This is a genomic window from Streptomyces azureus, from assembly GCF_001270025.1.
Classification (GTDB): Bacteria; Actinomycetota; Actinomycetes; order Streptomycetales; family Streptomycetaceae; genus Streptomyces; species Streptomyces azureus.
Genome location: NZ_DF968307.1, coordinates 1 through 57,332, shown reverse-complemented (window position 1 = coordinate 57,332; position 57,332 = coordinate 1). Strand labels below are relative to the sequence as shown.

Annotated in this window: 47 protein-coding genes and 2 pseudogenes (1 of these 49 running past the window's edge); 22 read left to right on the top strand and 27 right to left on the bottom strand. The window is 72.5% G+C overall.

From position 1 onward, the window contains the following. The 4 genes from AOQ53_RS21450 to AOQ53_RS21435 form a co-directional block, all read left to right on the top strand. Window positions 1–43, top strand: partial view of a helix-turn-helix transcriptional regulator gene (locus AOQ53_RS21450; RefSeq protein WP_059419614.1) — the 3' portion only. It extends 767 nt beyond the left edge of the window; the window shows 43 of its 810 coding nt (coding positions 768–810); its start codon lies off the left edge, out of view; the stop codon is at window positions 41–43. Window positions 44–247: 204 nt separating this feature from the next. Continuing rightward, window positions 248–3,100, top strand: a complete 2,853-nt coding sequence (locus tag AOQ53_RS21445; protein ID WP_059419612.1) for a helix-turn-helix transcriptional regulator — start codon at window positions 248–250, stop codon at window positions 3,098–3,100. Window positions 3,101–3,325: 225 nt separating this feature from the next. Continuing rightward, entirely contained in the window at window positions 3,326–4,117 is a 792-nt protein-coding gene (locus AOQ53_RS21440; RefSeq protein ID WP_059419611.1) for a S1 family peptidase, read from the top strand. A gap of 146 nt (window positions 4,118–4,263) precedes the next feature. Next, window positions 4,264–4,911 carry a LysE family translocator gene (locus tag AOQ53_RS21435; protein ID WP_059419651.1) on the top strand — a complete coding sequence of 216 codons (648 nt, stop codon included), beginning with the start codon at window positions 4,264–4,266 and terminating at the stop codon, window positions 4,909–4,911. A 13-nt stretch (window positions 4,912–4,924) separates the two neighbouring features. On the opposite strand, the gene AOQ53_RS21430 is transcribed toward AOQ53_RS21435, so the two are convergent. Continuing rightward, the gene (locus AOQ53_RS21430) at window positions 4,925–6,040 is read right to left on the bottom strand and encodes a winged helix DNA-binding domain-containing protein (protein WP_059419609.1); all 1,116 of its coding nucleotides are present in this window, start codon (window positions 6,038–6,040) and stop codon (window positions 4,925–4,927) included. Between the two features lie 84 nt (window positions 6,041–6,124). Continuing rightward, window positions 6,125–7,144, bottom strand: coding sequence for a zinc-binding dehydrogenase (locus tag AOQ53_RS21425; RefSeq protein ID WP_059419650.1), 1,020 nt, complete (start codon window positions 7,142–7,144; stop codon window positions 6,125–6,127). Between the two features lie 174 nt (window positions 7,145–7,318). Here AOQ53_RS21425 and AOQ53_RS21420 point away from each other — a divergent pair, with 174 nt between their 5' ends. Beyond that, a complete protein-coding gene (locus tag AOQ53_RS21420) occupies window positions 7,319–8,227 on the top strand; it encodes a helix-turn-helix transcriptional regulator (protein ID WP_059419608.1) in 909 nt (302 codons plus the stop codon). A 34-nt stretch (window positions 8,228–8,261) separates the two neighbouring features. Here the strand turns inward: AOQ53_RS21420 and AOQ53_RS21415 are convergent, their stop codons facing one another. Continuing rightward, window positions 8,262–9,227 (bottom strand): YihY/virulence factor BrkB family protein, encoded by a 966-nt coding sequence (locus tag AOQ53_RS21415; protein ID WP_059419607.1) that lies wholly within the window; start codon window positions 9,225–9,227, stop codon window positions 8,262–8,264. Between the two features lie 331 nt (window positions 9,228–9,558). On the opposite strand from AOQ53_RS21415, the gene AOQ53_RS21410 reads away from it, so the two are divergent. From AOQ53_RS21410 to AOQ53_RS21390, 5 genes are all read left to right on the top strand, one after another. Next, on the top strand, window positions 9,559–11,367 hold the full coding sequence (locus tag AOQ53_RS21410; protein WP_059419605.1) for a methylmalonyl-CoA mutase family protein: 1,809 nt from the start codon (window positions 9,559–9,561) through the stop codon (window positions 11,365–11,367). Then, the gene (gene scpA, locus AOQ53_RS21405) at window positions 11,367–13,559 is read left to right on the top strand and encodes a methylmalonyl-CoA mutase (protein WP_059419604.1); all 2,193 of its coding nucleotides are present in this window, start codon (window positions 11,367–11,369) and stop codon (window positions 13,557–13,559) included. The genes AOQ53_RS21410 and scpA overlap by 1 nt, the downstream gene beginning before the upstream one ends. Further along, complete coding sequence (meaB, locus tag AOQ53_RS21400) at window positions 13,556–14,548, top strand: methylmalonyl Co-A mutase-associated GTPase MeaB (protein WP_059419603.1); 993 nt, start codon at window positions 13,556–13,558, stop codon at window positions 14,546–14,548. The genes scpA and meaB overlap by 4 nt, the downstream gene beginning before the upstream one ends. Window positions 14,549–14,628: 80 nt before the next feature. After that, the gene (argG, locus tag AOQ53_RS21395) at window positions 14,629–16,083 is read left to right on the top strand and encodes an argininosuccinate synthase (protein ID WP_059419602.1); all 1,455 of its coding nucleotides are present in this window, start codon (window positions 14,629–14,631) and stop codon (window positions 16,081–16,083) included. Between the two features lie 226 nt (window positions 16,084–16,309). Next, complete coding sequence (locus AOQ53_RS21390) at window positions 16,310–16,699, top strand: DUF4333 domain-containing protein (RefSeq protein ID WP_063888926.1); 390 nt, start codon at window positions 16,310–16,312, stop codon at window positions 16,697–16,699. A 144-nt stretch (window positions 16,700–16,843) separates the two neighbouring features. Here the strand turns inward: AOQ53_RS21390 and pntB are convergent, their stop codons facing one another. Both pntB and AOQ53_RS21380 read right to left on the bottom strand, forming a co-directional pair. Beyond that, window positions 16,844–18,295: a Re/Si-specific NAD(P)(+) transhydrogenase subunit beta gene (pntB, locus tag AOQ53_RS21385; RefSeq protein ID WP_059419599.1), complete on the bottom strand. Its 1,452-nt coding sequence runs from the start codon at window positions 18,293–18,295 to the stop codon at window positions 16,844–16,846. Between the two features lie 6 nt (window positions 18,296–18,301). Next, window positions 18,302–19,861 (bottom strand): Re/Si-specific NAD(P)(+) transhydrogenase subunit alpha, encoded by a 1,560-nt coding sequence (locus tag AOQ53_RS21380; RefSeq protein WP_059419598.1) that lies wholly within the window; start codon window positions 19,859–19,861, stop codon window positions 18,302–18,304. A gap of 316 nt (window positions 19,862–20,177) precedes the next feature. On the opposite strand from AOQ53_RS21380, the gene AOQ53_RS21375 reads away from it, so the two are divergent. Next, complete coding sequence (locus AOQ53_RS21375; protein ID WP_099054656.1) at window positions 20,178–21,707, top strand: MFS transporter; 1,530 nt, start codon at window positions 20,178–20,180, stop codon at window positions 21,705–21,707. Between the two features lie 43 nt (window positions 21,708–21,750). Here the strand turns inward: AOQ53_RS21375 and AOQ53_RS21370 are convergent, their stop codons facing one another. From AOQ53_RS21370 to AOQ53_RS21345, 6 genes are all read right to left on the bottom strand, one after another. Next, a complete protein-coding gene (locus AOQ53_RS21370) occupies window positions 21,751–22,203 on the bottom strand; it encodes a VOC family protein (protein ID WP_059419596.1) in 453 nt (150 codons plus the stop codon). A gap of 65 nt (window positions 22,204–22,268) precedes the next feature. Continuing rightward, window positions 22,269–23,096 (bottom strand): helix-turn-helix domain-containing protein, encoded by an 828-nt coding sequence (locus AOQ53_RS21365; protein ID WP_059419594.1) that lies wholly within the window; start codon window positions 23,094–23,096, stop codon window positions 22,269–22,271. A gap of 21 nt (window positions 23,097–23,117) precedes the next feature. Continuing rightward, window positions 23,118–24,779, bottom strand: a complete 1,662-nt coding sequence (locus tag AOQ53_RS21360; RefSeq protein WP_059419593.1) for a glycoside hydrolase family 13 protein — start codon at window positions 24,777–24,779, stop codon at window positions 23,118–23,120. Window positions 24,780–24,808: 29 nt separating this feature from the next. Further along, a complete protein-coding gene (locus AOQ53_RS21355; protein WP_059419592.1) occupies window positions 24,809–25,642 on the bottom strand; it encodes a carbohydrate ABC transporter permease in 834 nt (277 codons plus the stop codon). Then, a complete protein-coding gene (locus tag AOQ53_RS21350) occupies window positions 25,639–26,706 on the bottom strand; it encodes a carbohydrate ABC transporter permease (protein WP_059419591.1) in 1,068 nt (355 codons plus the stop codon). Before AOQ53_RS21350 ends, AOQ53_RS21355 begins: the two co-directional genes overlap by 4 nt. 11 nt (window positions 26,707–26,717) lie before the next feature. After that, window positions 26,718–28,022 (bottom strand): ABC transporter substrate-binding protein, encoded by a 1,305-nt coding sequence (locus AOQ53_RS21345; RefSeq protein WP_059419589.1) that lies wholly within the window; start codon window positions 28,020–28,022, stop codon window positions 26,718–26,720. A gap of 313 nt (window positions 28,023–28,335) precedes the next feature. On the opposite strand from AOQ53_RS21345, the gene AOQ53_RS21340 reads away from it, so the two are divergent. Both AOQ53_RS21340 and AOQ53_RS21335 read left to right on the top strand, forming a co-directional pair. Beyond that, window positions 28,336–29,376, top strand: coding sequence for a LacI family DNA-binding transcriptional regulator (locus AOQ53_RS21340; RefSeq protein ID WP_059419587.1), 1,041 nt, complete (start codon window positions 28,336–28,338; stop codon window positions 29,374–29,376). A gap of 70 nt (window positions 29,377–29,446) precedes the next feature. Then, on the top strand, window positions 29,447–30,259 hold the full coding sequence (locus tag AOQ53_RS21335) for a class I SAM-dependent methyltransferase (protein WP_236711743.1): 813 nt from the start codon (window positions 29,447–29,449) through the stop codon (window positions 30,257–30,259). On the opposite strand, the gene AOQ53_RS41380 is transcribed toward AOQ53_RS21335, so the two are convergent. Further along, window positions 30,146–30,733: a Fur family transcriptional regulator gene (locus AOQ53_RS41380; protein ID WP_078945424.1), complete on the bottom strand. Its 588-nt coding sequence runs from the start codon at window positions 30,731–30,733 to the stop codon at window positions 30,146–30,148. The two genes, AOQ53_RS21335 and AOQ53_RS41380, sit on opposite strands and share 114 nt — an antisense overlap. A gap of 204 nt (window positions 30,734–30,937) precedes the next feature. Between AOQ53_RS41380 and AOQ53_RS21330 the strand changes: the two genes are divergently transcribed. From AOQ53_RS21330 to AOQ53_RS21315, 4 genes are all read left to right on the top strand, one after another. Next, window positions 30,938–32,440, top strand: coding sequence for a family 43 glycosylhydrolase (locus AOQ53_RS21330; RefSeq protein ID WP_059419586.1), 1,503 nt, complete (start codon window positions 30,938–30,940; stop codon window positions 32,438–32,440). 74 nt (window positions 32,441–32,514) lie between these two features. Beyond that, entirely contained in the window at window positions 32,515–33,930 is a 1,416-nt protein-coding gene (locus AOQ53_RS21325; protein WP_059419648.1) for a family 43 glycosylhydrolase, read from the top strand. A gap of 78 nt (window positions 33,931–34,008) precedes the next feature. Then, window positions 34,009–34,917, top strand: coding sequence for a polysaccharide pyruvyl transferase family protein (locus tag AOQ53_RS21320; RefSeq protein ID WP_059419585.1), 909 nt, complete (start codon window positions 34,009–34,011; stop codon window positions 34,915–34,917). A 107-nt stretch (window positions 34,918–35,024) separates the two neighbouring features. Continuing rightward, window positions 35,025–35,345 carry a DUF3040 domain-containing protein gene (locus AOQ53_RS21315; protein ID WP_059419583.1) on the top strand — a complete coding sequence of 107 codons (321 nt, stop codon included), beginning with the start codon at window positions 35,025–35,027 and terminating at the stop codon, window positions 35,343–35,345. A gap of 54 nt (window positions 35,346–35,399) precedes the next feature. Here AOQ53_RS21315 and AOQ53_RS21310 read toward each other — a convergent pair whose 3' ends face one another. From AOQ53_RS21310 to AOQ53_RS21265, 10 genes and pseudogenes are all read right to left on the bottom strand, one after another. Beyond that, on the bottom strand, window positions 35,400–36,296 hold the full coding sequence (locus tag AOQ53_RS21310; protein WP_059419581.1) for a glycosyltransferase family 2 protein: 897 nt from the start codon (window positions 36,294–36,296) through the stop codon (window positions 35,400–35,402). Continuing rightward, window positions 36,293–37,174 carry a glycosyltransferase family 2 protein gene (locus tag AOQ53_RS21305; RefSeq protein WP_059419579.1) on the bottom strand — a complete coding sequence of 294 codons (882 nt, stop codon included), beginning with the start codon at window positions 37,172–37,174 and terminating at the stop codon, window positions 36,293–36,295. Before AOQ53_RS21305 ends, AOQ53_RS21310 begins: the two co-directional genes overlap by 4 nt. Window positions 37,175–37,187: 13 nt before the next feature. After that, window positions 37,188–38,165 (bottom strand): glycosyltransferase family 9 protein, encoded by a 978-nt coding sequence (locus AOQ53_RS21300; RefSeq protein WP_059419577.1) that lies wholly within the window; start codon window positions 38,163–38,165, stop codon window positions 37,188–37,190. A gap of 86 nt (window positions 38,166–38,251) precedes the next feature. Further along, window positions 38,252–39,616, bottom strand: coding sequence for a D-glycero-beta-D-manno-heptose 1-phosphate adenylyltransferase (rfaE2, locus tag AOQ53_RS21295; RefSeq protein WP_059419575.1), 1,365 nt, complete (start codon window positions 39,614–39,616; stop codon window positions 38,252–38,254). Between the two features lies 1 nt (window position 39,617). Continuing rightward, window positions 39,618–39,842 (bottom strand): annotated as a pseudogene (locus AOQ53_RS21290) (phosphoheptose isomerase); the annotation flags it as partial. Between the two features lie 48 nt (window positions 39,843–39,890). Next, window positions 39,891–40,883, bottom strand: a complete 993-nt coding sequence (locus AOQ53_RS21285; RefSeq protein ID WP_059419573.1) for a glycosyltransferase family 9 protein — start codon at window positions 40,881–40,883, stop codon at window positions 39,891–39,893. Further along, a complete protein-coding gene (locus AOQ53_RS21280; protein WP_059419572.1) occupies window positions 40,880–41,479 on the bottom strand; it encodes a D-glycero-alpha-D-manno-heptose-1,7-bisphosphate 7-phosphatase in 600 nt (199 codons plus the stop codon). The genes AOQ53_RS21285 and AOQ53_RS21280 overlap by 4 nt, the downstream gene beginning before the upstream one ends. Beyond that, a complete protein-coding gene (locus AOQ53_RS21275) occupies window positions 41,476–42,474 on the bottom strand; it encodes a glycosyltransferase (RefSeq protein ID WP_059419570.1) in 999 nt (332 codons plus the stop codon). Before AOQ53_RS21275 ends, AOQ53_RS21280 begins: the two co-directional genes overlap by 4 nt. Continuing rightward, window positions 42,471–44,129 (bottom strand): carbamoyltransferase family protein, encoded by a 1,659-nt coding sequence (locus AOQ53_RS21270; RefSeq protein WP_059419568.1) that lies wholly within the window; start codon window positions 44,127–44,129, stop codon window positions 42,471–42,473. Before AOQ53_RS21270 ends, AOQ53_RS21275 begins: the two co-directional genes overlap by 4 nt. 146 nt (window positions 44,130–44,275) lie before the next feature. Continuing rightward, window positions 44,276–45,235 (bottom strand): NAD-dependent epimerase/dehydratase family protein, encoded by a 960-nt coding sequence (locus AOQ53_RS21265; RefSeq protein ID WP_059419567.1) that lies wholly within the window; start codon window positions 45,233–45,235, stop codon window positions 44,276–44,278. A 132-nt stretch (window positions 45,236–45,367) separates the two neighbouring features. On the opposite strand from AOQ53_RS21265, the gene AOQ53_RS21260 reads away from it, so the two are divergent. The 3 genes and pseudogenes from AOQ53_RS21260 (at window position 45,368) to AOQ53_RS40020 (ending at window position 47,403) form a co-directional block, all read left to right on the top strand. Next, on the top strand, window positions 45,368–45,808 hold the full coding sequence (locus tag AOQ53_RS21260) for an SRPBCC family protein (protein WP_059419565.1): 441 nt from the start codon (window positions 45,368–45,370) through the stop codon (window positions 45,806–45,808). Between the two features lie 71 nt (window positions 45,809–45,879). Continuing rightward, window positions 45,880–46,686, top strand: a complete 807-nt coding sequence (locus AOQ53_RS21255; RefSeq protein WP_059419564.1) for a helix-turn-helix domain-containing protein — start codon at window positions 45,880–45,882, stop codon at window positions 46,684–46,686. A 31-nt stretch (window positions 46,687–46,717) separates the two neighbouring features. Then, a pseudogene (locus AOQ53_RS40020) lies at window positions 46,718–47,403 on the top strand (methyltransferase). Window positions 47,404–47,410: 7 nt separating this feature from the next. Here the strand turns inward: AOQ53_RS40020 and AOQ53_RS21240 are convergent. From AOQ53_RS21240 to AOQ53_RS21220, 5 genes are all read right to left on the bottom strand, one after another. Continuing rightward, entirely contained in the window at window positions 47,411–48,562 is a 1,152-nt protein-coding gene (locus AOQ53_RS21240; RefSeq protein ID WP_059419560.1) for an XdhC family protein, read from the bottom strand. Window positions 48,563–48,609: 47 nt separating this feature from the next. Beyond that, window positions 48,610–50,067 (bottom strand): NCS2 family permease, encoded by a 1,458-nt coding sequence (locus AOQ53_RS21235; RefSeq protein ID WP_059419559.1) that lies wholly within the window; start codon window positions 50,065–50,067, stop codon window positions 48,610–48,612. A gap of 110 nt (window positions 50,068–50,177) precedes the next feature. After that, window positions 50,178–52,577: a xanthine dehydrogenase family protein molybdopterin-binding subunit gene (locus AOQ53_RS21230; protein WP_059419558.1), complete on the bottom strand. Its 2,400-nt coding sequence runs from the start codon at window positions 52,575–52,577 to the stop codon at window positions 50,178–50,180. 2 nt (window positions 52,578–52,579) lie between these two features. Continuing rightward, window positions 52,580–53,161, bottom strand: a complete 582-nt coding sequence (locus tag AOQ53_RS21225; protein ID WP_059419556.1) for a (2Fe-2S)-binding protein — start codon at window positions 53,159–53,161, stop codon at window positions 52,580–52,582. Beyond that, on the bottom strand, window positions 53,161–54,051 hold the full coding sequence (locus AOQ53_RS21220) for an FAD binding domain-containing protein (protein WP_059419554.1): 891 nt from the start codon (window positions 54,049–54,051) through the stop codon (window positions 53,161–53,163). The genes AOQ53_RS21225 and AOQ53_RS21220 overlap by 1 nt, the downstream gene beginning before the upstream one ends. A gap of 378 nt (window positions 54,052–54,429) precedes the next feature. Here AOQ53_RS21220 and AOQ53_RS21215 point away from each other — a divergent pair, with 378 nt between their 5' ends. Further along, a complete protein-coding gene (locus AOQ53_RS21215; RefSeq protein WP_059419551.1) occupies window positions 54,430–56,103 on the top strand; it encodes a PucR family transcriptional regulator in 1,674 nt (557 codons plus the stop codon). A 149-nt stretch (window positions 56,104–56,252) separates the two neighbouring features. Beyond that, window positions 56,253–57,035, top strand: coding sequence for a hypothetical protein (locus tag AOQ53_RS21210; RefSeq protein WP_059419645.1), 783 nt, complete (start codon window positions 56,253–56,255; stop codon window positions 57,033–57,035). Window positions 57,036–57,332: the final 297 nt, after the last annotated feature.

Here is a 57,332-nt window from a genome sequence, read left to right as displayed (position 1 = left end):
CGAGGCCGTGGTCGCCGCGCGCCGGGCGGGATGGTTGCCGTAGGTTTGCGATGTTTTCCGTTACCCTTGCCTGTTCGATATGCCGACGGGTTCCCGGACGGGCGCCACCGTCGCGTTCCGCCGCATTCGGGAGCCCGATGAATTCGCGCGCGGGCCTCCGTTGTTATTTCCCTCACCACGCCGTCCGTCCGAAATTCAAAGAACTGTTGCCTAATATTGGCCAGGACACGACACACGGAGGGGAGCGGTGACCGTGCGACGGGACTTCCAGGAGCCTCCCAGGAGCCGCCCCGACGTGGTCATCGGCCGGGAGGACCTGTTCACGTCGGCGCGTGAACAGCTCGGCCGAGGCGGCAGTGTGCTGCTCCACGGCCCCGCGGGAATTGGGAAATCGACGGTCCTGCGGGCACTGGCCGCGGATTACGCCGGCGCGGCCCGGACCGTGTTGCGCTGCTCGGCCACCGAGTCCGAATCCCACCTGCCCTTCCTGGCGCTGGCCGACCTCTTCGGCCTGGTCCTGGACGAGGTCTCCGGCGCGCTGCCCGCCGCTCAGCGCACCGCCCTGGAGTCCGCGCTCACCGGGCGCGGCGAGTCCACGCTCCAGCGCGACGGGCTCGCGCTGCGCCTCGCCGTACTGTCGGCGCTGCGCGCCCTCGCCGCCAAGGGCCCGGTGCTGGTCGTCGCCGACGACCTGCAGTGGCTGGACGCCGCCAGCGCCGAGCTGCTCGGTTTCGCCGCCCGCCGGCTGGGCGACACGCCCGTGCAGATGCTGTGCGCGGTGCGGACCGAGGGCCAGGAGTACGACCGCCATCTACGCGCGTCCCCGCCGGACACGCTCGCCGTCCGGCTGGGCCCGCTGTCCCGTACGCAGGTCTCCGCGCTGCTCGACCACCGCGGCTACACCCCCCTGTCCCGCTCCACGATCCGCGACATCCACCGCACCAGCGGCGGCAACCCGCTCTTCGCGCTGGAGCTGGGCCGCGCCCTGGCCGAGAGCCCGACCCGGCCCCGGCCCGGCGAGCCCCTGCCCGTGCCCACCTCGCTGCGGGCGCTGGTGCTGAGCCGGCTGGAGATGCTGTCCGACGAGGCGCGCCGCACCCTGCTCGTGGCCAGTGCCGGTGCCCGGCCCACGCTGGCGCTGCTGCACGCGGCCGGCCGGGAGCACGCCGAGGCCGAGACCGCGCAGGCCGCCGCGCTGGGACTGCTGGCGACGGAGCCGGAGGGCCCCGCCGTACGGTTCGCGCATCCGCTGATCTCGGCCGCGCTGTACGCGGAGGCCCCGGCGCAGGAGCGGCGGGCCGTGCACGCCGCGCTGTCCACGGCGGCCTCCGACCCGATCGAGCGGGCCCGGCACCTGGCCCTGGCGACCACCGGCACCGACCCGGAGGTGGCGGCCCGGCTCGCCGAGGCCGGTGCGCTGGCCCGGGACCGCGGGGCACCGTCCGTGGCCGCCTCGCTCGGGCTGCTCGCGGCCCGGCACACCCCGGCGGACAGTACGCCCGGCCCGGACGAGCGGCGGCTCCAGGCCGCGGAGGACGCCATCACCGCCGGTGAGGCCGACCTCGCCCGGGACATCGCCCGGGACGTGCTGGCCCGGGCCAGCGTGCCCGCGGAGCGGGTACGGGCCTGGATGGTGGTCATCGAGGCGGCCGGGCAGGCGCTCGGCGAGGTCGACGCCGTCTTCCCGCAGGTCCTGGCCGACGCGGGCGACGACCCGCGGCTGCTGGCCCTGGTTCACTACCAGCTGGCCTGGCGCGGCCTGGTCGTCGAGGGCGACTTCGCCGAGGCCCGGCAGGAGGCCGCGCACGCGGCGGAGCTGGCCGCCCGCGGCGAGGACCGGCGCACCGAGCTGATGGCGCTGTCCTTCCAGGCCTCAACCGAGACCCTGATGGGCCACCCGGGCGCCCCCGAGACCGTCAAACGGGCGCTGAAGGAGCCGCAGGACCCGTACGTGGCCTGCCACCACAACGGCGCCGGCTCGGCCCGGTTCCGCTGGCTGATCATGAGCGACCAGCTGCCCGAGGCGCGGGCGACCATCACCGCGCTGCTGCGCGAGGTGCGCAGGCGCGGCATGGTCGAGAGCGAGGTGCACTTCCTGCGCTTCCTCGCCGACACGGAACTGCGCTCGGGGCATTGCGGCCGGGCCCTGGACCTGGCCCGCGAGAGCCTGCGGCTCGCCCGGGACGCCGGGATCGGCGAGGGTGCCTCGGCGATGCTCGCCTCCCTCGCGGAGGCCTCGGCCGGGGATGTCGACCGGGCGCTGGCCCTCGCCCGTGAAGCGGCCGACCACGCCGAGGTCGACGGCGACCAGATGTACCTGTCCCGGGCCCTGGCGGCGCTGGGCTACGCCCAGTTGGTGGCCGGGGACCCGGCGGCCACGGTCCGTTCGCTGCGCCGGGTGCGCGAGCTGGAGCAGGGCCTCGGCATCAACGACCCGGCGCGCGGCCGCTGGCACTGCGACCTCGCCGAGGCCCTGGTCCGCATCGGCGAACCGGGCGAGGCCCAGGACGTCATCGACACGGCACGGGTGCACGCGCTGCGGCTGGGCCGGGAGAGCGTGCTGGCCGTCCTCGACCGGGCCGAGGCACTGGTGCGGGCGGCCCGCGGCGAACACGAGGCGGCCCTGGTCCGCCTGACGTCCGTTCAGGACCGGCTCGGCAGGCTGGGCTACGGCCTCGAGGAGGCGCGGGCCGCCTTCGCGCTGGCCCGGCTGCGCGCCCAGACCGCCGCTTTCCCCCGCAGCGGCGGGACTCCCCTGCCTGGGTCGGCGTCGTACGACGAGGCCGCCCGGCTGTTCAGGCGCTGCCGGGCGCTGCCCTGGCTGCGGCAGGTCGACGCGGCCGCCGCGGCCGGTCCCTCGGCGGTGGAGCCGGCCTCCGTCGCACCGCCCGTTCCGCTCGACGCGCTGGAGGGCCTCGCGTCGATGGAGCGTCAGGTCGCCTCACTGGTGATGGAGGGCGCGACCAACCGGGAGATCGCGGCCCGTCTGTTCATCAGCGTCAAGACCGTCGAGGCGACCCTGACCCGGGTCTACCGCAAGCTGGGGATCCGTTCGCGGGTGGACATCGTCCGGCTGGCCGCGGGCCGCCGCACGACCTGACCCCCGGCTGCCTACCACCGCGCCCACCAGGGTTTGAGAGGCCGGACCGAGGGTTTACCCTGCCCAACTCCCTTAGGGGGTTCCCTCATTGGGAGCCCGCGCTGCCGGGCTCTAGCTTTGTCGCGTGCCGCTCGCCGGGCACACGGAGATCCGAACAACGGCGTCAGGGTCACCGTGCACCACCCACCCGCGCGACCCCCCACCGGCAACTCCCCAAGGAGACCCATGTTCGGGTTCAACCGTGCCAAGAAGGCCGCCGCCCTCGCCACGGCGAGCGCTGCCGCCGCCGCGACCGCGCTGCTCGCCGCTCCCGCCGCCGTCGCCGCGCCCCAGCCGATCGTCGGCGGTACGACGACCACGACGACCGCGTACCCGTTCGTCATGCAGATCACGGACGCCTCGCAGACCCAGTTCTGCGGCGGCACGCTGGTCTCGCCCACGAAGGTCGTCACCGCCGCCCACTGCATGGTCGGCGAGACCACCAGCAGCGTGCGCGTCGTCGGTGGCCGCACCTACCTCAACGGCACCAACGGCACGGTCAGCAGAGTCAGCAAGATCTGGATCCACCCGAACTACACGCGCGTCACCAACGGCGAGGACGTGGCCGTGCTGACGCTGTCGACGTCGATGCCGTACACGCCGGCGAAGTACGTCTCCTCCTCGCAGACCTCGGTGTACGCGGCAGGCACCACCGCCCGCATCCTCGGCTGGGGCACCACCTCCTCGAACAGCAGCTCCTCCAACCAGCTGCGCACCGCGACCGTTCCGACCGTGTCCGACTCCAGCTGCGGCAGCTCCTACGGCTCCGACTTCGTGCGGAGCGAGATGGTGTGCGCCGGATACACCTCCGGCGGCGTGGACACCTGCCAGGGCGACAGCGGCGGCCCCCTGCTCATCGGGGGCGTCCTGGCAGGCATCACTTCCTGGGGGGAGGGCTGCGCCCAGGCCGGTTACCCGGGTGTCTACACCCGGCTGACCACCTTCTCCAACCTGGTCACGACGCAGCTCAACTCGTAACCGGGCAAAACTCCTGAGTATCCCTCAGGTGACATACCAGGGGGCGTTGCGGGCCTCCACGAGCGGCCCGCAACGCCCCCTCTCCATCTCTGCATGCCACCGGTCGGGTTCGGGTGCTTGAATGGCGGCGGATGGGAGTGATGCTCGTGGTTTCCGCCGACCGTCTCCTCGCCTTCGCCGTGATGTCGCTCCTGGTCATCGTGATCCCGGGGCCCAGCGTCCTGTTCGTCATCGGCCGGGCCCTCGCCCACGGCCGCCGCACCGCCGTGGCGACGGCCCTCGGCAACGTGGTCGGCTCCTACCTGCTGGTCGTGGCGGTCGCGGTCGGGCTCGGCTCGCTGGTCGAGCGATCGGTGACGGTGTATCTGACGGTGAAGCTGGCGGGTGCCGCGTATCTGGTGTATCTGGGCGTGCAGGCGTTCCGGCACCGCGGGGAACTGAAGGCGTCGCAGATCGGCACCCGGTCGGCGGGGCCGGCTCGCGGGGATCTCCGGACGCTCCTGGACGGGGTCGTCGTCGGCGTCACCAACCCGAAGGGTGTGGTGTTCTTCGCCGCCGTCCTGCCGCAGTTCGTGGACCACTCGGCGGGCCATGTGCCCGTGCAGATGCTGCTGTTGGGCCTCGTACCGATCTCGATCGGCCTCGTCACGGACACGCTGTGGGGCCTGACCGCGTCGGCGGCCCGCACCTGGTTCGCCGGCTCGGACCGCCGCCTCTCCCTGATCGGCGGGGCGGGTGGCTGCACGATGATCGGCCTGGGCCTGACGGTGGCGGTGACGGGCCGGGCGGACTGAGGCACCGCTCCTGTCAGCTGCGTACGACGCCGAAGCGGATGTCGTACGACGTCTCCGGGTGCATCACCCGCAGCATCCGCTCCCCCTCGGCGGTGATCTCCTCCCGCTGGGCCCTGGTGAGGCGGCCGAAGGGCTCGATGACGAGTGCGTGCTCCTCCAGGCGCCACAGACCCGCGAGGTACCCGTCGACCAGGAGCGTGCAGTAGGCGAAGTTGCCCTGCCAGGAGCGGCCCCGGTGCTCGGGCGGGACGACACGGGTGCGGTCGGCGTGGGAGAGCAGCAGATTGTCGAACTCGGGCAGGAAGCGCGGCGGGGCCGGGGTGTCCGGGTCGGGGCGGGGGGCGTCCGGCAGGTCGAAGAGCTCGACGCCGTTGTCGTCCCGGAAGGTGACGAGTCGCGGGCGGAGACGTTCGAAGGCGTCGCGCAGGCGGGTCAGTCCGGCCCAGGTCTGCATGTCCCGCACGGAGGCCGGGCCGAAGGCGGCGAGGTAGCGCAGGACGACCGCGTCGGGCGGAGCGGCCGGTCCGGCGGGACGGCCGAGCCAGTGCTCGGCGGTGGTCAGGCTGACCTGCCCGCTTCGGCCCCACAGACCGCGCGGGGTCACCTGCACGAGCGGGAGACGGCACCGGGCGGCGACGGCCAGGGCCTGCGGGTCGGCGTCCGGCCACTCCCGGAGCAGGGCCTCGCGCAGCTGCTTCATGGTGCGGGGCTCGGTCTCGACGAGGTCGCGGGCGAGGGCGGCGAGCCGGTCCAGGTCGACACCGGCGAGTCCCTTGCGGAACTGCGTCAGCTCCCGGTCCCGGGCGGGCTGCACCAGCGGACGGAGGGTGAGGCAGTCGTCCGCGGTGTGGGTGTGGATGGTGGAGCGCATCGTGACGATCCGGACGACCTCGCGGTCGGCCATCAGCCGGGACAGCGCCTCGGGGGCGAATCCGTCGAGGCGGGCGGCGAGCGCGTAGTACGGAGGCTTGACGTTCTGCGCCTGGAGACCGACCAGGTGCTCGACGGCCGCGGCGGCGGAGATCCGGGCCGGGCGCAGGAGCAACTGGCGGTCGAGGGTGGCGCGGTTGAGGGCCCGGGTGCCCAGGTGGGGTGCCGTGCCGGCGACGCTCCGCTTGGTGTTCGTCATGGGGGCACGGTAGCGAGAGTTGCGGACAGGTTCTGGCCGCGACCGAACGTGCGCAGTCAGTTCGTCGCGCGTACGGGGAGTGGGTCAGAAGGTGATGAGCGACTTGAGGACGCGGCGGTCGGCCATGGCCCGGTAGGCGTCCGGGGCCTGGTCGACGGTGAAGCTCCGGTCGAAGACGCGGCCCGGTGCGATGACGCCGTCCAGGACGTCCGGCATCAGCTCCTCGATGTAGGCACGGGCCGGGCTCGCGCCGCCGGTGAGGGTGATGTTCCGCATGATCGTGGACGGGCCGAGGGGGCCTTCCTCGTACTGCGGGACGCCCAGACGGCTGATGGTGCCGCCGTCCACGACCGCTGCCAGGGCGGTCTGAAGCGTCTGGCGGGTGCCGACGGCCTCGATGACCTTGTCCACACCGTCGCCGCCGGTCAGCTCGCGCACGCGGGCGACACCTTCCTCTCCGCGCTCGGCGACGACGTCGGTGGCTCCGAACTCGCGGCCCAGGTCGGTTCGGGCCTGGTGGCGGCCCATCAGGACGATCCGTTCGGCGCCCAGCCGCTCGGCCGCGATGACCGCGCACAGGCCCACCGCGCCGTCTCCGACGACCAGGACGCAGTCGCCGCGGCCGACGCCCGCCGTGACGGCCCCGTGGTGTCCGGTGCCCATCACGTCCGAGAGCGTCAGCAGTGAGGGCAGCAGCGCGGAGTCGGCGTCGACGGGCAGCTTGACCAGGGTGCCGTCGGCCTGGGGGACACGCACCGCCTCGCCCTGCCCGCCGTCCACGCCGTCGAAGCCGTACCGGCCGCCCCGCCGGCACGAGAAGTGCAGGCCCTTGGCGCAGTAGTCGCAGGTGTTGTCGCAGTACGTGAACGGAGCGACGACCAGGTCGCCGGCCTTGAGGCCCGACACGTCGGAGCCGGTCTCCTCGACCACGCCGAGGAACTCGTGTCCCATCGGGCGGCCGGTGTCTGTGGCGGGCAGGGACCGGTAGGGCCACAGGTCGCTGCCGCACACGCACGACAGGACGGTGCGCACGACGGCATCGGTGGGCTGCTGGATCTTCGGGTCGGGCCGGTGCTCCGTCCGGACGTCGCCGGCGCCGTACATCATGGCTGCGCGCACGGAGTTCTCCTCTTCTCGCAGGTTGCTTGACGTCACCCACCGTGCGCCCCTGCCCGCCCGCCAGGGAGGCCGGGCCCTTCCGGGGGGTGAACAGCGGTGGGTATGACAGGGCCCCCCTCGCGGATACCGTCCTGGTGGCGGCGTTGCGACACTGGCTCCATGGCAGCCGAGCAGCACACCACCGGTGACGAACTGGGGCGCTTCCTGCGCGCCCGCCGCACCCAGACCAGCCCCGAGAGCGTCGGCTTCACCCCGGGCGCGGGCGTACGCCGCACGCCCGGCCTGCGCCGCGAGGAGCTGGCTTCCCTCGCCGGGGTCAGCATCGACTACTACGTCCGCATGGAACGCGGCAAGGAGACCCGGCCGAGCCCCGGCGTGGTCGACGCCCTCGCCCGCGCCCTGCGCCTCGACGACGAGGAACACCACCATCTGCGCGAACTCGCCGCCCGGGCCGCGAACTACGCTCCCGAGCCGCCTCCCCCGCCCAGCCGGACCGTCCGGCCGCACCTGAAACTGCTGCTGGAGACGATGCGGCCGAACCCCGCCTACATCGTCAGCCGCAGCATGGACCTGCTCGCCTGGAACCCCGGCGGCCTCGCCCTGTACGCCGGTCTCGCCGACTGGCCCGCCAAGCAGCGCAACCTCGCCCGCTACCTCTTCCTGCACCCTGCGGCTCGCGAGCTGTTTCCCGACTGGGAGCCCCTGGTGCGCGCCTGCGTCGCCCGGCTGCGCGCCCAGGCCGGCACCAGCCCCGACGCCCCCGACCTGGCCGGCCTCGTCGGCGAACTCGTGCTCAAGAGCCCCGACTTCGCCAAGCTGTGGGAACGCTACGAGGTCATCGGCCGCAAGAAGGTCCAGAAGACCTTCCACCACCCCGAGGTCGGCGTCCTGACCCTCAGGGGACAGAACATGCACCTCGAAGGCACGCCCGGCCAGCGCCTCTGCGTCTACACCGCCGAACCCGGCAGCCCCGACCACGACGCGATGCTCCTGCTCGACATGACCGCACCCGAGCCCGCCCGGCACGCGGACGCGAAGACCGGCCGGCCACGTCCCGCACAGTCCTGACCCGAAGCCCCCGCCTGCTGTCTGTCGTCCGGGCTCACGCGCCGGGTCCCGGGTCCGGCTGGACGGCTGACTCGATGCCGGCGCGGGCCGCCTCCAGCTGGGCGGCGAACGCGATGCCGAGGAAGAGCGCGACGGCGGTGAGGTTGGCCCACAGCAGCAGGGCGATGAAGGCGGTGAGCGGCCCGTACACGGCCCCGAAGGCACCGCTCTCCTCGACGTACAGCGCGAGCAGCCAGGTGGCCGACACCCACAGCAGCAGATGCACGGCCGAACCGAAGGCCAGCCAGGTGTAGCCGGGCTGGACGCGGCGGGGCGACCAGCGGAAGATCACGGCGGAGGCCACCCAGGCCAGCGCGAGCCCCACGGGGATGTCGAGCACACCCCACCACCGCGCCCCGCTGTCCTCCCAGCCGGCCGAGTCCGCCACGGCGTCGCCCACGGCCTCGCCGGCGACGAGTACGACGAACCCCAGCACCAGGGGCAGACCGGCGGCGAGAGCGAGCACGATCGCCCGCCCGTACTTGCGCGGGAAGGGACGGTCGCGCTCGATGCCGTAGATGCGGTTGGCGCCGCGCTCGATCTGGCCCATGGCCGAGGCGAGGTTCAGCAGCGCGAAGCCCAGACCGAGCCACAGGGCGAGCGTGCCCCAGACATCGCCGTGCGCGGTGCGCCGTGTCCCTTCGAAGGCGTCCTCGACGATCCGCGCGCTGGCACCCGGCACGATCCGGCCGAGCGTGAGCTCGATGACCCGGCCCACGCCCTCCGTGTGCACCGACGTGGCCAGCCCGACCAGCGCCACGGTGCACGGGACCAGCCCGAGCACGACCTGGAAGGCGAGGGCCCGCGCGTTGGTGAAGCCGTCCGCGTACCGGAACCGTGCGAAGGAGTCGGCCAGCAGCCGCAGCCCTCCGTAGTGGCGCAGGGCGGTGAACGCCTCGTCTCCGGAGAGCTCGTCTCCGATCATGTCCCGGGTCTGCGGGACGTGGACGGCGGTACCCATGGCGTGGACGCTCCTTGTCGTAGGGCGGCTCCCTGTCCGGGGGCTGCTCCCTGTCCGGTTGCCCCGTGAACCTCCCCTCTCGCGTCCGGCCGGTACCGGTCTTCGGGGGAATTCCGGGCCGGTTCCGCCATCCGGTGGCCGGCGGGTGACATGGGTATCTCATCGCGGTGCTCCGCCCCGTGACGACGGGTCATTGACGCCCTGCGCCGGCATGGGCGACGATCCCGGGCGGAGCCGTGCGGAGGGGAGATCGGGATCACAGAAACGGCGAGGGAAAGGTCACAGCCTCGCCCACTGCTGCTCCTCTGTGTCGGTGTCCTAGCATCCGAGCATGACGGTCCTGCCTGACGACGGGCTCGAGCTGGCCGGCGACTTCCCTGATGTGCCCCATGAGCAGTGGCAGCGCCTTGTGGCGGGTGTGCTGCGCAGGTCGGGCAAGGAAGTGGAGGGCGCCGAGGCCGAGGAAGCCCTGTCCACCGCGCTGGAGGACGGGTTGCGCACCCGGCCTCTCTACACCGCGCACGACACCGCGCCCGAGCCGGGCCTGCCCGGATTCGCACCCTTCGTGCGGGCCGGCCGGGCCGAGGGGAACACGCTCGGCGGCTGGGACGTACGGCAGCGGCACACGGTGGCCGATGGCGGCGCGGTGCTCGCGGACCTCGAGAACGGCGTCACCTCCCTGTGGCTGGCAGTGGGGGAAGGCGGCATCCCGGTGCCGGAGCTCGGCCGGGTCCTCGACGGCGTCCTTCTCGACCTCGCCCCCGTCGTCCTCGACGCGGGGCGTGACTGCGGGCCCGCCGCGCGGGAGTTGCTGCGGCTGTACGAGGAGCGCGGCGTCGCCCGTGAGGCGGCGCGCGGCAATCTGGGCGCCGACCCGCTGGGCCAGGAGGCCCGCAGCGGACAGCAGGTCGACGTAGCCCCGGCGGCGGAGCTGGCGCGGCTGTGTGCCGAGGGGTATCCGGGGCTGCGGGCGCTGACCGTGGACGCGCTGCCGTACCACGAGGCCGGCGGCTCGGCCGCCCAGGAGCTGGGCTGTTCGCTGGCCACGGGCGTGGCGTATCTGCGGCACCTCACCGAGGCCGGGCTGAGCGTCGAACAGGCCTGTGCGCAGCTGGAGTTCCGGTACGCGGCGACCGCCGACCAGTTCCTGACGATCGCCAAGCTGCGGGCCGCGCGCCGGCTGTGGGCGCGGGTGGCCGAGGTCTGCGGGGCGCCGCGCGCCGGGGCGCAGCTCCAGCACGTCGTGACGTCCCCGGTGATGATGACCCGCCGCGACCCGTGGGTGAACATGCTGCGCACGACCATCGCCACGCTGGCCGCCGGGGCGGGCGGGGCCGACTCGGTCACCGTGCTGCCCTTCGACCACGCCCTCGGGCTGCCGGACGCGTTCGCGCGCCGTATCGCCCGCAACACCTCCACCATCCTCATCGAGGAGTCGCACCTCGCCCGGGTGATCGACCCGGCGGGCGGCTCCTGGTACGTGGAGCGGCTCACCGACGAACTCGCCCACGCGGGCTGGGAGTTCTTCCGGCGGATCGAGCGGCTCGGCGGCCAGGCGGCGGCCCTGCGCTCGGGGGACCTCGCGCGGGACCTGGCCGACACCTGGCAGGCCCGCCGTACGAAGCTGGCGAAGCGGCGCGAACCCGTCACGGGCGTCAGCGAGTTCCCGTATCTCGCGGAGAAGCCGGTGGTCCGCGAGAGCGCGCCCGAGCCGCCGTCCGGCGGGCTGCCGCGGGTGCGCCGCGACGAGGAGTTCGAGGCGCTGCGCGCCCGCTCCGACGCCCACCTCGCGAAGACCGGCTCCCGGCCCCGGATCTTCCTCGCCGCGATCGGCCCGGCCGCCGCGCACACCGCGCGCCTCACCTTCGCCTCGAACCTCTTCCAGGCGGGCGGCATCGAGCCCGTCGCGGACGGCGCCTTCGAGGACAGCGGCGCCACGGAGGCCGTGCTGTGCTCCAGCGACGCGCTGTACGGGGAGCAGGCCGAGGCCACCGCCGAGGCCCTGAAGGCCGCCGGCGCACGGCATGTGTTCCTCGCGGGCCGTCCCGGGCAGTACGCCGGTGTCGACGCGTACGTCTTCGCGGGCTGCGACGCCGTGGCCGTGCTCTCCGCGACCCTCGACCGCATGGGAGTGTCCTGATGACCGCCCCCTCCGACCGTTCCGTCCCCGACTTCTCCGGGATCGAGCTGGGGACCCCGTCCTCGGACGGCGGCCCCGACGAGTGGCGTACGGCGGTCAAGAACGCCTCCGGCGGCGACGACCTGCTCTGGGAGACCCCGGAGGGCATCGCGGTCAAGCCGCTGTACACCGGGCGCGACCTGGAGGGCCTGGACTTCCTGGAGACGTACCCGGGCGCGGCGCCGTACCTGCGCGGGCCGTACCCGACGATGTACGTCAACCAGCCCTGGACGATCCGCCAGTACGCCGGTTTCTCCACGGCCGAGGAGTCCAACGCCTTCTACCGGCGCAACCTCGCGGCCGGCCAGAAGGGCCTGTCGGTCGCCTTCGACCTGCCCACGCACCGCGGCTACGACAGCGACCACCCGCGCGTGACCGGTGACGTCGGCATGGCGGGCGTGGCCATCGACTCGATCTACGACATGCGGCAGCTGTTCGACGGGATCCCGCTGGACAGGATGACCGTGTCGATGACGATGAACGGCGCCGTGCTGCCGGTGCTGGCGCTGTACATCGTGGCGGCGGAGGAGCAGGGCGTACCGCCCGAGAAGCTGGCCGGGACCATCCAGAACGACATCCTCAAGGAGTTCATGGTCCGCAACACCTACATCTATCCGCCGAAGCCGTCGATGCGGATCATCTCCGACATCTTCGCCTTCACCTCGCAGCGGATGCCCCGCTACAACTCCATCTCCATCTCCGGCTACCACATCCAGGAGGCGGGTGCGACCGCCGACCTGGAGCTGGCGTACACGCTCGCGGACGGCGTGGAGTACATCCGGGCGGGCCGTGAAGCCGGCCTGGACGTGGACGCGTTCGCGCCGCGGCTGTCGTTCTTCTGGGCGATCGGCATGAACTTCTTCATGGAGGTCGCCAAGCTGCGGGCGGCGCGCCTGCTGTGGGCGAAGCTGGTGAGGCAGTTCGACCCGCAGAACGCCAAGTCCCTGTCCCTGCGCACCCATTCGCAGACCTCGGGCTGGTCGCTGACCGCGCAGGACGTCTTCAACAACGTGACGCGCACCTGCGTCGAGGCCATGGCGGCGACGCAGGGCCACACGCAGTCGCTGCACACCAACGCCCTCGACGAGGCGCTCGCCCTGCCCACCGACTTCTCGGCGCGCATCGCCCGCAACACGCAGCTGCTGCTCCAGCAGGAGTCCGGCACGACCCGCGTGATCGACCCGTGGGGCGGCAGCGCGTACGTCGAGAAGCTGACGTACGACCTGGCCCGGCGGGCCTGGCAGCACATCGAGGAGGTCGAGGCCGCGGGCGGCATGGCCAAGGCCATCGACGCGGGCATCCCCAAGCTGCGCATCGAGGAGGCCGCGGCCCGCACGCAGGCCCGGATCGACTCGGGCCGCCAGCCCGTCATCGGCGTCAACAAGTACCGGGTGGAGACCGACGAGCAGATCGACGTGCTGAAGGTCGACAACTCCTCGGTGCGGGCGCAGCAGATCGAGAAGCTGCGGCGGCTGCGCGCCGAGCGGGACGAGCGGGCCTGCCAGGACGCGCTGGACGCGCTGACCCGGGCCGCCGGCGGCGAGGGCAACCTGCTGGAGCTGGCGGTGCACGCGGCCCGCTCCAAGGCCACGGTCGGGGAGATCTCCGACGCCCTGGAGAAGGTGTACGGCCGGCACGCGAGCCAGATCCGTACGATCTCCGGTGTGTACCGCAACGAAGCAGGGGAGTCCCCGTCCGTGGACCGCACCCGCGCGCTGGTGGACGCCTTCGACGAGGCCGAGGGCCGCCGCCCGCGCATCCTGGTCGCGAAGATGGGCCAGGACGGCCACGACCGCGGCCAGAAGGTGATCGCGACCGCCTTCGCCGACCTCGGCTTCGACGTGGACGTCGGCCCGCTGTTCCAGACTCCCGCCGAGGTGGCCCGGCAGGCCGTCGAGGCGGACGTGCACATCGTCGGCGTCTCCTCGCTGGCGGCCGGTCACCTCACCCTCGTCCCGGCGCTGCGTGAGCAGCTCGCCGAGGAGGGGCGCGAGGACATCATGATCGTGGTCGGCGGGGTGATCCCGCCGCAGGACGTGCCGACGCTGCTGGAGATGGGCGCGGCGGCGGTCTTCCCGCCCGGGACGGTGATCCCGGACGCGGCGTACGACCTGGTGAAGCGACTGTCGGACGGACTCGGGCACGACCTGTGATCGATGTCGACGCGTATGTGAAGGGCGTACTCGACGGGAAGCGGGCGATCATCGCCCGGGCCATCACGCTCGTCGAGTCGACCCGCCCCCAGCACCGCGTGCTGGCCCAGGAGTTGCTGACCGAGCTGCTGCCGCACAGCGGCCGGGCCCGGCGGATCGGGGTCAGCGGGGTGCCGGGCGTGGGCAAGTCGACGTTCATCGACGCGTTCGGCTCGATGCTGACGGGGCTCGGGCACCGGGTGGCGGTGCTCGCCGTCGACCCGTCCTCCAGCCGTACCGGCGGCTCGATCCTGGGCGACAAGACGCGCATGGAACGGCTGGCCGTGGACCCGGCGGCGTTCGTCCGCCCCTCCCCCACCGCGGGCACGCTGGGCGGGGTCGCCAAGGCGACGCGTGAGTCGATCGTGGTGATGGAGGCGGCGGGCTACGACGTGGTCCTGGTGGAGACGGTCGGCGTCGGGCAGTCCGAGACCGCAGTCGCGAACATGGTCGACTCCTTCCTGCTGCTCACCCTCGCCCGCACGGGCGACCAGCTCCAGGGCATCAAGAAGGGCGTCCTGGAACTGGCCGACGTGATCGCCGTGAACAAGGCGGACGGCCCGCACGAGCGCGACGCCCGTGCCGCCGCCAGGGAGCTGGCGGGCGCGCTGCGGCTGATGCACGGCAAGGACGCGTTCTGGACCCCGCCCGTGCTCAGTTGCAGCGCCCGTGAGTCGAGCGGTCTGGACACGGTGTGGGAGCGCCTCGAACAGCACCGCACGCTGCTGGACTCCACCGGCCGCCTCACGGTCAAGCGCTGTGACCAGCAGGTCGACTGGACCTGGACCATGGTCCGCGACGAGCTCCTCGGCCGTCTGCACGCCGACCCGGCGGTACGGGCGCTGGCGCCGGCCCTGGAGCAGCAGGTCCGGGAGGGCGAGCTGACACCGACGCTGGCGGCGGAGCGGATCCTGGGGGCGCTCGGAGGTTCCGGCCCGGAGAGTTCCTGAGCGGGAGCAGCAGAGAAGGTGATTCCGCGATTCCGCATATCCGGCTTGCATGACTATGCAAAGTGATACATACTCTTTCTATGTCCAAGGTCCTCACCTCCCTGCCCGCCGGCGAGCGCGTCGGCATCGCCTTCTCGGGCGGTCTCGACACCTCCGTCGCGGTCGCGTGGATGCGCGACAAGGGCGCCGTCCCGTGCACCTACACCGCCGACATCGGCCAGTACGACGAGCCCGACATCGCCTCGGTGCCCGGCCGTGCGAAGGCCTACGGTGCCGAGATCGCGCGTCTGGTCGACTGCCGTGCCGCGCTGGTCGAGGAGGGCCTGGCGGCGCTGACCTGCGGCGCGTTCCACATCCGCTCGGGCGGGCGGGCGTACTTCAACACCACGCCGCTCGGCCGTGCCGTCACCGGCACACTGCTGGTGCGCGCGATGCTCGAGGACGACGTCCAGATCTGGGGCGACGGCTCGACCTTCAAGGGCAACGACATCGAGCGGTTCTACCGCTACGGCCTGCTCGCCAACCCGCACCTGCGGATCTACAAGCCCTGGCTGGACGCGGCGTTCGTGACCGAGCTCGGCGGCCGCAAGGAGATGTCCGAGTGGCTGCTCGCCCACGGGCTGCCCTACCGCGACAGCACGGAGAAGGCGTACTCCACCGACGCCAACATCTGGGGCGCCACGCACGAGGCGAAGACCCTGGAGCACCTGGACACCGGCGTCGAGACCGTCGAGCCGATCATGGGCGTGAAGTTCTGGGACCCCGAGGTCGACATCGCCACCGAGGACGTGACGATCGGCTTCGAACAGGGCCGCCCCGTGACGATCAACGGCAAGGAGTTCTCCTCCCCCGTCGACCTGGTCATGGAGGCCAACGCCATCGGCGGCCGGCACGGCCTGGGCATGTCGGACCAGATCGAGAACCGGATCATCGAGGCCAAGAGCCGCGGCATCTACGAGGCCCCGGGCATGGCCCTGCTGCACGCCGCGTACGAGCGGCTGGTCAACGCGATCCACAACGAGGACACGCTCGCCCAGTACCACACCGAGGGACGGCGGCTCGGCCGGCTGATGTACGAGGGCCGCTGGCTGGACCCGCAGGCGCTGATGATCCGCGAGTCGCTCCAGCGGTGGGTCGGCGCGGCCGTCACCGGCGAGGTGACGCTGCGGCTGCGGCGCGGTGAGGACTACTCGATCCTCGACACGACCGGCCCGGCGTTCAGCTACCACCCGGACAAGCTGTCCATGGAGCGCACCGAGGACTCCGCGTTCGGCCCGGTGGACCGGATCGGCCAGCTCACCATGCGCAACCTGGACATCGCCGACTCCCGCGCCAAGCTGGAGCAGTACGCCGGCATCGGCCTGATCGGCACCGGCAGCCCGACCATCGGCGCCTCCCAGGCGGCCGCGACCGGGCTGATCGGCACCATGCCGGAGCTGCCGCAGGGCGGCGCCGAGGCCATCGCCTCCCGGGGCGCGGTCTCCGATGAGGACGCGTGGCTGGACCGCGCCGCGATGGACTCCGGCACGGACTGAGCGCTTGAGGTGCCCCGTGAGACGGGGCGTCACGCGGAAGGCCGGCCCGGCACCCGGGCCGGCCTTCCGCGCGTCCCGGGGCTCCCGGCCGCCGGTGGGCGCTCGGCCGAACGGCCGAGGGCCGGTGCGGCGGCGGTACCGGCGCTCCGGCCGAATGGCCGAGGCGCGCGCCCGTGTTCCCGGGCGAGAGTGGAGCCACTCCCTACCGATCCCCCAGGAGTACGAAATGCAGCGCGGTTTCCTCGTCGGTGCCGTTGGTGGCGTGGCCGCCATGGCCGCCATGGGCGGGGTCCTCACCCATCTCCTGGCCGACGAGGACGTACAGCACACCACGATCGACCCCTACCCCGGGCAGCCCCGCGTGAAGGTGGACGGCCACCCGGCAGTGGAGAGGACGATCCTGGAGTCCCGTATCGAGGGCTGGTACCACCCGCTGCCGTGGGTCGGGAAGGACATCGACAAAGTGTCCTGCCCGGCGCCTCTGAAGGCGGTGGCCGGTGCGACCGGGACGTGCACGGCGCGGGCCGGTGGCGAGCGGGTCTCGATTCCCGTCCGCGTGATCAGGGTCGAGGGAGACCCCGCGACACCACGGGTGACTTGGAAGTTCGAGCGCTGACGCGTACCGGGAGCACACCCTTGGTCGCCGCGTGCACCGACCCGCGCGGAGGCCCGGCGCGCCGATGAGGCACCTCCCGTGTTCGAACAGCTCGGGTGGTGCCTCATCCGCGACCGTCGCCCGGTCGGTTACAGGCGTCGCCCTTCAGCGCGTGCTGCCGGCCATCTCCGGGACGGGCGTGTCGAGGGCGTCCAGGCTGCGCAGGATGTCCTCCACCCGCTGCTTGGCGTCGCCGAAGAGCATCTGGCTGTTCTCCCGGAAGAACAGCGGGTTCTGCACACCGGCGTACCCGGCGGCCATCGACCGCTTGAAGACGACCACGTTGGCCGCCTCCCACACGTGCAGCACCGGCATCCCGGCGATGGGGCTGGCCGGGTTGTCGGTGGCGGCCGGGTTGACGGTGTCGTTGGCGCCGATGACCAGGACGACCGAGGTGGCGGCGAAGTCGTCGTTGATCTCGTCCATTTCCAGGACGATGTCGTACGGCACGTTCGCCTCGGCGAGCAGCACGTTCATGTGCCCGGGCAGCCGGCCGGCGACCGGGTGGATGCCGAAGCGCACTTCGACGCCCCGCTCGCGCAGCTTGCGGGCCAGCTCGGCGACCGGGTACTGGGCCTGGGCGACCGCCATGCCGTAGCCCGGCGTGATGATCACCGAGGAGGCGTCGCGCAGGAGCTCCGCGGTCTCCTCCGCGCTGATCTCCCGGTGCTCCCCGTGCTCGCCGTCGTCGGCCGCCGCGGCCGGCGTCCCGAAGCCGCCCGCGATCACCGAGATGAAGGAGCGGTTCATCGCCTTGCACATGATGTACGACAGGTAGGCACCGGAGGAGCCGACCAGCGCACCGGTGACGATGAGCAGGTTGTTGGCGAGCAGGAAGCCCGAGGCGGCGGCGGCCCAGCCGGAGTAGCTGTTGAGCATGGAGACGACGACCGGCATGTCACCGCCGCCGATGGAGGCGACCAGGTGCGCGCCCAGGGCGAGGGCGATGACGGTGACCGCGATGAGCAGGCCGATGTGGGGGCGTGCCACGAACGCGACGGTGAGCGCGACGAACGCGACCAGGGCGCCCACGTTGAGGACGTGCTTTCCGGGCAGCGTGAGCGGGCGGGAGTCGATGCGCGCCGAGAGCTTCAGGTACGCGACGACCGAGCCCGTGAAGGTGACGGCGCCGATGAACACCCCGATGAACACCTCGGCGTGGTGGATGCCGAGCAGCGAACCGGTGAGTTCCTCACCGCCGTGGCCCCCAGCGTCGACGTCGAGGTAGCCGTTCCAGCCGACGAACACGGCGGCGAGACCGACGAGGCTGTGCATGATGGCGATCAGCTCCGGCATGCCGGTCATCTCGACCACCCGGGCCCGCCACAGTCCGATGCCCGCGCCGACGGCCGTGGCGACGGCGATCAGCACGAGTCCGGTGGTGGTGATGCCCTTCGAGGCGAGACCGACGGTGGCCGCCAGCGCGACGACCATGCCCGCGATGCCCCAGACGACTCCCGAGCGGGAGGTCCGGTGCTGCGAGAGCCCGGCGAGGCTGAGGATGAACAGCAGCGCGGCGACGACGTAGGCGGCTTCTGAGGCCGTGACTGTGGTCATCCGTGATCAGCCCTTCGAGAACATGCCGAGCATCCGGCGGGTGACGGCGAATCCGCCGAAGATGTTGATGCTCGCCAGCAGGATCGCGGCGAACGACAGCACGGTGACGGCGGTGTTCCCGTGCCCGATCTGGAGCAGCGCGCCGACCACGACGATCCCGGAGATGGCGTTGGTGACCGACATCAGCGGGGTGTGCAGCGCGTGGTGCACGTTGCCGATGACGTAGAAGCCGATGACGATCGCCAGCACGAACACCGTGAAGTGACCGATGAGTTCGCTCGGCGAGAAGGCCGTCACCAGGAACAGCGCGAGCGCCCCGGCACCGACGAGGGCGTACGAGGACCACGCGGGGCGGGCGGGCTTCGCCGGCGGGGCGGAGGGCGCGGCCGGTTGCGTGCCGTCGGCGGGAGCGGGTGCGGGCGCGGCGGACACCTGGACCGGGGGCGGCGGCCAGGTCTTCTCGCCGTCGCGGACCACGGTCATCGACCGCTGCACCACGTCGTCGAAGTCGAGGACGAGACGGCCGTCCTTGCCCGGGGTCAGCAGCTTCATCAGGTTGACGACGTTGGTGCCGTACAGCTGGGAGGCCTGGGCCGGGAGCCTGCCGGGCAGGTCGGTGTAGCCGATGATCGTCACGTCGTTGTCGGTGACGACCGCCTTCCCGGCGACCGTGCCCTCGACGTTGCCGCCCTGGGCCGCCGCCATGTCGACGATCACGCTGCCGGGCTTCATCCGCGCGACGTCCTCGGCGGTGATCAACCTCGGCGCCGGGCGGCCCGGGATGAGCGCGGTGGTGATGACGATGTCGACGTCAGCGGCCTGCTCGGCGTACAACTGCGCGGCGAGCCGGTCGTAGTCCTCCGAGGTGGCCTTGGCGTAGCCGTCGGTGCTGACCTCCTGCTCGACGCCCACCGCCAGGAACTCCCCGCCCAGCGAGCGGACCTGCTCGGCGACCTCGGGCCGGGGGTCGGTGGCGCGGACCACGGCACCGAGGCTGCGGGCAGCGCCGATCGCGGCGAGTCCGGCCACCCCGGCCCCGGCCACCAGGACCTTGGCGGGCGGCACCTTTCCGGCGGCGGTCACCTGGCCGGTGAAGAAACGGCCGAAGGCGTGCGCGGCCTCGACCACGGCCCGGTATCCGGCGATGTTCGCCATCGAGCTGAGCACGTCCAGGGACTGGGCGCGCGAGATGCGCGGCACGGCGTCCATGGCGAGCACGGTGACCGGCCGCCGCGCCAGCTCGTCGACCAGTTCCGGGTGCAGCGCGGGGCCGATGAGCGCGATCAGCGTCGCCCCGTCCCTCAGCCTGCCGATCTCCTCACTCGACGGGCCGTTCACCTTGAGCACGATCTCCGCCTGCCACGGGTCGCCGAGCCGGGCGCCCGCCTCCTCGTACGCCGCGTCGGAGAAGCGGGACGAGGCTCCCGCCCCCGGTTCGACCACCACCTCGTAGCCGAGCGCGGCAAGTCTCCCCACGGTGGCCGGCGTCGCCGCCACCCTGGTCTCGCCCGCAGTGGACTCGGCGGGTATGCCGATCCGCTGGGGTTCCGGTTCCGCTGGGACCATCGTCTGCCTCTCCGTCGTTCGGGTGCCTGTCCTCCTTGGTGCCCGCATCCTGCACGTCCGACGCGGCATCGGCGGCGGGCCGTGGTCACATGGCCGAGGAGGTTGTCCTCACACCGCCGAGGGGTTGCCGTGGAACGCGTTCGGCGGTATTGCTGTGCCCCTGGGGCACGAGGAGCCTCCCGGGGCGACAGAGTCTTCTGATGCGTCATGCCACGGTCGAGCGCAGACTGAGTGTGTGAGCAGCACGCGCCCGGGGCGCGGCGGACGCGCGTCCCCCTCCCGAACGGTGCCGCAGCAGACCGTGGCGCTGGCGGCGATGATGTTCGCCGTCGCCATGACCTTCATCGACCAGACCATCGTGTCCATCGCGGCACCGGACATCGTCCGCGAACTGGACCTGTCGTCGTCCGGCATGCAGTGGGTGGTGAACGCCTACCTGCTGTCCCTCGCGGCGTTCCTCGCCCTCGGCGGGCGCCTCGCGGACCTCTACGGGCCCCGCCGGATCGTCGTCATCGGCACGCTGGTTTTCGTCGTGTCGTCGGTGCTGTGCGGCTGCGTCCCCGAGGGCAGCGCCGCGCAGACCTGGCTGATCGTGTTCCGCGCCACCCAGGGGCTCGGCGCGGCACTGCTGTTCCCCGCGGCACTCGCCGTGGTGGTGGCGGTGTTCCCGGTCGAGCGACGCGGACGCGCCCTGGCCCTGTTCTTCGGCGTCTCCGGCGCCCTGACGGCCCTCGGCCCGCTGCTGGGCGGCTGGCTCACCGGCTGGACCTGGCGGGCCGTGTTCTGGGTCAACGTGCCCGTGGCGATCGTGGCGCTGGTCCTCACGGCCCTGGCGCACATCTCCGACCGGCGGCGGTCCGGGGCCCTGGACGTCCGTGGCGCCGCCCTGATCGCGGTCGGCATGGGCCTGAGCGTCCTCGGCTTCCAGCAGGCTTGGTCCTGGGGCTGGGACAGCTGGGCGACGTGGGTGTGCGTCGCGGGCGGGCTCGCGGTGCTCTACGGGTTCGTCCGGTTCGAGCGCCAGGTGCGGCATCCGCTGATCGACCTGCGGGTCTTCCGGGACAAGGCGTTCACCGTGGACGCGGCGGTGCTGTTCTTCGCGATGCTCGCCTTCGTTCCGGTGTTCTTCTTCAGTTCGGTGTACGCCCAGGTGTCCCTGAGCGCCTCGCCGAACCAGGCGGCCCTGTTCCTGCTGTACTTCTTCGCGGGCTTCGCGATCGCCTCGCAGTGGGGCGGCCGGATCCTCGACAAGCAGGGCGCCCGCCCGGCCCTGAAGCTGGGCACCGCGGTGGGCTGCGCCGGGTTCGCCCTCTGGGCGAACAAGCTCACCGACCTGTCCATGCACGACCAGTGGCCCTACGCGGCCCTCGCCGGGGCGGGGATCGGCTTCGTCCTCGCACCCGCCTCGACGGACGCCGTCAACCGGGCCATCGGCGCCTCGTACGGCGAGGTCACCGGCATCACCCAGACCGTGCGCAACTACGCGGCGAGCGTGGGCCTGGCCGTCTACGGCACCGTCCTGACGCACGTCACGACCGACAACGTCGTGCAGAGCCTGCGATCGCGCGGCATGCCCGCCGGCGACGCGGACGCCGTGGCCCGGGACATCACCGAGTCGGTCACGGGCAACGGCGACTCCCGGCCGCCCACCGGCACCGGCCCCGCCGCCGAGGCGACCCGGGACGCGATGAGCGCCGTCCGCATGGACTTCGCCGAGGCCAACCAGTGGGTCTTCTACGGCATGGCCATCGCCCTGGGCATCGGGTTCCTGTGCGCCCTGCGCCATCCGGGCGGCCGGGCGACGACGACCGCGACGGCAAAGGAGCCGGTCGCGCAGGCGCACTGACGGCCGCCCGGCGACCGTACGGCGCACTCATCAGGTGAACTCGTCAGGTGAACAGGTCGGTCGTCCGCTTCTGGATCTCCTCTGGGGTCAGCTCCTCGATCGTCTGGGAGATCATCCAGAGATGGCCGAACGGATCGGCGAGGCGGCCGCCGCGCTGCCCGTAGTGCTGGTCGGCGATCGGATACACCACGCTCGCCCCACCCCGCAGCATGGCCTCGGCCACGGCGTCGGCGTCGGACACGTCCAGCGCCATGATCACCGGGCTGCCGCCGAGCGAGTCCGGCGCCGGGTCGCTCTCGTCGGCGTCCTTGACCGCGATCACCGCGCCGCCGAGCCGCAGCATGGCGTGCACGATCTTCCCGTCGGGGTCGGTGTACCGCTCGATCTCCTCGGCGCCGAACGCGGTCCGGTAGAAGTCGATCGCCCGGGGCCCGTCGGAGACCACGAGGCGGGCGTAGAGCCGGGTGAGGGACGGCTTGTCGTTCGTGTTCGTCATGCCCTTCACGATGGCCGCTCGGGGCGGCCGTGGATTGCAGAAAACGGTCGGCCGGGCAGCATCCGTCACCCGCCGAGCGGAACGTGGTTGCGTTCCAGGGGCGAGCGCGGCGCGTACGCGGTCGGGGTGATCCCGGCGAGCGCGCGGAACTCGTGGATCAGATGCGCCTGGTCGTGGTAGCCGCACCGCGCGGCGAGGAGCGCCCAGTCCGGCTCCCCGGGCCCGGCGTTCACGCGGCCCAGCAGCCGCTGGAAGCGCCGTACCCGCGCATACCGTTTCGGCGCGAGTCCCAGCTGTTCGGTGCACCTGCGGGCCAGCCGCCGGGAGGTCCAGCCGAGCCGGTCGGCGACCTCACCCACCGGCGTTCCGCGGTCGAGCAGCACCGCGGCGAGACGGACCGCCGGGTCGGGCTCCAGGGGACGTTCCGACCGCCGCAGCAGGACCGTCTCCAGCTCCCGCAGGCACGCCTGCGGGCCGCCGGCGGCCATGGCCTCCAGCAGCCGCTCGCGCAGCACCGCACCGTCCGTGCCCCACAGTTCGTCGAGCCCGGCGAGCCGATCGCGGACCGCGCCGACCGGCACGGAGAGGAACGGATACGCCCCCGCGGGACGGAACGCCACCCACACGACCGCGCGCTGCTGCGCCGGGTCGATCACCGCCGGCCCCGTGTACGGCCCCTGCAGTGCCGCACCCCGGGTCCGCCTGTCCGACGAGCACAGGGCGTCCCGGTCGAGGTTCACGAGCAGCTGCGCCCCGCCTGTCGGCAGGGCCAGCTCGGCGGAGTGCGCGAAACGGCCCTCGGCATAGCCGAGCGCACCGATCAGCGGCGCGAGCGCCGGCGCCGACGGCCGGAGCGTGAGCGAGACGGGACTCTCCTGCGCCGTGCGAGCCATACCTCCAGCCTAGGATCACCGCTACACCGTCAGCCACACCGCCTGGTCGGGCCCCAGCGCACCGTCCTGAAGCGGGCCGCCGGCCAGGAGCAGCTCGGAGTGTGCGGGCAGTTCGTACGGCTCGGCGGAGAGGTTGACCACGCACACGAAGCCGGGGTCGCGGCTGAAGGCCAGTACCCCCTCGGGGGCGTCCAGCCACGTCATCGTGCCGTCGCCGAGGGCGGGGTGGTCGCGGCGGATGCGCAGGGCCGTGCGGTAGAGCTCCAGCATGGAGGCGGGGTCACCGGTCTGGGCCTCGACGCTCAGGCCGGCCCAGTCGGAGGGCTGCGGCAGCCAGGGTTCGGCCGTCGCGTCGTCGGGACTGTAACCGTAGGGGGCCGCCTCGCCCGACCAGGGGATGGGCACACGGCAGCCGTCGCGGCCGCGGTCGGTGTGGCCGGAGCGCTCCCAGATCGGGTCCTGGAGGGCGGATTCGGGCAGGTCCTCGACCTCGGGGAGGCCGAGTTCCTCACCCTGGTAGACGTAGGCGCCGCCGGGCAGGGCGAGCATCAGCAGGGCGGCGGCCCGGGCACGCCGGGTGCCCAGGCCGAGGTCCAGGGCGCCGTCGGGTTCGTAGCGCGCGTTGGCCATCCAGCTCCGCCCGGTGGTACGGCCGTAGCGGCTGGGGTGGCGCATGACGTCGTGGTTGGAGAGGACCCAGGTGGCCGGAGCACCGACCGCACCGAGCATGGCGAGGGAGTCGTCGATGACGGCCCGCAGGTCCTTGGCGTCCCAACCGCACATGAGGAAGTCGAAGTTGAACGCCGTGTGAAGGCCGTCCCGGCGGACGTACGCCGCCAGCCGCTCCGGGGTGTCGGCCCAGGCCTCGGCGACGAAGGAACGGTCGCCGGGGAACTCGTCGGCGACCTTGCGCCAGGCCCGGTATATCTCGTGCACCTCGTCCCGGTCCCAGTGCGGGTGGTCGAGATGCTGCCGGATCTCGTCCCGGCGGGTGAGCGGGCCCGTCACCGCGGGTTCGGCGCGGGGCGGCAGGTCGGGCAGCTCCGGGTGTTTGATCAGGCCGTGGGCGACGTCGATGCGGAAGCCGTCGACGCCCCGGCTGAACCAGAACCGCAGGATCGACTCGAACTCGGCGCGCACTTCGGGGTGTTGCCAGTTGAGGTCGGGCTGCTGAGGTGCGAACAGGTGCAGGTACCAGTCGCCGTCGGGCAGCCGGGTCCAGGCCGGGCCGCCGAAGCAGGAGACCCAGTCGTTCGGGGGCTCGGTGCCGTCGGGTCCGCGGCCGGGGCGGAAGACGTAGCGCTCGCGTTCTGCGCTGCCCGGTCCGGCCGTCAACGCGGCCTGGAACCAGGCGTGCTGGTCGGAGGTGTGGTTGGGCACGATGTCGGGGATGACGCGGATGCCGTGCTCGTGGGCTTCGGTGATGAGCTGCTCGGCGTCCGCCAGGGTGCCGAAGCGCGGGTCGACGGCGCGGAAGTCGGCGACGTCGTAGCCGTGGTCGGCCATGGGGGACTTGTACCAGGGGTTGATCCAGATGGCGTCCACGCCGAGGGACTTCAGATAGGGCAGTCGGGAGCGGATGCCGGCGATGTCGCCGATGCCGTCGCCGTTGTGGTCGGCGAAGCTGCGGATGTAGACCTGGTAGATGACGGCGCTGCGCCACCAGGGTGCGGTGAAAGACACGTGCTGTGACTCCTTGTGCGGGGGCGTGTCTACTTGGCCGCGCCGGCCGTGAGCCCGGCGACGATGCGGCGCTGGAACAGCAGCACCATCACGACCAGCGGGATGGTCACCACGACGCCCGCTGCCATCTGGCTGCCGAACGGCGTCTGGTACGTCGTCGCTCCCGAGAACTTGGAGATGGCGACGGTCGCGGTCTGCATGCCGGGCTTGTTGGTCATCGACAGGGCGATGAGGAACTCGTTCCAGGCGGCGATGAAGGTGATGATCGCGGTGGTGAAGATGCCCGGCGCGGCGAGCGGGACGATGACCTTGCGGAAGGCCTGGCCGCGGGTGCAGCCGTCGACCATGGCGGCGTGTTCCAGTTCGTCCGGCATCTGCCGGAAGAAGGTGGTCAGGTTCCACACCGCCAGCGGCAGCGTGAAGGACATGCTGGGCACGATCATGGACTGGTAGGTGTTGATCCAGCCGATGTCGGTGAACAGCTTCAGCAGCGGGACGACGATCGAGACCACCGGGAACATCGAGGTGGCGATGATCAGCGTGAGGATCAGCCGCTTGAAGCGGAACTCCAGCCGGGCCATCGCGTATGCGGTGAACGTTGCCAGCAGGAGCGACATCGCGGTCGTGATCCCGGCGACGATCAAGCTGTTGAGCAACGCCCTGGTGAAGCCCTGGCCCGGGCTGAACACCGACCGGTAGTTCTCGAACGACACCGCGGAGGGGAACAGAGAGGTGCTGAAGATGTCGCCCGTGCTGCGGAGGCTGGAGACCAGCATCCAGTAGAACGGGGCCAGGCAGTAGGCCACCACCACGGCGATGCCCAGATGGGGCAGCCACTGCCGCCACTTGGCCGTGAGAATCATGCCGTCACCTCCCGGACGCGGCGGCGCGGCACCCTGACCGGGTGGCTCTTGCGCTTCTTCGTCCCGCCGGCGCCCCCGATGAGGTCGGCGCCGAGCAGCCGGACGAAGGCGAGCGCGATGAGGAAGACGTAGAGGAAGAGCAGGACCGCATACGCGGAGGCGGGTCCGAAGCGGACGTTGGACGCCTCGTTCTGCGCGAGCATCGACAGGGTCTCGACGGATCCCTTCTGCGCGCCGATGAGGATGTAGGGCAGGTCGAACATCCGCAGCGCGTCCAGGCAGCGGAACAGCACCGCCACCAGCAGCGCGGGCTTCACCAGCGGCAGGGTGATGCGCCAGAACTGCTGGAGGGCGCTCGCCCCGTCGAGCCGGGCCGCCTCGTAGACCTCCTTCGGGATCACCTGGAGGCCGGCCAGGACGAGCAGGCCGATGAAGGGGGCGGTCTTCCACACGTCGGCGATGACGACCGCGATCTTGGCGGAGAAGCCGTCGGCGGTCCACAGCACCTGGTGTCCGAGGAGGACGTTGGCGATGCCGTCCGCGTTGAAGATCCACTTCCAGAGCAGTCCGGAGATGGCCGTGGGGATCGCCCAGGGGACGAGGATGCTGGCCCGCACGACGGACCGGCCCCGGAAGGCCCGGTGCATGACGATCGCCATGGCGACGCCGATCACGGTCTCCAGCGACACCGTGACGACGGTGAAGAAGGTGGTGTTCCAGAAGGCGTTCCAGAAACGGTCGCCGGCCTGGGTGAAGATGTCGGTGTAGTTCCTCAGCCCGACGAACGGCTCGGTGTTGCTGATGAATCCGGTCTTCGGGTCCAGCCCCTTCGGCCCGTACAGGGACTCGTCGAGTGCCATGAGCGTCGGGTAGAGCACGACGACCGTCAGCACCAGCAGGGTCGGGGAGACCAGGAGCGCGGCCAGGCGGCCGGTGCCCGCGGTGGCCCGGGAGCGTGTGTGACGCCGGGGGCGCTCGGGGGCCGGGGGCCGCCCGGGGCGGCGGCGGGCCGCCGTCCCGGGCGCGTGCGGGGCGGTGTCGGGCGGGATCGCGGTGTCGGCCATGACCCGCGGCCTCACTGTGCCGTCAGCTTCTGGAGATCCCCCTGGAGGTCCTTCAGCGCCTGTGCGCTGCTCTTCTTACCGGTGAGCGCGGCGTAGACCTCGTTCTGGATCGCGGCGGTCACGTCGCCGTACTGCACGACGCGCGGGCGCGGCACGGCCTTCGTGATCGACTGCTTGAGGTCGGGCAGGTACGGATACTGCTTGTCCAGCGACGCGTTGTCGTAGAGGTCGGCGTAGGGCGGGGCGAGGGAGGCGTTCTTGAGGAAGTAGGTGGCGCTCTCCTCGCTGGTGAAGAACTTCATGAAGTCCAGCGCCGTGGCCTTGTTCTTGGCGAAGGACGACAGGGCCAGGTTGGAGCCGCCCAGGCTGGAGGCGCCGGGGCCGTTCAGGCCGGGCAGGGGTGCGACGGCGAACTTGCCCTTGATGGCGCTCTTCTGGGCGAGGGAGTACACGTAGGGCCAGTTGTTCAGGAAGATCAGCTTGCCTGCCTGGAACGCCTGACGGCCGTCCTCCTCCTGGTAGGTGATGGCCTCCTTGGGGATCGTCTTGTCCTTGAAGGAGTGGACGAGGAAGTCCAGGCCCTTCCTGGCCTGCGGGGTGTCGACGTCGGGCTTGCCGCTCGCGTCGACGATCTGGCCGCCGGCGGAGTTCACGGCCTCGGCGAAGTTCACCGTGAGGCCCTCGTACTTCTGGAACTGCCCGGCGTAGCAGGACATGGTCTTGGCCTCGGGCAGCTTCTTGACCTTGGCGCAGTCGGCGGTCATCTGGGCCCAGGTGGTGGGCGGTCGGGTGACGCCGGCCTTCTTCAGCAGGTCGGTGCGGTAGAACAGCAGGCCGCCGTTGGAGCTGGCGGGGACGGCGTAGAGCTTGCCGCGGTACTGGCCGGTCTGCACCACCGGCTTGAGCATCTTGCCGAGCGGGAACTGGTTCGCGGGCAGCGGCTCGATCCACTGGTGGGCGGCGAACTCCGAGGTCCACACGACGTCGGTGGCGAGCACCGTGTAGGCGTCGGACTTCGTCTCCGCGTTCTGGATCATCTGCTGGCGCTGCGAGTCGGCGTCCGTCGGCAGCTGGATGAAGGTGACCTTCTCCTTGGGGTGTGCCTTGTTCCAGCGGGCGATGATCGTCTGGACGGTGCCGGTGGTGTCCTTGCCGGCGACGTATGTGATGGGGCCGCGGCCCTTGAACGACACCGGTGCGGCCTGCGCGGACTGTCCGGAGCCGCTGCCGCCGGACGAGCCGCAGGCGGTGAGGAGGAGTCCGGCGGCGGCGAGCGCTGCGGAACACTGAATCGCTCTGGCGGTGCTGGTCTTCACTGTCTCTCCTGGTCGTGACGTACCGAAGTCGTGTCTGTTCCCCCGGAATGGTTTTGGTCATGAGATTGCGTTGCCACGGCATTCCGCTGATAAAAATCGCAGGTCACAGCAGATAAGAGGCGTCCCTCCGGGGCGACTTCGAACCTGTCGAGACAACGTTTGCACGCTAGGAGCGCTACGTGGGGAAGTCAATGCGTCACACCGTGGTAAGAAGGCAAGAAGTTGGTGAGACAGCGCTGTCACCAATTGCCATGCACGGCAGTGTTCCTGTGCTAGCGTCCGGCGCATGCCACCAGGTCAGCGGCACCCCACGATGGCTGACGTCGCCGAACGGGCCGGGGTCTCCACCTCCACGGTCTCGCGCACCCTGCGCGGCCTGTCCACCGTCTCGCCGGAGGTCCGCGCCCGCGTCGAACGGGCCGCCCGGGAGCTGAACTTCGCGGTCTCGCGCCACGCCGCCAGCCTCGTGACGGGCAGGACGTGCAGCGTCGCGGTACTCGTGCCCACGCTCAGTTCGTGGTTCGTGGGCGCGGCCCTGTCGGGTCTCGCGCTCGTCCTGCGGGCGGCCGGCATGGAACTGACGGTCTACGTGATCCCAGGCATGGCCGAGCGCACGGCGTTCTTCGAGCATCTCCCCGCGCGGCGCAACGCGGACGCGCTGCTGGTGTTCTCCTTCGACCTCACCGAGGAGGAGACCGCCCGGCTGGACGGCCTCGGCATGCCGGTCGTGTACGTCAGCCAGCACGTCGACGGACGCCCGAGCGTCTACGTCGACGACGTGGCCGGCGCCCTGCGCGGCACCCGGCACCTGCTCAACCTCGGCCACCGCCGGATCGCCTACGTACGGACCGTGGGCACCGGCGGCTTCTCCTTCAGCTCGCAGGAGCGGCTGGTCGGTTACCGGCAGGCGCTGACCGAGGCGGGCCTGCCCCTGGACGACGACCTCGTGGTCGCCACCCCGGCGGGTGACAAGCGCGGCGCCGCCGAGGCGGTCGGCAGGCTGCTGGGGCTGCGGGAGCCGCCCACGGCGGTCTTCGCCGAGCAGGACGAGGTGGCCGTCGCCGTCATCTGGACGCTGCGCGCGACGCGCGTCGAGGTGCCCGGGCAGGTGTCCGTCGTCGGCTTCGACGACCAGCCGGTGGCCCAGTGGTTCGACCTGACCACCGTGGCCCAGTCACCCTCGGCGATCGGCCGGGAGGCCGGGGAGATGGCGCTGTCGCTCATCAACGACCCCGGCGGGGACCGCGAACGGCACGTCGTGCTGCCCACCCATGTGATCCCCCGGTCCACCACCGCGCCACCTCCCGCCCCACGGGGCGCAGCTGAGAAGCCGCCCCAACCGCCGTCGGGCTGACGGAAATCACCGTGCGGCCGCGGACGCCCCGAACCTAGACTCGGCCGGAAAAACAAGGGGGCGGTTGCGCATGGCCACCGGAGAGAACACCGTCGGAGACGTCTTCAGCGCGGGAGCGGAGGAGTTCCACAGCTGGTCCCGGGTGCTGTGGGACCCGGTCGGCGAGGCGACGGCGGACGTGGCCGCCCCGACCGGCGGTGAGTCGGTGCTGGACGCCTGCTGCGGGGCCGGGGCGTCGGCGCTGCCGGCCGCGCAAGCCGTGGGGGCGGCGGGCCGGGTGGACGCCGTGGATCTCGCGGACGGACTGCTGGCGATCGGGGAGCGCCGGGCGCGTGAGGAGGGCCTGGCGAACATCCGCTTCCACCGCCACGAGGTCACCTCGTGGCCCGTGCCCGGGTCGGGCTACGACGTCGTGCAGTGCGGACTGGGCGTGTTCTTCTTCCCGGACATGGACCGGGACTCCGCCGCGCTGACGCGGATGCTGCGTCCCGGTGGCCGGTTCGTGGTGACGGTGTGGGAGAAGGGGGCGCTCGGCGGCTGGCAGGCGGCGCTGCGGGGCGCGGTCCTGACGGAGCGCGATCTGCCCCGCCCGCCTCAGATGGAGCAGTTGGCCCGGATCGACACCGCCGGTACCCTCGCGGCCTGGCTGACGGACCTGGGCGGGAGCGAACCCCGGGTAGTCCAGCGGCGGTTCGACGCTCCGCTGTCCCCGGAGACGGGCTGGGAGCTGGCCACCGGCAGCGGGGCGCGCCGAATGCTGGACGGACTGTCACCGGCCGCCGTCGAGCGGGTGCGCGCCGAGTTCACCGCCCGGCTCACCGCTGACGCGGTCACCGACCTCGACGTACGCGTCCTGACGGGCGCGGCCCGCTTCTCCGGCTGACCGGTCGGCGGGGCGGGGCGGCGGGCAGGACGCCGCGACCGGCCCGCGCCCGCAGGGGCCGCAGACGCCGCTCAGTTCGAGGGTGTGCTCCAGTTCCGTGAAGCCCGTGGTCCCGGCGAGCCGGGCGACCCACTCCTCGACGGCCTCCGCGTCCACGGGCCGACTGCGGCCACAGCGGCGGCAGATGAGGTAGTGGCGGTGCTCGCCGGCCCGCCGCCCCAGGTAGAGCCGCTCGCCGCCCTCGTCACGCACGACGTCGACTAACCCGGCGCGGTCCAGCTCGCGCAGGGTGCGGTAGACGGTGGTGAGCCCGACGGTGCTGCCGGAGTCGGCCAGCAGCGCGTGCAGTTCCTGCGCGGAGACGAACTCGTGGCAGCGGCCCAGGGTGTCGAGCACGGCCCGGCGCTGCCACGTACTGCGCAGGCCCGGCGTGTGGATGCGCTCCACGGCCGGGCTCTCCTCCGCTTCGCCCATCACTGGACTCCTTGCTCGACCGGCGCGTCCGTCGGCACACCATGCTAGATGAACATGGTTTTCACGTCGATGACCGCCCCGGCCTGCCTCGCGTGTCACGCCTGCGCAAACCGTTGACGGAGGTAAGAGCCCCACTTATCTTCTGATCGAATTCACGAACTGCGTTCGAAATGACGGACACACACTCGGATAGAGGCGGCTTGGATGCTCCGGACCCTCCCTGCGGCCAAGCGCCGCGGTCCCCTGCTCGTCTGCGTGCTCGCCCTGCTCCTCGCCCTCGCGGGGGCGACGCTGCCGGCCTCCGCGGCGGACGGGCGCCCCTACACCAACCCGCTCAAGTCGGCCAAGGGCGCCGACCCCTGGCTGACGTACCACGATGGCGACTACTACCTGATCACCACGACGTTCACCGGCGTCCTCGCGATGCGGAAGTCGCCGACCCTGGCCGGGCTCGCCACCGCGCCCAGCGTCCAGGTGTGGTCGGACACCACCGCGACCCGCAACACCAACATCTGGGCGCCGGAGATCCACTTCCTGAACGGCCGCTGGTACCTCTACTACTCCGCCGGCCGGAGCGGCGCGGCCTGCTGCGACTCGCAGCGCACCCATGTCCTGGAGAGCGCCGGTTCCGACCCGATGGGTCCCTACACCTACAAGGGGTCGCTGACCGGGTCGAACCTCACGCCGGGCGGCTGGCTGATCGACGCGAGTGTGCTCCAGGCGAACGGGCGGCTGTACCTCGTCGGCAGCGGCTTCGTGAACGGCGGTACGCAGAGCCTGGTCATCGCGCCGATGAGCAATCCGTACACCGTCGCGAGCAGCACCTTCACCGTCGTCTCCAGCCCGACGCTGAGCTGGGAGCGGTCCGGGTCCCCCGTCAACGAAGCGCCCGAGCCGCTCTACCGGAACGGCCGCACCTTCCTCACGTACAGCGCGAGTTCCTGCCAGACGGCCGACTACAAGCTCGGTCTGCTCGAGCTCACCGGCGCCGACCCGCTGAACCCGGCGTCGTGGACGAAGAAGCAGACACCGGTCTTCCAGCGCGACGACGCGGCCGGTGTGTACGGCCCCGGGCACAACGGCTTCTTCACCTCGCCCGACGGCACCGAGAACTGGATCGTCTACCACGCCAACTCCTCGGCGAACGGCGGCTGTGGCAACGCCCGCACCACCCGCGCCCAGAAGTTCACCTGGAACGCCGATGGCACGCCGAACTTCGGCACACCCGTACCCCTCGGCAGCACACGCCCCGGCCCGTCCGGAGAAACGGCCGCGACTCCGACGGCGTACACCCTCGTCAACCGCAACAGCGGCAAGTGCCTGGACGTGGCGGGCGGCAGCAGCGCCGACGGCACGAACGTCTTCCAGTGGAGCTGCACCGGCGGCGCCAACCAGAAATGGAAGGTCGAGGACCTGGGCGACGACACCAGCCGGCTGGTCAACGTGGCCACCGGCAAGGTGCTGGACACCGCCGAGTGCTCCGCCGCCGACGGCGCCGACCTGCGGCAGTGGTCCTGGCTGAACAACAAGTGCCAGCGCTACCGGCTGGTGTTCACGGCGAGCGACGACCACGTCCGGATCGTCAACGAGTCCACCGGCAAGGTCGCCGACGTGGCGGACTGCGGCACGGCGAACGGGGCCGACGTACGGCAGTGGACCTGGCTGAACAACAACTGCCAGCAGTGGAAGCTCGTCCCCACCACCTGACCACCTGATCACTCCCCCTTCTGATCCGGAGAACTCCCTTGAGACGTGAGAGACGCAATGCTCTGCGGCTGCTCCTGGCCGTCCTCGTCGCCCTCGCGACCTGCCTCACGGGCGCGCCCGCGCAGGCCGCCGTGCCCGCCTCCCCCGGCGTCACGTACACCAACCCGATCGCGGAGAAGCGGGCCGACCCGCACATCTTCAAGCACACCGACGGCTACTACTACTTCACCGCGACCGTCCCCGAGTACGACCGCATCGTGCTGCGCCGGGCCACCACCATCCAGGGGCTGAAGTCGGCCCCTGAGACGACCATCTGGACCAAGCACGCCAGTGGCGTGATGGGGGCCCACATCTGGGCGCCGGAGATCCACTTCATCGACGGCAAGTGGTACGTGTACTTCGCGGCGGGCGCCACGAACGACATCTGGGCGATCCGCATGTACGTCCTGGAGGGCACGGGCGCCAACCCGCTCACCGCCGCCTGGACCGAGAAGGGGCAGATCAAGACGCAGTGGGAGAGCTTCTCCCTGGACGCCACCACCTTCGTCGTGAACGGCGTGCGTTACCTGGCCTGGGCACAGCGCGACCCGTCGGTGAACAACAACACCGACGTCTACCTCGCGAGGATGGCCAACCCCTGGACGATCACCGGCACCCCGGTGATGCTGTCGCGGCCCACCTACTCCTGGGAGACCGTCGGCTTCAAGGTCAACGAGGGCCCGGCGGTCATCCAGCGCGGCGGCAAGGTGTTCATGACGTACTCCGCCAGCGCCACCGACAGCAACTACTGCCTGGGCATGCTCACCGCCTCCGCGAGCGCGAACCTGCTCAGCCAGGCGTCCTGGAGCAAGAGCCCCACGCCGGTGTTCGCCAGCAGCGCCGCGACCAGCCAGTACGGCCCGGGGCACAACTCCTTCACCGTCTCCGAGGACGGGAAGAGCGACATCCTCGTCTACCACGACCGCAGCTACAAGGACATCAGCGGCGACCCGCTCAACGACCCCAACCGCCGCACCCGTGTGCAGAAGGTCTACTGGAACGCCGACGGCACCCCGAACTTCGGCATCCCCGTGGCCGACGGAGTCACCCCGCAGCGCTTCTCCTCGTACAACTTCCCGGACCGGTTCATCCGCCACTACGACTACCGGGCCCGGATCGAGGCGAACGTCACCAAGCTCGCCGACTCGCAGTTCCGGGTCGTGCCCGGACTGGCCGGCAGCGGCACCGTCTCGCTGGAGTCGGCCAACCTCCCCGGCTACTACCTGCGGCACAAGAACTTCGAGGTGTGGCTGGAGAGGAACGACGGCAGCGCGCAGTTCGCGTCCGACGCCACCTTCCACCGGCGCGCCGGGCTGGCCGACTCGGCGGGCGTCTCGTACGAGTCGTACAACTACCCGGGGCGATACGTCCGGCACTGGGAGTACCTGCTGAACGTGCAGGCGGTGAGCACGGCGACCGACCGGGCGGACGCCACTTTCTACGCTCAGTGACCCCAGAGGGCTGCCCGTAATGCCCTGATTGTCTTCCCGGTGGGCGGGCACTCAGGGCATGTGCACATACAAGACGGCATGCGACCGCGCAAGGTTCTGCTGACCGGGTGGTTCAGCTTCCGGGACGGGGAGGCGACCGCCGGGGACGTACTGGCCCTGCGCCGGGTCGAGGACGTACTGCTGGGCACGGGCATCCCCTACGACGTCGCCTGGAGCCCCGGCTTCCGTCCCGAGGCACTGCATCTGGACCGGCTGTGGCCGGAGGACTACTCCCACCTGGTGTTCGTGTGCGGCCCGCTGCACGGGCCGCAGATCGAGGAGCTGCACCGGCGATTCGCGCACTGTGTGCGGATCGCCGTCGGCACCTCGGTGATCGACCCCGCCAGCCCGGCCGTGACCGGCTTCCACCGGGTGCTGCCCCGGGACGCGCCGGACAGCGAGCCGGTGGAGGACCTCGCGGCCCGCGCCCCGGACGCGCCCGCCCGGCCGGTCGTCGGGGTGATCCTCACGCACGGGCAGCACGAGTACGGGGAGCTGCGGCGGCACGGGCAGGTCGCCGAGGAGGTGACCCGCTGGCTGGCCCGGAAGGACTGCGGCCGGCTGGAGCTGGAGACGCGGCTCGACACACACGACTGGCATCTCAGTGCCACCCCCGCGCAGCTCCAGTCCGTGCTGGCCCGGCTGGACCTCGTCGTCACCGACCGGCTGCACGGGCTGGTCATCGCGCTGCGGGTCGGCACCCCGGTGCTGGCCGTCGACCCGGTCGAAGGCGGCGCGAAGATGACCGCGCAGGCCCGGGCCTGCGGCTGGCCCGCGCTGGTGCCCGCCGAGCGGCTGGACGTGCGGCAGTTGGACCGCTGGTGGGACTGGTGTCTGACCGGCGGCCGGGTCACCGCCCGGCAGATCCGGGACGGATTCCGTGAAGGCACCGTGCCGGACAGCGCGGACCGGCTCGTCGAGGCGCTGGCACGGCCCGTCCCCGGTTAACGCCGGGGCCTCACGGGGCACCCGCTTTTCCATCCCCGCTGTACGTCCCCCGCCACACGTCCCCCTCGGGACGCAGGACGGTCCGGCCGCCCGGAAGGAGAAAGCGCGTGTCCATCGGCCGACTTCCCGAGAACGAGCAGCGCATCCTCGACGAGATGGAACGCGCGCTGCGCCGCGACCGCCGCCTCGACCGCCGGCTGCGCACCCTGCGCCTGAGCCGCCGCCCCGACCCCGCCCGGCTGCTGGCCCGCCTCGGCTCCTACCGCCCCCGCGTCTGGACCGTGGCGGTCCTGCTCGCGGTGTCGGTCGGGCTGATGGTGGCCGGGATCGTCACCTCCGAGCCGGGGGTGATCTGGGCGTTCGCCGTCGTATGGCCGCCGACGCTGTTCGCCGTGTTCCGGCTGATGTGCCGGTGGTGCGGAGGCTGAGCGTCCGCCGCTGATCCGATCCGGCGACCCGGGCCCGCACGCGCCGGTGCGGGTTCAGCCCGTGTATCGGCGGGCCTTCGAGGCGCGCTGGGCCGGTTCCAGCAGCCGCAGGCGGGACTCGACCTCGTGCGGGAGGACGCGGCGTTCACGCAGGACCCAGGGGAGGGCTGCGGCGGCCTCGGCGAAGGCCCGCAGGGAGGCGGTGTCGCGCGGCACCGTGCGGGCCAGGTCCACGGTCCGGCGCAGGGCTGGGCCGGCCGGACGGCGCAGCCAGGTGAACCACAGGGTGTTGCGGATGCCGTGGGACCGGCGCAGGGTGGCGTCCCGGGCCACGGACGGGTGGTGGTGCACCACCAGGTGGTCGGCGTACGTCAGCCACCAGCCGTCGGCCGCCAGATCAGCGGCGAGCAGCTCCTCCTCGCCGCCCAGCCACAGCCGCGGATGGAAGCCGCCCGCCGCCCGGAAGGCGCCGGTGCGCAGCACGGTCGCGGCGGCCAGGAACGAGCCGAGGGCCGGCCCGGGCAGCCAATCGGGCCCGGGGACGGGCGAGTCGCGCAGCTCCTCGACGATCGGGTCGTCGGTGCCGTCCGGTTCGACGACGATCCGGGCCGTGACCGAGCCCAGCGCCGGATACCGGTCGAGCAGGTCGGCGGCCCCGGTCAGCGATCCCGGTGCCCACCAGGAGTCGTCGTCGCAGAAGGCGACGTAGGGCGTACCGACCTGCCGGATCGCCAGGTTGCGGCCCACGGCGCCGAGGTTGCGGCCGGGCCGCAGCAGCCGGACCCACGGGTGATGGCGGGCGACGGCGTCGGCGGTGCCGTCCGTGGAGCCGTTGTCGGTGACGATCACCGGTGGGTTCTCCGGCAGTTCGGCGAGATGGTCGAGCGTGCGCAGCAGCTCCCGGCGCCGGTTGTGGGTGATGACGACGACGGTCGTACGGCTGTCGGTCATGCGGCGGCTCCCTCCAGCAGGCGCGCGGCCCGCTCGACGTGCGGCGGCAGGGGTTTGCGTGCGCGCAGGGCGGCGGGCAGCCGGGCGAGCGTCCCGCGCAGGGCCTGCCGGGCGTGGTCGTCGTGCCGGGCCTCGGCGGCGAGGGCACCGGTGCGGGCGAGCGCGTAGGGCACGGGGCGGCGCAGCCAGGCGGTGAGGAGTTCGTTGCGGCGCTGGACCACCGGGCGGCCGGTGCGGGGCGAGGGCGCGGGGTGGTGGTGGGCGACGACGTCCGGGCAGTGGGTGACGCCCCAGCCGCGGGCGGCCATGTCGTAGGCGAGGAGGGTCTCCTCACCGCCGAAGAAGAGCAGCCGGTGGAAGCCGCCCGCGTCGAGATAGGCGCTGCGGCGGACGACGGAGGCGCAGGCGAGGAAGCCCAGGACCTGGGTGCCGGGCAGGTCGGCGACCTGCCCGAGGGGCGAGGCGGCGAGCACGTCGTTGAGCGGGTCGGGGTCCGCGTCGGGGCCGACGAGGGTGCGGGCGGCGATGAGGCCGAGCCGCGGATGCTCCTTGAACAGGCGGACTGCCCTGGTCAGGGCGCCGGGCTCCCACCAGGAGTCGTCGTCGCTGAACGCCACGTAGGGGGTGTCCAGGGCACGGGCACCGTGGTTGCGCGCCAGGGCGCCGTGGTTGAACGGCAGCGCCAGGACCTGGACCTGTGGAAAGGCGCGGGCGAGCATGACGCGTGTGTCGTCGGTGGAGGCGTTGTCCGCGACGAGGATCCGGGGTCGTTCGGGAAGGGCGACGAGGTGGCGCAGGGCCTCGGCGAGGGCGGCGCAGCGGTTGCGGGTGGCGATGACGATGCCGACGGGCGTGGCGTCCGGGTACGGGATGGTCATCGTGCGGTGCCCCTCACGGGTGTCGGGTGCCGGGAAGTTCGTCGACGGCGCGCAGGACGTCGTCGGGGGTGATGCGCAGCAGCGCGGGATCGGGGCGGCGGCCGTGCGGGTCGCCCTCCGGGCCGTACCACAGCGCTCGGTGGCGGGGGCTCGGCGGCGGGCCCCAGCGGCTCGGCGCGACCGGGCCGAAGAGAGTGACGGAGCCTGTGGCGTGGGCGACCGCGAGGTGGGCGATGCCGGTGTCGCCGCTGATCACGGCGTACGCGTCCGCTACGAGCGCGGACAGCCGGCCGAACGGGAGGCCGCCGCCGAACACGTCGGTGTCGGGCAGGCCGGCCTGCTTGGCGAGCCGGGCCACGAGGTCGCCCTCGTCGGCGCCGCCGGTCACGACGACCCGCAGGCCCCGGGCGCGCAGCTCGTCCGCGACGGCCGCGTACCGCTCGACGGGCCAGCAGCGGGCGGGCGACCCGGCGCCGGGATGCAGCACGACCGCGCCGGGTACCGGGGAGGCGGTGTGCGGGCGGGGCAGGCGCAGGTCGCCCGGGTCGGCGTCGATGCCGTACGCCTGGAGCAGCCGGCACCAGCGGTCGCGTTCGTGTTCCTCCGCGTACCAGGGCGGGCCGTCGATCTCGGGCGTGTCCGGGTGGGCGAAGGCGAGCAGCTTCAGCGGGCGCAGCTCCGTCAGCAGGCGGTGGCTGGGCGGCCCGTTGCCGTGCAGGTCGACGGCGACGTCCGGCGGCGGACCGCTCCAGTCGAGCGAGCGCGGCACGCCCCGCCCCGGCGCGGAGGCGGGCAGCAGCCGGTCCACGGCCCCCGTCGCCTCGGCGACCGGCGCCAGCTCGGCGGGCGCGGCCAGGACGAGTTCGTGCCGGGGGTAGGCCCGCCGCAGGGCGCGCAGCGCGGGGACCCCGGCGAGGAGGTCGCCGAGGCCCAGGGCGCGCAGGACGAGGAGGCGGGAGGGCGTCGGTTCAGGTGCCGTGTCCGGTGTCATGTCAGCAGACTGCCGTGTGCCCTCTGCGTCTGCCCCCGCAGCCGCGCTCATCGGGTGCCCTCCTGGTACCTGCCTCGCACCGCCGGTCATCGTGCTCCTTCCGCCGCCCGTGCCATGAGGGCCGTCGAGGAGCGGCCGTCGAGGTAGGGCAGGAGGACCGCCTGGCCGCCCCACTCCTGGAGGAGGGCGGCTTCCGGCAGGTCGGCGGCCGCGTAGTCGCCGCCCTTGACCCAGACGTCGGGGCGCAGGTCGCCCAGGAGCCGCTCGGGGGTGTCCTCGTCGAAGACGGCGACCGCGTCGACGCAGGCCAGGGCGCGCAGGACCCGGGCCCGGTCGGCGAGCGGGTTGACCGGGCGGCCACCGCCCTTGCGGCGCCGTACCGACTCGTCCGAGTTGACGCACACCACGAGGCAGTCGCCGAGCCGCCGGGCGGCCTGGAGCAGGCCGACGTGTCCGGCGTGCAGCAGGTCGAAGCAGCCGCCGGCGGCGACGACCGTGCCGTGGGCGGCACGGACCCGGGCGGCCAGGGCGTACGGGTCGTCACCGTCGGGCGGCGGTGCCGGTCCGGCGTCCGCGCTCGGTACCGCGGCCGCGCCGCCCGCGGCGACGAACCCGGTCGCGGCGGCGACGGCGCCCTCGACGGCTTCGGCGACCAGGACACCGTCGGCGAGCAGCCCGGCGGCCGTCGCGGCGAACCGGTCGCCGGCACCGCAGCTGTCGCCGGGATGGGTGGCGGGCGCGGGGACGAGCAGCGGGTGCTCACCGTAGGACAGCAGCGCGCCGCGGGCGCCGAGGGTGACCGCGACGGCGGCGGCCCGCCAGTGCCGTACGAGGGTGGCGGCGCTGTGGGCGGCGGCGTGCAGGTCCCGGCGCGCGGTGCCGTCCTGCGGGGCGAGGCCGTGGGCCTCCTTCTCGGCCGGCGTCACCAGCCGGGTGCCGGGCACGGGCGGACCGCCGCGCGGGTGCGGGTCCCAGACCAGTGGCGGGCGGGCGGCGAGGACGTCGCGGAGGGCGTCGGCGGTGCCGCGGCCGTAGTCGGAGACCAGGACGGCGGGTGCGGAGCGGACGGCTTCGCGGGCGGCGTCGGTGGCCTCGCGGGTGCGGCCCGCGCCGCGGTCCAGACGGACCACCGGGCGGTCCTGCGCGAGGACGCGGGTCTTCTCGGACAGGGGGCCGGTCAGGGGCAGCGGGACGAGGGTGAGCCAGGGCTCCAGGAGGCGGCGCAGTGCGCGGCTGGCCGGGTCGTCGCCCACTCCCGCCACCAGCGTGACCTCGCGGCCGTCGCGGGCCGCGAGGTAGGCGGCGAGCGCCGCGCCGCCGGGCCTGGTCCGCTCCCCGCAGTCGTCGACGACCGGCACGGGCGCGTCGGGCGCGAGCCGTTCGGCGCGACCGGTCACGTCCCGGTCCAGCAACGCGTCACCGACGACGACGAGCGGTGCCTTGCCGTTCATGTCACCTCCTGCCGTCGCCGTCACGCCGTGTGCCGCGTTCCACCGCCGCGTCGAACGCCGCGCACACCATGTGCACCGCCACCAGGTGGAGTTCCTGGACGGTGGCCCCGGTCGGCGCCTCGACGCACAGGGACTCGTCGCTGCCCGCCATCAGCGGGTTGGGCGCGGGTCCGGTGAGGGCCCACACCCGCACGCCGGCCGCGCGGGCGGCGTCCGCGGCGGGCAAGCACGAAGGCGGTGGTCCACGACCCGTGCACGTGCCAGAGCAGGATCCTCATGCCGCCTCCCCCATCAGCTTCTCGACGGCGTTCACCACGTCGTGCGCGGTGACGGTGTCCAGGCAGGGATGGCCCGGCACGGGGCAGTCCCGCGCCCTGCTGCCGGCGCACGGGGCGTCCTGGTCGCCGAGCAGCACGTACGGGACGCCGTACGGCCGCCAGCGCTCGGCGGGGACGACCGGCGCGAACAGGGACACGACCGAGGTGCCGACGGCGGCGGCGAGGTGGGCGGGTCCGGTGTTGCCGGTGACGACGGCGCCGGCGCCCGCGAGGACGCCGGCCAGTTCCGCGGCCCCGGTGCGGCCGCCGAGGTCGAGGGCGTGCGAGCCGGCGACGTACGCGGTCAGGTCTCTCTCCCCCGAACCGCCGGTGACCACCACACGGTGCCCGGCGGCGGCCAGGTCGCGCACCGCCTCGGCGCAGCGCCCGGGGCTCCAGGCGCGGGCGGGGACGCTGGCGCCGGGGTGCAGGACGACGTACGGCTCCGGGCCGGTGAGCCCGGCGGTGTCGGGCGGCGGGAGCACCCGGGGCCGGCCGTCGTCGGCCGGCGGGAACCCGGCGGCCTCGGCGAGGTCGAGCGCGGCCTCGACCTCGTGGGCGTGCGGGGCGCGGTGGTGGCGTACGTCGAGGAGGGAGCCGGGGTAGTCCTCGCTGTCGGCGGCGATGAAGTCCACGCCGGCCAGGCGCAGCAGCAGGGCGGTCGGCAGGGGCGACTGGTGGAAGGAGGTGAGGACGAGGGCGGTGTCGGCGTCGATGGTGTCGAGGAGCAGTTCGACCTCGCCGCGGCCGACGGGCGGGGGCGTGAAGCCCACCCAGGGGGCGTCCCACACGAGGATGTCGTCCACGCCGGGCAGCAGCCGGGCGGCGGGCGCGCCGCGCGGTCCGCACAGCAGGGTGACGGAGTCGGCGCGGGCGGCGACCGCGCGGATCGCGGGTCCGGCGAGCAGGACGTCGCCGAAGCTGTCGAGACGGGTGACGAGTGCCTTCACTCGTCCCTCCCCCGCCCCGGGCCGGTCGTGTAGGCCTCCTGGATCGGGCGTTCGTCGGCGAGGACGCGGCCCTTGGGGGGTCCGTCCAGTACGGCGCGGACGGCGGTCAGCAGGTCCGGGGCGACGTGGTCCGCGCCCGTGGTCTCCTCGGGCCGGGTCTGCTCGGTGGGGACGAGGATGCCGTGGGCGCCGGCGCGGCGGGCGGCCTCCACGTCGGCGCCGATGTCGCCGATGACGACGAGGTCGGCGGGGTTGGTGCAGATCCGCCCGGCCGCCCACAGCACCATGCCGGGCTGGGGTTTGCGGCAGTGGCAGCCGTCGTCGGGGCCGTGCGGGCAGACGGCGAACACGTCGAAGGGGCCGAGGAGTTCGTCGACGCGGTGGTTGACGCGGCGGACGTCGGCGTCGGTGAGCAGCCCGCGCGCGACACCGGACTGGTTGGTGACGACGCCGGTGCGGATGCCGCGTTCGCGCAGCAGGGCGAGCGCCTCGCGGGCGCCGTCGACGGGGCGTACGCGGTCGGGGTCGGCGTTGTAGGGGACGTCGTGGACGAGGGTGCCGTCGCGGTCGAACAGCACGGCCTTGACCGGGCTCATCGTGCCACCTCCCGCCAGGCCGGGGCACGGCGGTGGCGCAGGGCGCCGGTCAGCCGGTGCCAGGTCGCGGCGGGCGGGATGAGCACGCTGGTCGCCAGCATGGTCGTCACCTCCTGGCGGGTGCGCGGGCCGGGGGCGATGCGGGCGCGGGCGAACTCCGCCGTGCCGGTCGCCCAGCCGAGCGCGCAGGCCGCGGCGGCCCGGCCGTGTCCGGTGGCGGCGAGGGCGCACGCGGCGACGCCCGCGGTGGTGATCGCCGCGTGCTTGCGGATCCGGCCGCGCGGCGCGACCGCCTTGTCCCACCAGTCGGGTCCGTGCAGATGCCGCATGAGGGCGTCGTCGGCGTTGCCGCGCTGCTGGCGCACGGACACCCAGCGGGAGGCGGGGCGCACGGGGTGGCGGGTGGCGCGGCGGCCCTGCCGGATGCGCCAGCCCGCGTCGAGGAGGCGCAGCGCGAGGTCGGCGTCCTCGCGGAAGGCGCGCCGGAAGCGTTCGTCGAAGCCGCCGACCTGCTTGAGCGCCTCGGTGCGGTAGGCCATGTCGGCGGTGATCCAGTGGGCGCGGGCGAGTCCGGCGGTGCCGCGTTCCCAGTCGGTGGGGCGGCGTTCGCCGGGCAGCGGGACGGCGATGACGCCCTGGACGCCCGCGATGTCGGGTGACGCCTCGGCGAGGTCCTCGGCCAGTTGGCCGGCCCAGTGGGGCCCGACCTGGACGTCGTCGTCGAGGAACACGGTCCACGGCGCGGTCACGGCCCGCAGCCCGGTGTTGCGGGCGGCGGCGGGCCCGCGTCCGCCGCCGGAGAGCACGGTGGTGCGCTCCCGCAGGTCGCCGAGGACGCTCAGCGGGTGCTCCAGCGTTCCGGGTTCGGGGTCGGGCCGGTCGTCGACGAGGACGATCTGCTCGGGGCGCGGCCCGGTCGCGGCGGCGAGCGCGGCGAGACAGTCGGCGAGGGTGTCCCGTACGAGGGTGGGGATGACGACGGCGTAGGAGGTCATGCCGCTGCCCTCCCCGCGTCGAACATCCGCCCCCGACGGACCGCGTACGGGCCGATGGCCAGCAGGTCGACGGGCGCGGAGCCGAAGCACTCCAGGGCGTCGCGCGGGTCGTCGACCATGGGCCGCCCGGCGGTGTTGAGGCTGGTGTTGACCACCACGGGCAGTCCGGTGCGCCGCTCGAAGGCCCGCAGCGTCCGCGCCACCAGTGGTTCTCGCCGTTCCTCGACGGTCTGGATGCGGGCGGTGCCGTCGACGTGCACGACGGCCGGGATGCGGCCCCGCCACTCCTGGGCGACGTCGTGCACGAACAGCATGTAGGGGCTGGGCAGCGGACCGCCGGAGAACAGGTCGGCGGCGCGGTCGGCGAGCACCATCGGGGCGACGGGCCGGAACTCCTCGCGGCCCTTGACGTGGTTGAGGCGCTCCAGGTTCTCGGCGCGGCCCGGGTGGGCCAGCAGGGAGCGGTGCCCGAGGGCGCGCGGCCCGTACTCGCTGCGGCCCTGGAACCAGGCGACGACACCGTCCCGCGCCAGCACCTCGGCCACGGTCTCGGCGATGTCGTCGGGCCTCTCGTAGGGGATCGCCGCCGTGTCGAGCCAGGCGCGCAGTGCGTCGTCGCTCCAGCCACGGCCGAGGTCGGCGCTGGGCATGGGGTCGGGCTGTTCGGTCTCCGTCGCAGCGAGGTGCAGCGCCCCGCCGAGCGCGGTGCCGGCGTCCCCGGCTGCGGGCTGCACCCACACGTCCCGGTACGGGCCCTTGGCCGCGATCTGCGAGTTGGCGACGCAGTTGAGGGCGACGCCCCCGGCCATCGTGAGTGCCTCGCCCCCGGCCTCGCGGTGCAGCCAGTGCACCAGCTCCAGCAGGACCTCCTCCAGGACGGCCTGGGTGCTCGCGGCGAGGTCGGCGTGGTCCTGGTTCCAGGGCTCGCCCTTGGCGCGGGGCGGGGCGAAGGACGACCAGTCGACGCCGTGGGCGCGGAAGCCGCCGTGGCCGGTGGGGTGGACGTTCTGCCGCAGCTGCGGCAGGAAGCGCGGGGTGCCGTGGGAGGCGAGGGCCATCACCTTGTACTCGTCGCTGCTGCGCAGGAACCCGAGGTGCTCGGTCAGCTCCTCGTAGACCAGGCCGAGGGAGTCGGGCAGCGCCTGCGAGGCGAGGGTGTCGAGCTTGCCGTCGCGGTAGCGGCCGGCCAGGTGGGAGGCGGCCTCGCCGCGGCCGTCCAGGACGAGGACGGCGCTGTCGGGGTGCGGGGAGGCGGGCCCGGCGGAGGCGGCGTGCGCGATGTGGTGGGGGACGAAGACGACCCGCTCGGGGTCGAGGCCGGGCAGGGCCTCGGCGAGGAACTCGGGGGCGCGGCGCGCGTACTCCAGGCGCAGCGGGTCCCAGGGGTCGTTCAGGCCCATGTCGCGGGCGGGCCGGGCGAGCTTCGGGTCGAAGGAGTACGTGACGGCGTCCAGGTCGCCGGGCCGTATGCCCGCCTGCTCCAGGCACCAGCGGGCGGACAGCTCGGGCAGCTCCCACGCGGAGAACGGCAGCGGGCGCTTGCCGTGCTTGCGCCGGCTGAAGCGCTCCTCCTCGGCGGCCGCCACCGTGTGGCCGTCGACGACGAGTGCTGCGGCCGGATCGTGGAACAGGGCGTTGATACCAAGGATGCGCATGTGCTCCGTCCCGAGCTGTGTGGCGTACTCCGGCGTCTCGGCGGGTGCCGCAAGTGCGGTTGCCTCAAACACTTGGAGGCAACTCACTGCCCAAAAGGAACATTTTTCACATCTTGTAGTGCTGAAACACCCTCCCGTAACCGCAGTCAGGCGGCCACGGAGCGCGAGAACCAGCCAATGGTCCGTTCGAGTCCTTCGCTCCAGCCGACGCGGGGCCAGCCGAGCCGCTCCCGGGCCAGCCGGGCGTCGGGGCGGCGCCGGGCCGGGTCGTCGACGGGGCGGTCCACGAACCGGATCCGGGAGGCGGAGCCTGTGATCTCCACGGTCCGGCGGGCCAGCTCCAGCATCGTGATCTCGTCTCCGCCGCCGATGTTCACGGGCCCGGTCTCGGTGGAGGCGGCCAGGGCGAGCACCCCGTCCACGGTGTCATCGACGTAGCAGAGCGAGCGCGTCTGCCCGCCGTCGCCGGCGACGGTCAGGGGCATGCCGTCCAGGGCCTGCGCGATGAAGGTGGGGACGGCGCGGCCGTCGCCGGTGCGCATGCGGGGGCCGTAGGTGTTGAAGATGCGGACGATCGCGGTGTCGGTGCCGTGCACGCCCCGATGGGCGGTGACCAGGGCCTCAGCGAAGCGCTTGGACTCGTCGTAGACGCTGCGCGGGCCGATCGGGTTGACGTTGCCCCAGTAGCCCTCGCGCTGTGGGTGCTCCAGCGGGTCGCCGTAGACCTCGGAGGTGGAGGCGAGGACGAACCGGGCGCCGTCGGCGTGGGCCCGCTCCAGTGCGAGCCGGGTGCCGGTGCTGCCGACGTCGAGGGTCTCCAGCGGCAGCCGCAGGTAGTCGGCGGGCGAGGCGGGACACGCGAAGTGCAGGACGAGGTCGAACCGGCCGGGCAGCGCCTGCCAGGCCGCCGGGTCGGTGGCGTCACCGCGCACGAAGCGGAAGCCGGGCCGCTGCTCCAGGCCGACCACGTTGGCGCGGGAGCCGGTGGCCAGGTTGTCCAGGCACACGACCTCCGTGCCGGAGTCGGTCAGCCGTGCGCACAGATGGGATCCCACGAATCCGGCGCCGCCGGTCACCAGGGCCCGGCGCCAGGCACGTGCGCTCACGGGACTCTCCTTCCACTGGCTTTCGCTTGCGTGTCGGCGCGAGTAACCAGGGGAAGAGGCCGGACACCGAACGGCCTCTATGCACGGAGTGCATAGCCCAGGCGTACCTTCTCGGTTCCCTACGATCGAGGGGTGGCGAACATCCTGCTCGAACGCACGGTCCCGCTTCCCCTCGACGAGGCGTGGCGGCGGATCACGCTGTGGCCGCGACACGGTGAGGTGGTGCCGTGGACGGCGGTCAGGGTCGTTCCGCCCGGGCCGACCCGCGTGGGCACGGTGGTCGTGGCCCGGTCGGGTGCCGGGGCGCTGGCCTTCGACGACGCGATGGAGGTCACGGTGTGGCAGCCGCCGGAGGACGGGGCGCCGGGGATGTGCCGCCTGGAGAAGCGGGGCCGGGTGGTGCTGGGCTGGGCGGAGCTGGAGGTGCGGCCGGGACCCGGGGGGCGTACCCGTGTGGTCTGGCGGGAGGAGATCCGGATCCGACTGCTGCCGTCGTTCTTCGACGGCGTCCTGCGGCCGTCGGCGCGGTACGTGTTCGGCCGGGCACTGAACCGTTTGCTCAGACGTCCGTAGGCGTCCCCGCATGGCGCGTGCGCGGAACTTTCGTCCAAGACAGGAGCGGCGAAGTCGGCGACCGTGGAGGCATGCGTAGTTACGAAGCGGAGAGCGAGCCCGGCTGGGACGTCGCCCTCCCCCGCGACGGCATGTCACTCGACGGCGTCCGGATGGCCGGGTTCCGTGAACGCGCCGCAGCCGGGCTGGAGTTGCGGGTACTTCCGCAGCCGGCGGTGGTCGTCGTGATCGGGCTCGCGGAGAGCCCGTTCTCGGTGGACGGTGCCCACGGTCACCAGGACCTGCCGAGCTTCGCCGCCGCGCTGTCGCCCGGCCCGGCCCGGATCCGCGGTGCGGGCGTCGAGTGCGTCGAGATGCGTCTGTCGCCCCGGGCTGCCTATGCCCTGCTGGGCGTCTCCCCGCGCGAGCTGGACGGATCCGTCAGGGGGCTCGACGACCTCTGGGGGCGGGCCGGGTCGCGGCTGCGGGAGCGGCTGGCCGAGGCCCCGGCCTGGGAGCAGCGGCTCACGCTCGTGGACCGGTTCCTCGCCGAACGGGCCGCGCGGGCACCGGCGATGGCGCCCGAGGTGGCCGCGGTCTGGGACACCATCGTGGCCCGTCGGGGCCGGGTACGGGTCGGCGAACTGGCCGACGCCTGCGGCTGGAGCCGCAAGCGGCTGTGGTCCCGGTTCAGCGACCAGATCGGCCTCACCCCGAAACGCGCCGCCATGCTGGTCCGCTTCGACCACGCCGCCCGCGCCCTCAGCGCGGGCGCGAACGCCGCCGACGTCGCCCTGGCCTGCGGCTACGTCGACCAGCCTCATCTCCATCGCGACGTACTGGCGTTCGCGGGCTGCACGCCCACCGCCCTGGCCGGCGGGGCGAACTCCGCCGGCTGACCGGACGAAACAACGTAGGAGGGGAAGACCTGTGGCGAACACCCATGCCCTGGCACCGGACATGACCGACCGCGAGCTGCTCGTGCGGCTCGTCTTCGGCGGCATGGCCGCGCAGACCGTGCGCGCGGCCGTCCGGTTGAGGATCGTCGAGCTGATCGGCGACACGCCACGCCCGGCAGCCGACGTGGCCGCCGACGCCGGAGCCGAGCCCCAGCCCATGACCCGGCTGCTTCGTGCCCTGGCGGGCCTCGGCCTGCTGAGGGAACACAGCTTCGGCACCTTCGCGGTGGCCCCCGCGGGTTCACTCCTCGACCCGGGCCGCCCCGGCTCGCTCGGCTCACGGAACGCTGCTCCCTGGTCGCCGGGGACTTCTTCCGGTCGGTGCCCGAGGGCTCGGACCTCTATCTGATGAAGAGCATCCTGCACGACTGGCCGGACGACCGGGCGGTCACGATCCTGCGCCACTGCCGCGCGGTGCTGCCGCCCGGCGGACGCGTCCTGATCCTGGAACCGGTACTGCCCGAGGTCGTCGGGACCGACGACGACGGGAGCACGTATCTCAGCGACCTCAACATGCTGGTGAACGTGGGCGGACGGGAGCGCACCCGCGCGGACTTCCAGGAGCTGTGCGAGGCCGCCGGCCTGTCCCTCGTCTCCGTCACACCGCTCCCGGAGGCGGAACCGTTCTGGCTCCTGGAGGCCGCGGCGGCCGGCTGACCCGGTGTCAGGCCACCGACCCGATCCGCCCCACCGCCTTCGACTCCGGCTCGTGGTGGATCGGCGTATGGGCCCCGGTCAGCGAGACCCCGCTGCCGCCGCGCCTGGCGGCGACGATCTCCGAGGCGATCGACAGGGCCGTCTCCTCGGGCGTACGGGCCCCGAGGTCCAGGCCGATCGGGGAGTGCAGCCGCCTCAACTCCCGCTCGGTGACGCCGACTTCGCGCAGGCGGGCGTTTCGGTCCAGGTGGGTGCGCCGGGAGCCCATGGCACCGACGTACGCCACCGGCAGCCGCAGCGCCAGCTTCAGCAGGGGCACGTCGAACTTGGCGTCGTGGGTGAGGACGCACAGGACCGTGCGGGCGTCGACGTCCGTGCGTTCGAGGTAGCGGTGGGGCCACTCGACGACGATCTCGTCGGCCTCCGGGAAGCGCGCCCGGGTCGCGAAGACGGGGCGGGCGTCGCACACCGTGACGTGGTAGCCGAGGAACGTGCCGACGCGGACCAGGGCGGAGGCGAAGTCGATCGCGCCGAACACGATCATTCGAGGCGGCGGGACCGAGGACTCGACCAGAACCGTGAGCGGTGCTCCGCAGCGGGAGCCCTGCTCTCCGATCTCCAGGGTGCCGGTGCGGCCGGCGTCCAGGAAGGCGCCCGCCTCGGCCGCGACCGTGCGGTCCAGTTCCGGATGGCCGCCGAAGGCGCCGTCGTAGGAGCCGTCGGGGCGGACGAGCAGGGCTCGGCCCGCCAGTTCGGGCGGGCCCGAAACGATCCGCGCCACCGCCGCCGCCTTCCCGGACGCGGCGGCGGTGAGCGCGGCCGCGACCACCGGGCGGACCGGATCGCCTGCCCGGACCGGGGTGACCAGGATGTCGATGACGCCGCCGCAGGTCAGGCCCACGGCGAAGGCGTCGTCGTCGCTGTAGCCGAAGCGCTCCAGGACGGTGTCGCCGTCCCGTAGCGCCTGCTCGCACAGCTCGTAGACCGCGCCCTCCACGCAGCCGCCCGAGACCGAGCCGATCGCCGTGCCCTCGGCGTCCACCGCGAGCGCGGCGCCGGGCAGGCGGGGCGCGCTGCCGCCGACGGCCACCACGGTGGCCACGGCGAAGTCACGGCCCTGCTCGACCCACCGGTTCAGCTCCTCGGCGATGTCCAGCATCTGTCTCGGTCTCCTTACGGCTGCGAGCGACGAGGCTGCCACGGGTGTCAGTGGACACCCAGCCAGCTCTCGATCGGATTGAGGGCGAAGTAGACGAGGAAGATCGCCGTCAGCACCCACATGAAGGCGCCGATCTCGCGCACCTTGCCCTGGGCGGTCTTGATGGCGACGTAGGAGATGACGCCCGCGGCGACACCGGTGGTGATGGTGTACGTGAACGGCATCAGGACGACCGTCAGGAACACCGGGACGGCGGTGGCCCGGTCGGCCCAGTCCACGTGCCGGGCGTTCATCAGCATCATCGCGCCGATGACGACGAGGGCGGCGGACGCGACCTCCTGCGGCACGATCGCCGTGAGCGGCGTGAAGAACAGGCAGGCCGCGAAGAACGCACCGGTGACGACCGAGGCGAGGCCGGTGCGCGCGCCCTCGCCGACGCCCGTGGCCGACTCGATGAACACCGTCTGGCCGGAGCCGCCGGACACCCCGCCGATCGCGCCGCCGGCGCCGTCGATGAACAGCGCCTTGGACAGGCCCGGCATCCGGCCCTTGTCGTCGGCGAGCTTCGCCTCGGTGCCGACGCCGATGATCGTCGCCATCGCGTCGAAGAACCCGGCCAGCACCAGCGTGAAGACGATCATGCCGACGGTCATCGCGCCGACCTCGCCCCACCCTCCGAACTCCACGTCCCCGAAGAGCGAGAAGTCGGGCATGGACACCGCGCCGCCGTGCAGTTCGGGGGCGCCGGCCGCCCACTGCTTGGGGTCGATGACGCCGGCGGCGTTCAGGACCGCGGCGACGACCGTGCCGCTGACGATGCCGATGAGGATGGCGCCCGGGATGTTCCGGGCCTGGAGCATGAAGATCAGCAGCAGGGTGCCGGCGAAGAGCAGCACCGGCCAACCGGCCAGTTCACCCGCCGGGCCGAGCGCGAGGGGGGTGGCCTCGCCCTGGTGCACGAAGCCGGACTTGTAGAAGCCGATGAGGGCGATGAACAGGCCGATGCCCATGGTGATGCCGTGCTTGAGCGCGAGCGGGATCGCGTTCATGATCATCTCGCGCAGGCCGGTGACGACCAGCAGCATGATGACCACGCCGTACATCACGCACATGCCCATCGCCTGCGGCCAGGTCATCTCGGGCGCGACCTGGGAGGCGAGGACTCCGGAGACGGACAGACCGGCGGCGAGGGCGAGCGGCACCTTGCCGACGAGACCCATCAGCAGGGTGGTGAGGGCCGCCGCGAACGCGGTCGCGGTGATCAGGCCCTGCTGGGCGAGGGTGTTCCCCGCCGCGTCCTTGCCGGACAGGATCAGGGGGTTGAGCAGGAGGATGTACGCCATCGCCATGAAGGTGGTGACGCCGCCGCGCACTTCGCGCGCGACCGTGGACCCTCTGTGGGATATGTGGAAGTACCGGTCGAGCCAGGACCGTCCGGCCGGGACGCGGGTGCCTTCGCCCGCGTCCTCGGCTGTGGTCCTCGGCTCCAGTGACTGCTGGGTCATGTGGGCCTACTCCCAAGTTTCATAGGGGGTTGGGATGCACGACCCGGGGGACGGCCCGAGACGAACGAGGGGGTCCGGGGGAGGCGGTCCCCCGGACGGAACTCTCCTGTTCAGGCCTCGGAGAGTGACGTGCCCGTCAGGTGCTCGGGCCGCACCGGAGTCCGGTTCAGCTCGAGCCCGGTCGCGTTCCGGATGGCCGCGAGGACCGCCGGGGTCGACGACAGGGTGGGCGCCTCGCCGATGCCGCGCAGCCCGTACGGGGCGTGCTCGTCGGCGAGTTCGAGGACGTCGACCGGGATGGTCGGCGTGTCGAGGATGGTCGGGATCAGGTAGTCCGTGAAGGAGGGGTTCTTCACCTTCGCCGTCTTCGGGTCGACGATGATCTCCTCCATGACCGCGACGCCCAGGCCCTGTGTCGTGCCGCCCTGGATCTGGCCGAGCACGGACAGCGGGTTGAGCGCCTTGCCGACGTCCTGGGCGCAGGCCAGCTCGATGACCTTCACCAGGCCGAGCTCGGTGTCGACCTCGACGACGGCGCGGTGCGCGGCGAAGGAGTACTGCACGTGCCCGTTGCCCTGGCCGGTGCGCAGGTCGAAGGGCTCGGTCGGCCGGTGCCGCCACTCCTCCTCGACCTCCACGGCCTCGTCCTCCAGGACGTCGACCAGGTCGCCGAGGACCTCGCCACCGTCCGTGACGACCTTGCCGCCCTCCAGGAGCAGTTCGGCCGTGGCCCAGGCCGGGTGGTACGACCCGAACTTGCGGCGGCCGATCTCCAGCACCTTCTCGCGGACCAGCTCACAGGCGTTCTTCACGGCGCCGCCGGTGACGTACGTCTGCCGGGAGGCCGACGTCGAACCGGCACTGCCCACCCGCGTGTCGGCCGGGTTGATGGTCACCTGCGTGACGCCCAGCTCGGTGCGGGCGATCTGCGCGTGGACCGTGACACCGCCCTGGCCGACCTCGGCCATGGCCGTGTGGACGGTGACGACGGGCTCGCCGCCCACGACCTCCATGCGGACCTTCGCGGTCGAATAGTCGTCGAACCCCTCGGAGAAGCCCACGTTCTTGATGCCGACCGCGTAGCCGACACCGCGTACGACGCCTTCGCCGTGCGTGGTGTTGGACAGGCCGCCCGGCAGCTCCCGTACGTCGGCGCCCTCGCTGGACTCCCACTGGCGCTCCGGCGGCATCGGCATCGCCTTGACGCGGCGCAGGAGTTCGGCGACCGGGGCCGGCGAGTCGACCGGCTGCCCGGTCGGCATGATCGTGCCCTGCTCCATGGCGTTGAGCTGCCGGAACTCCACCGGGTCCATGCCGAGCTTCTTCGCCAGCTTGTCCATCTGCGCCTCGTAGGCGAAGCACGCCTGGACCGCGCCGAAGCCACGCATGGCGCCGCAGGGCGGGTTGTTGGTGTAGAGGGCGATGGCCTCGATGTCCACGTCGTTGATCACGTACGGGCCGACCGACAGGGAGGAGGCGTTGCCGACGACGGCCGGGGAGGCGGAGGCGTAGGCGCCGCCGTCCAGGACGATCCGGCACTTCATGTGCGTGAGCTTGCCGTCCTTGGTGGCCCCGTGCTCGTAGTGGAGCTTGGCCGGGTGGCGGTGGACGTGCCCGAAGAAGGACTCGAACCGGTTGTAGACGATCTTGACCGGCTTGCCGGTGCGCAGCGCCAGGAGGCAGGCGTGGATCTGCATGGACAGGTCCTCGCGGCCGCCGAACGCGCCGCCGACGCCGGACAGCGTCATCCGCACCTTGTCCTCGGGCAGGCCGAGCACGGGCGCGATCTGGCGCAGGTCGCTGTGCAGCCACTGGGTGGCGATGTAGAGGTGGACGCCGCCGTCCTCCTCCGGTACGGCGAGGCCGGACTCGGGGCCGAGGAAGGCCTGGTCCTGCATGCCGAAGGTGTACTCGCCCTCGACGATGACGTCGGCCCGCTTGCGGGCTTTTGCCACGTCACCGCGGACGATCGGCTGGCGGTGGACGATGTTCGGGTGCGGGACGTGCCCGGCGTGGTGGTCGTCGCGGTCCTCGTGGACCAGGATCGCGTCCGGCGCGGTCGCCGACGCCTCGTCGGTGATGACGGGCAGTTCGCGGTAGTCGACCTTGATCTTGGCGGCGGCGCGGCGCGCGGTCTCCGGGTGGTCGGCGGCGACGATCGCGACCGGCTCGCCGTGGTGGCGGACCTTGCCGTGGGCGAGGACCGGGGTGTCCTGGATCTCCAGCCCGTAGTTCTTCACGTCGGTCGGCAGGTCGTCGTACGTCAGCACGGCGTGGACGCCCGGCGTGGCCAGGGCCTCGCTGGTGTCGATGGACACGATCTCGGCGTGCGCGACGGTCGAGCGGAGGATCTGGCCCCAGAGCATGTCCTCGTGCCACATGTCGGACGAGTACGCGAACTCGCCGGTGACCTTGAGGGTGCCGTCCGGGCGGAGCGTGGACTCGCCGATGCCGCCCTTGGTCTGGGAGCCCTGAGTGATCTTGGTGGGGGTTCCGTTGGGGGAAGACATGATCAGACCGCCTCTCCCTGCCGGGCGGCCGCGAGGCGAACCGCGTCCATGATCTTCTCGTAGCCGGTGCAGCGGCACAGGTTGCCCGACAACGCCTCGCGGATGTCCGCGTCGGTCGGGGTCGGGTTGCGCTCCAGCATCTCGTCGGCGGCGACCAGCAGACCGGGCGTGCAGAAGCCGCACTGGACGGCGCCGGCGTCGATGAACGCCTGCTGGATCGGGGAGAGTTCGGTGCCCTCGCCGGTCTGCGAGTCGGTGCCCCTGGCCTCCCACTGCCGGGCGTTCTGGAGCGTCGTACCGCAGGCGCCACTCGTGCAGCCGCCCTCGGCGCGCTGCTTGGCGTAGTCGGCGAGCCCCTCGACGGTGACGACCTCGCGGCCCTCCACCTGCCCCGCCGCCACCAGGCACGAACACACCGGCACACCGTCCAGCCGGACCGTGCACGACCCGCACTCGCCCTGCTCACAGGCGTTCTTCGAGCCCGGCAGGCCGAGCCGCTCCCTCAGCACGTACAGCAGGGACTCGCCCTCCCACACGTCGTCGGCTTCCTGCGGACGGCCGTTGACCGTGAAGTTGACGCGCATTACGCAGCTCCCTCGGTGGTGCGGCGGGCGCCGCGGTAGGACTCCCAGGTCCAGGTCAGCGTGCGGCGGGCCATGACGCCGACCGCGTGGCGGCGGTAGCTCGCGGTGCCCCGGACGTCGTCGATCGGGTTGCAGGCGGCGGAGCACAGGTCCGCGAACTGCTTGGCGACGGACGGGGTGATGATCTTCCCGTTCTCCCAGAAGCCGCCCTCCTCCAGGGCGGCGTTCAGGAACTCCTCGGCGGCCTTGGCCCGAACGGGGGTCGGAGCGGCCGAACCGATGCCGGTCCGCACGGTCCGCGTCTGCGGGTGCAGCGCGAACCCGAAGGCACACACGGCGATGACCATCGCGTTCCTGGTCCCCACCTTGGAGAACTGCTGCGGTCCGTCGGCCTTCCTCACATGCACGGCCCGGATCAGCTCGTCGGGGGCCAGCGCGTTGCGCTTGACGCCCGTGTAGAACTCGTCGATCGGGATACGCCGTGCCCCGCGCACCGACTCGACCTCGACCTCGGCGCCCGCGGCGAGCAGGGCGGGGTGGGCGTCGCCGGCCGGGGAGGCGGTGCCGAGGTTGCCGCCGCCGCCGCCGCGGTTGCGGATCTGCGGAGAGGCGACCGTGTGCGAGGCCAGGGCGAGCCCCGGCAGCTCGGCACGCAGGTTCTCCATGATCGTCGTGTAGGGCACGGAGGCACCCAGCCGCACGCTCTCCTCGCCGACCTCCCACTCGGAGAGATCGCCGATGCGGTTCAGGTCCATGAGGTACTCGGGCCGGCGGTGGTCGAAGTTGATCTCGACCATCACGTCGGTGCCACCCGCGATCGGCACAGCGGTGGGATGCTCGGCTTTCGCGGCGAGCGCCTCCTCCCAGCTGGCGGGGCGAAGGAAGTCCATGACCGGCTCTCTTCTTCGTCTTCGTGTGGGGCGTTCAGATTGAGCCAATCCGTGTGCGGCGGTCCCGGCTCGTTCATGTGCTGTCAACGCGTAATGGACTCAGTACACAGGGCGGCGCTCCGGCGGGGTCAGTCACGGAAACCATGAAGGAGTTGGCTGGCCAGGACGGGCATCTTGTAGATTCGTATGAACGGAGGCCATCCGAAACCTCCTCGTTTTCCTGTGGAAACGCGCGGCACAGCCGCGTGACCTGGGACACAGCCAGGACACGTCCGGAGGGCGACGAACCCCGCTCACCAGCCCACCGAACGGACGTTCACCCCCACACCCCACCAAGATCCACCATAGATTTCGAGACAAAGATCGGCGGCGACGAGAATGCGGCTGCGCGCACTGCTGGACACCGACGCGCTGGGCCTCAAGCTGCTCGGCGGCGAGGACGAGCTGGACCGCACCGTGCGCGGTGTCATGACCACCGACCTGCGCGACCCCAGCCGCTACCTCTCGGGCGGCGAGCTGGTGCTCACGGGCCTGGCCTGGCGCCGGGACGCCGCGGACTCGGAGCCGTTCGTCCGGATCCTGGTGCAGGAGGGAGTCACGGCCCTCGCCGCGGGCGAGGCCGAGCTCGGCGACGTGCCGGACGACCTGGTCGCGGCCTGCGCCCGCCACCGCCTCCCGCTCTTCGCGGTGCACGAGTCGGTGGCGTTCGCGACGATCACCGAGCACGTCGTACGACAGGTCTCCGGCGAGCGCGCCGGAGACCTCGCGGCCGTGGTCGACCGGCACCGCCGGATGATGACGTCGGGCCCGGCGGGCGGCGGACCGGACGTCGTCCTGGACCTGCTGGGCTCCGACCTGGACCTGCGCGCCTGGGTCCTCTCCCCCACCGGCCGCCTGATCGCGGGCCCGAAGACGTCGGGCCCCGCCCTCCCCGCGGAGGCCTGCGGCCGGCTGGCGGCGGAACACCTCACGGCCACCCGCGCGGGCCGCCGCGCCCCGCACCGCGTCCTCCTGGGCGGCACCACCTACTCCCTCTTCCCGGTCCGCTCGACGGGCCGCTCGCCGCAGACCGCCCGGGACGCCCGCGAGACCGTGCTGTCCGACTGGCTGCTGGCCGTCGAGGCGGACGCCGGGGACTGGGCGGAGGAGCGCCTCGACCTGCTCTACGGCGTCACGCAGCTGATCGCGGTCGAGCGGGACCGCCGCGAGGCCGCCCGCACGGTCCGCCGCCGCCTCGCCCAGGAGGTCCTGGAACTGGTCCAGACGGGCGCCGCCCCCGCCGAGATCGCCGCCCGCCTCCGGGTGGCCGCCCCGGTCCTGCTGCCCGGCCTCGGGGCCGCGCCGCACTGGCAGGTCGTCGTGGCCCACGTCGACTGGGACGGCGCCGAGATCGAGGGCGGCCCGGTCGCCCAGGCCCTGCTGGAGGAGATCCTCGTCGACCCCCTGTCGGCCGGCCCGGAGCCGTCCGACCGCATCGCCGTGGCCCACACGGGCGACGAGGCCATCGCCCTCGTCCCGCTCCCGGCCGTCTCGACGGAGCACGACGGCTCGGAGAGCGGCGTCCTCGCGGACGCGCTCCTGGAGTCCGTGCGGGACCCCCTGACGGCCGGCCTGAACGACGACGGCCGTCTCACGCTCGGCGTCAGCGCGGCCGTGCACTCTGCGGAGGGCCTGCGCGGCGCGCTGGAGGAGGCCCGCCACGCCCGCCGGGTGGCGGCGGCCCGTCCCGGCCGGGTCTGCGCGGCGGGCCACCAGGAACTGGCCTCCCACGTCCTCCTGCTGCCCTTCGTCCCGGACGACGTCCGCCGCGCCTTCACGGCCCGCCTCCTGGACCCCCTCCGGGACTACGACCGCCGCCACAGAGCGGAACTGATCCCCACCCTGGAGGCCTTCCTGGACTGCGACGGCTCCTGGACCCGTTGCGCCACCCGGCTCCACCTCCACGTCAACACGCTGCGCTACCGGGTGGGCCGTATCGAGCAGTTGACGAGCCGTGACCTGTCGCGCCTGGAGGACAAGCTCGACTTCTTCCTGGCGCTGCGGATGAGCTGAGACGCGGGGCGTCCCTGCCCGAACACGGGGCGCCCCGGAGTCCCACGACTTTGTGAAATCCTTCACCCACCCTCTTGGCCCGGCGACGCGATTCGTGCTGAGATGCCGCCACCACTCAACAGCTCGATGGCGTGCTCGGGGAGGGCAACGTGGCGCATACCGCCATGTCTGGTAACGGAACGACCGCCGGTGACGATCCCCTCCAGACCGCGGTGTGGCGGCTGCGCTCACGCGCGTGCTGGGCCGACGCGGCCGCCCTGCTGCTGCCGGACACCCCCGCGGCGGCGCTGCAACGCGCGTCGCTGCTGGTCGAACGGAGTCTCTACACGGAGCAGGGCTGGGAGGAGGCCGAGGACGCCCTGCGCACCGCCGAGGCGCTGGCCCACAGCGACGACGAGCGGGGTGCGGCCGCTTGTGAACGCGGGTACTTGGCCTACGCCGCGACGGTGCTCGCGGTGCGCGACCGGGCCGACGAGGCGCGGGCGGCGCTGGGGCGGGCGGCGGCGCTGATCCCTCCGGGGGCTCCGCAGCGGGCCCTGCTGGACTTCCGTCGCGGGTTGCTCGCGGAGAACCTGACGCGTTCTCCGCAGGCGGCGCGCGCCGCGTATCGCCGCGCGCACGCGGGCGCGACGGCGCAGTCCGACCCGTTGCTGCTGTCCTTCACATGGCGGCACCTGGCCGGACTGGCGTTGCGGGACGGGGAATTGGCGGAGGCCCGGCACGGTTTCACGGAGTCGCTGCGGATCCGTGAGGAGCTGGGGTATCTCGTCGGTACGGCGCCGGCGCTGGTGTCGCTCGCCGACACGGAGACCGAGCCGGAGGCGTCCCGGCTGCGGGAGGAGGCTCGGCGGTTGTTCCGGTTGCTCGGGGGTGTGCCGACGTGGCTGGCGCGGCAGTTGGCTCCGCCGGCGGCGGGGGCGGCGACAGCTTGACAGCGCTGGAAGGTACCCGGTGCTGTCGGCGGGGCCGGGTGGGTGCGCAGCTCGGCGCGACGAGGTGACGCCGGCGGCTGCTGAGGCCGGGGGGTCCGCAGCCCGGCGGAACGGGGTGCCGCTGCGCCCACCCTCCCCGAAGCTCTCGGCTTGGCCCGAGCGGGGGCCCCTCGCCCTTGGCGGCACGATTGCCCGCGGCTAGGCGGGACGGGCGGCCCGCAGCGGCCGGCCTGAGGCAGCCAGTGCCCCGGCAGGCAACGTTCGCCCCTCAAGGAGCGGCGTCCGGTGCGTGCTCTG

Coding starts and splice junctions, on each gene's coding strand:
- AOQ53_RS21440 (WP_059419611.1), top strand. CDS start 3,326: ATGTTCGGGTTCAACCGTGCCAAGAAGGCCGCCGCCCTCGCCACGGCG.
- AOQ53_RS21430 (WP_059419609.1), bottom strand. CDS start 6,040: ATGACGAACACCAAGCGGAGCGTCGCCGGCACGGCACCCCACCTGGGC.
- AOQ53_RS21425 (WP_059419650.1), bottom strand. CDS start 7,144: ATGTACGGCGCCGGCGACGTCCGGACGGAGCACCGGCCCGACCCGAAG.
- AOQ53_RS21420 (WP_059419608.1), top strand. CDS start 7,319: ATGGCAGCCGAGCAGCACACCACCGGTGACGAACTGGGGCGCTTCCTG.
- AOQ53_RS21415 (WP_059419607.1), bottom strand. CDS start 9,227: ATGGGTACCGCCGTCCACGTCCCGCAGACCCGGGACATGATCGGAGAC.
- AOQ53_RS21410 (WP_059419605.1), top strand. CDS start 9,559: ATGACGGTCCTGCCTGACGACGGGCTCGAGCTGGCCGGCGACTTCCCT.
- scpA (WP_059419604.1), top strand. CDS start 11,367: ATGACCGCCCCCTCCGACCGTTCCGTCCCCGACTTCTCCGGGATCGAG.
- argG (WP_059419602.1), top strand. CDS start 14,629: ATGTCCAAGGTCCTCACCTCCCTGCCCGCCGGCGAGCGCGTCGGCATC.
- AOQ53_RS21390 (WP_063888926.1), top strand. CDS start 16,310: ATGCAGCGCGGTTTCCTCGTCGGTGCCGTTGGTGGCGTGGCCGCCATG.
- pntB (WP_059419599.1), bottom strand. CDS start 18,295: ATGACCACAGTCACGGCCTCAGAAGCCGCCTACGTCGTCGCCGCGCTG.
- AOQ53_RS21380 (WP_059419598.1), bottom strand. CDS start 19,861: ATGGTCCCAGCGGAACCGGAACCCCAGCGGATCGGCATACCCGCCGAG.
- AOQ53_RS21375 (WP_099054656.1), top strand. CDS start 20,178: ATGATGTTCGCCGTCGCCATGACCTTCATCGACCAGACCATCGTGTCC.
- AOQ53_RS21370 (WP_059419596.1), bottom strand. CDS start 22,203: ATGACGAACACGAACGACAAGCCGTCCCTCACCCGGCTCTACGCCCGC.
- AOQ53_RS21365 (WP_059419594.1), bottom strand. CDS start 23,096: ATGGCTCGCACGGCGCAGGAGAGTCCCGTCTCGCTCACGCTCCGGCCG.
- AOQ53_RS21355 (WP_059419592.1), bottom strand. CDS start 25,642: ATGATTCTCACGGCCAAGTGGCGGCAGTGGCTGCCCCATCTGGGCATC.
- AOQ53_RS21350 (WP_059419591.1), bottom strand. CDS start 26,706: ATGGCCGACACCGCGATCCCGCCCGACACCGCCCCGCACGCGCCCGGG.
- AOQ53_RS21340 (WP_059419587.1), top strand. CDS start 28,336: ATGGCTGACGTCGCCGAACGGGCCGGGGTCTCCACCTCCACGGTCTCG.
- AOQ53_RS21335 (WP_236711743.1), top strand. CDS start 29,447: ATGGCCACCGGAGAGAACACCGTCGGAGACGTCTTCAGCGCGGGAGCG.
- AOQ53_RS41380 (WP_078945424.1), bottom strand. CDS start 30,733: ATGGGCGAAGCGGAGGAGAGCCCGGCCGTGGAGCGCATCCACACGCCG.
- AOQ53_RS21330 (WP_059419586.1), top strand. CDS start 30,938: ATGCTCCGGACCCTCCCTGCGGCCAAGCGCCGCGGTCCCCTGCTCGTC.
- AOQ53_RS21320 (WP_059419585.1), top strand. CDS start 34,009: ATGCGACCGCGCAAGGTTCTGCTGACCGGGTGGTTCAGCTTCCGGGAC.
- AOQ53_RS21310 (WP_059419581.1), bottom strand. CDS start 36,296: ATGACCGACAGCCGTACGACCGTCGTCGTCATCACCCACAACCGGCGC.
- AOQ53_RS21305 (WP_059419579.1), bottom strand. CDS start 37,174: ATGACCATCCCGTACCCGGACGCCACGCCCGTCGGCATCGTCATCGCC.
- AOQ53_RS21300 (WP_059419577.1), bottom strand. CDS start 38,165: ATGACACCGGACACGGCACCTGAACCGACGCCCTCCCGCCTCCTCGTC.
- rfaE2 (WP_059419575.1), bottom strand. CDS start 39,616: ATGAACGGCAAGGCACCGCTCGTCGTCGTCGGTGACGCGTTGCTGGAC.
- AOQ53_RS21280 (WP_059419572.1), bottom strand. CDS start 41,479: ATGAGCCCGGTCAAGGCCGTGCTGTTCGACCGCGACGGCACCCTCGTC.
- AOQ53_RS21275 (WP_059419570.1), bottom strand. CDS start 42,474: ATGACCTCCTACGCCGTCGTCATCCCCACCCTCGTACGGGACACCCTC.
- AOQ53_RS21270 (WP_059419568.1), bottom strand. CDS start 44,129: ATGCGCATCCTTGGTATCAACGCCCTGTTCCACGATCCGGCCGCAGCA.
- AOQ53_RS21255 (WP_059419564.1), top strand. CDS start 45,880: ATGCGTAGTTACGAAGCGGAGAGCGAGCCCGGCTGGGACGTCGCCCTC.
- AOQ53_RS21240 (WP_059419560.1), bottom strand. CDS start 48,562: ATGCTGGACATCGCCGAGGAGCTGAACCGGTGGGTCGAGCAGGGCCGT.
- AOQ53_RS21235 (WP_059419559.1), bottom strand. CDS start 50,067: ATGACCCAGCAGTCACTGGAGCCGAGGACCACAGCCGAGGACGCGGGC.
- AOQ53_RS21230 (WP_059419558.1), bottom strand. CDS start 52,577: ATGTCTTCCCCCAACGGAACCCCCACCAAGATCACTCAGGGCTCCCAG.
- AOQ53_RS21225 (WP_059419556.1), bottom strand. CDS start 53,161: ATGCGCGTCAACTTCACGGTCAACGGCCGTCCGCAGGAAGCCGACGAC.
- AOQ53_RS21220 (WP_059419554.1), bottom strand. CDS start 54,051: ATGGACTTCCTTCGCCCCGCCAGCTGGGAGGAGGCGCTCGCCGCGAAA.
- AOQ53_RS21215 (WP_059419551.1), top strand. CDS start 54,430: ATGCGGCTGCGCGCACTGCTGGACACCGACGCGCTGGGCCTCAAGCTG.